The organism is Candidatus Bathyarchaeia archaeon (assembly GCA_041447175.1).
GTDB lineage: Archaea > Thermoproteota > Bathyarchaeia > Bathyarchaeales > Bathycorpusculaceae > JADGNF01.
Genome location: CP166960.1, coordinates 1952335 through 2009838 on the forward strand (window position 1 = coordinate 1952335; position 57504 = coordinate 2009838).

Annotated in this window: 57 protein-coding genes and 1 tRNA gene (1 of these 58 only partly in view); 20 read left to right on the plus strand and 38 right to left on the minus strand. The window is 49.0% G+C overall.

Features of this window, described 5'->3' with window-relative positions:
• From thsB to ACBZ72_10235, 4 genes are all read right to left on the minus strand, one after another.
• A protein-coding gene (gene thsB, locus ACBZ72_10220) for a thermosome subunit beta (GenBank protein ID XES76546.1) crosses the window boundary here: on the minus strand, positions 1-1175 show its 5' portion. Its footprint begins 499 nt before the window's first position; 1175 of the gene's 1674 nt are visible here — the first part of the coding sequence; it begins with the start codon at positions 1173-1175; its stop codon lies beyond the left edge, outside the window.
• Between the two features lie 155 nt (positions 1176-1330).
• A complete protein-coding gene (locus ACBZ72_10225) occupies positions 1331-2407 on the minus strand; it encodes an L-threonylcarbamoyladenylate synthase (protein XES76547.1) in 1077 nt (358 codons plus the stop codon).
• Positions 2408-2461: 54 nt separating this feature from the next.
• Positions 2462-2938, minus strand: coding sequence for a GNAT family N-acetyltransferase (locus tag ACBZ72_10230; GenBank protein XES76548.1), 477 nt, complete (start codon positions 2936-2938; stop codon positions 2462-2464).
• Positions 2939-2955: 17 nt separating this feature from the next.
• A complete protein-coding gene (locus tag ACBZ72_10235; GenBank protein XES76549.1) occupies positions 2956-3333 on the minus strand; it encodes a hypothetical protein in 378 nt (125 codons plus the stop codon).
• Between the two features lie 247 nt (positions 3334-3580).
• Here ACBZ72_10235 and ACBZ72_10240 point away from each other — a divergent pair, with 247 nt between their 5' ends.
• Together ACBZ72_10240 and ACBZ72_10245 are read left to right on the plus strand one after the other, a co-directional pair.
• Positions 3581-4132, plus strand: a complete 552-nt coding sequence (locus ACBZ72_10240) for a hypothetical protein (GenBank protein ID XES76550.1) — start codon at positions 3581-3583, stop codon at positions 4130-4132.
• A 16-nt stretch (positions 4133-4148) separates the two neighbouring features.
• The gene (locus ACBZ72_10245) at positions 4149-6182 is read left to right on the plus strand and encodes a minichromosome maintenance protein MCM (protein ID XES76551.1); all 2034 of its coding nucleotides are present in this window, start codon (positions 4149-4151) and stop codon (positions 6180-6182) included.
• Between the two features lie 120 nt (positions 6183-6302).
• Here ACBZ72_10245 and ACBZ72_10250 read toward each other — a convergent pair whose 3' ends face one another.
• From ACBZ72_10250 to ACBZ72_10275, 6 genes are all read right to left on the minus strand, one after another.
• Positions 6303-7076, minus strand: a complete 774-nt coding sequence (locus ACBZ72_10250) for a proteasome assembly chaperone family protein (protein XES76552.1) — start codon at positions 7074-7076, stop codon at positions 6303-6305.
• Complete coding sequence (locus tag ACBZ72_10255) at positions 7073-7252, minus strand: RNA-protein complex protein Nop10 (GenBank protein ID XES76553.1); 180 nt, start codon at positions 7250-7252, stop codon at positions 7073-7075. Before ACBZ72_10255 ends, ACBZ72_10250 begins: the two co-directional genes overlap by 4 nt.
• Positions 7252-8040 carry a translation initiation factor IF-2 subunit alpha gene (locus tag ACBZ72_10260; protein ID XES76554.1) on the minus strand — a complete coding sequence of 263 codons (789 nt, stop codon included), beginning with the start codon at positions 8038-8040 and terminating at the stop codon, positions 7252-7254. The genes ACBZ72_10255 and ACBZ72_10260 overlap by 1 nt, the downstream gene beginning before the upstream one ends.
• Positions 8041-8060: 20 nt before the next feature.
• Positions 8061-8258, minus strand: a complete 198-nt coding sequence (locus ACBZ72_10265; GenBank protein ID XES76555.1) for a 30S ribosomal protein S27e — start codon at positions 8256-8258, stop codon at positions 8061-8063.
• Between the two features lie 11 nt (positions 8259-8269).
• Positions 8270-8545: a 50S ribosomal protein L44e gene (locus ACBZ72_10270; protein XES76556.1), complete on the minus strand. Its 276-nt coding sequence runs from the start codon at positions 8543-8545 to the stop codon at positions 8270-8272.
• 391 nt (positions 8546-8936) lie between these two features.
• Positions 8937-11447 (minus strand): PQQ-binding-like beta-propeller repeat protein, encoded by a 2511-nt coding sequence (locus ACBZ72_10275; GenBank protein XES78676.1) that lies wholly within the window; start codon positions 11445-11447, stop codon positions 8937-8939.
• 218 nt (positions 11448-11665) lie between these two features.
• On the opposite strand from ACBZ72_10275, the gene ACBZ72_10280 reads away from it, so the two are divergent.
• Both ACBZ72_10280 and ACBZ72_10285 read left to right on the plus strand, forming a co-directional pair.
• The gene (locus ACBZ72_10280; protein XES76557.1) at positions 11666-12499 is read left to right on the plus strand and encodes a TrmB family transcriptional regulator; all 834 of its coding nucleotides are present in this window, start codon (positions 11666-11668) and stop codon (positions 12497-12499) included.
• 182 nt (positions 12500-12681) lie between these two features.
• Positions 12682-13722 carry an exosortase/archaeosortase family protein gene (locus ACBZ72_10285; protein ID XES76558.1) on the plus strand — a complete coding sequence of 347 codons (1041 nt, stop codon included), beginning with the start codon at positions 12682-12684 and terminating at the stop codon, positions 13720-13722.
• On the opposite strand, the gene ACBZ72_10290 is transcribed toward ACBZ72_10285, so the two are convergent.
• From ACBZ72_10290 to ACBZ72_10335, 10 genes are all read right to left on the minus strand, one after another.
• Entirely contained in the window at positions 13685-14263 is a 579-nt protein-coding gene (locus ACBZ72_10290) for a hypothetical protein (GenBank protein XES76559.1), read from the minus strand. The genes ACBZ72_10285 and ACBZ72_10290 overlap by 38 nt on opposite strands.
• Positions 14256-15536, minus strand: a complete 1281-nt coding sequence (locus ACBZ72_10295; GenBank protein XES76560.1) for a DNA primase small subunit domain-containing protein — start codon at positions 15534-15536, stop codon at positions 14256-14258. Before ACBZ72_10295 ends, ACBZ72_10290 begins: the two co-directional genes overlap by 8 nt.
• Positions 15537-15631: 95 nt before the next feature.
• Positions 15632-17269: a hypothetical protein gene (locus tag ACBZ72_10300; GenBank protein ID XES76561.1), complete on the minus strand. Its 1638-nt coding sequence runs from the start codon at positions 17267-17269 to the stop codon at positions 15632-15634.
• A 184-nt stretch (positions 17270-17453) separates the two neighbouring features.
• Positions 17454-18203 carry a polyprenol monophosphomannose synthase gene (locus ACBZ72_10305; protein XES76562.1) on the minus strand — a complete coding sequence of 250 codons (750 nt, stop codon included), beginning with the start codon at positions 18201-18203 and terminating at the stop codon, positions 17454-17456.
• A 91-nt stretch (positions 18204-18294) separates the two neighbouring features.
• Positions 18295-19359: a hypothetical protein gene (locus ACBZ72_10310; protein ID XES76563.1), complete on the minus strand. Its 1065-nt coding sequence runs from the start codon at positions 19357-19359 to the stop codon at positions 18295-18297.
• Between the two features lie 13 nt (positions 19360-19372).
• Positions 19373-20128 carry a proliferating cell nuclear antigen (pcna) gene (gene pcn / locus ACBZ72_10315; protein XES76564.1) on the minus strand — a complete coding sequence of 252 codons (756 nt, stop codon included), beginning with the start codon at positions 20126-20128 and terminating at the stop codon, positions 19373-19375.
• 123 nt (positions 20129-20251) lie between these two features.
• Positions 20252-20608, minus strand: a complete 357-nt coding sequence (locus tag ACBZ72_10320; protein XES76565.1) for a transcription factor S — start codon at positions 20606-20608, stop codon at positions 20252-20254.
• Positions 20609-20675: 67 nt separating this feature from the next.
• Positions 20676-21266 (minus strand): DUF99 family protein, encoded by a 591-nt coding sequence (locus ACBZ72_10325; protein XES76566.1) that lies wholly within the window; start codon positions 21264-21266, stop codon positions 20676-20678.
• Between the two features lie 88 nt (positions 21267-21354).
• Positions 21355-21636 (minus strand): RpoL/Rpb11 RNA polymerase subunit family protein, encoded by a 282-nt coding sequence (locus tag ACBZ72_10330; protein ID XES76567.1) that lies wholly within the window; start codon positions 21634-21636, stop codon positions 21355-21357.
• 16 nt (positions 21637-21652) lie between these two features.
• Positions 21653-22234, minus strand: coding sequence for an exosome complex RNA-binding protein Csl4 (locus ACBZ72_10335; protein XES76568.1), 582 nt, complete (start codon positions 22232-22234; stop codon positions 21653-21655).
• Positions 22235-22631: 397 nt separating this feature from the next.
• Here ACBZ72_10335 and ACBZ72_10340 point away from each other — a divergent pair, with 397 nt between their 5' ends.
• A complete protein-coding gene (locus ACBZ72_10340; protein XES76569.1) occupies positions 22632-22874 on the plus strand; it encodes a hypothetical protein in 243 nt (80 codons plus the stop codon).
• Positions 22875-22884: 10 nt separating this feature from the next.
• On the opposite strand, the gene ACBZ72_10345 is transcribed toward ACBZ72_10340, so the two are convergent.
• The 4 genes from ACBZ72_10345 to ACBZ72_10360 form a co-directional block, all read right to left on the minus strand.
• Positions 22885-23583: an METTL5 family protein gene (locus ACBZ72_10345; protein ID XES76570.1), complete on the minus strand. Its 699-nt coding sequence runs from the start codon at positions 23581-23583 to the stop codon at positions 22885-22887.
• A complete protein-coding gene (dph2, locus tag ACBZ72_10350; GenBank protein ID XES76571.1) occupies positions 23544-24545 on the minus strand; it encodes a diphthamide biosynthesis enzyme Dph2 in 1002 nt (333 codons plus the stop codon). Before dph2 ends, ACBZ72_10345 begins: the two co-directional genes overlap by 40 nt.
• A gap of 72 nt (positions 24546-24617) precedes the next feature.
• Complete coding sequence (ppsA, locus tag ACBZ72_10355) at positions 24618-27068, minus strand: phosphoenolpyruvate synthase (GenBank protein ID XES78677.1); 2451 nt, start codon at positions 27066-27068, stop codon at positions 24618-24620.
• Positions 27040-27582, minus strand: coding sequence for a 50S ribosomal protein L16 (locus ACBZ72_10360; GenBank protein XES76572.1), 543 nt, complete (start codon positions 27580-27582; stop codon positions 27040-27042). The genes ppsA and ACBZ72_10360 overlap by 29 nt, the downstream gene beginning before the upstream one ends.
• A gap of 238 nt (positions 27583-27820) precedes the next feature.
• Between ACBZ72_10360 and ACBZ72_10365 the strand changes: the two genes are divergently transcribed.
• Positions 27821-28306: a cytidine/deoxycytidylate deaminase family protein gene (locus tag ACBZ72_10365; protein XES76573.1), complete on the plus strand. Its 486-nt coding sequence runs from the start codon at positions 27821-27823 to the stop codon at positions 28304-28306.
• Between the two features lie 117 nt (positions 28307-28423).
• Here the strand turns inward: ACBZ72_10365 and ACBZ72_10370 are convergent, their stop codons facing one another.
• The 3 genes from ACBZ72_10370 to ACBZ72_10380 form a co-directional block, all read right to left on the minus strand.
• Entirely contained in the window at positions 28424-29740 is a 1317-nt protein-coding gene (locus ACBZ72_10370) for a TRM11 family methyltransferase (GenBank protein XES76574.1), read from the minus strand.
• A gap of 145 nt (positions 29741-29885) precedes the next feature.
• Complete coding sequence (locus ACBZ72_10375; protein ID XES76575.1) at positions 29886-30554, minus strand: hypothetical protein; 669 nt, start codon at positions 30552-30554, stop codon at positions 29886-29888.
• 644 nt (positions 30555-31198) lie between these two features.
• On the minus strand, positions 31199-32545 hold the full coding sequence (locus ACBZ72_10380; GenBank protein XES76576.1) for a nitrous oxide reductase family maturation protein NosD: 1347 nt from the start codon (positions 32543-32545) through the stop codon (positions 31199-31201).
• A gap of 190 nt (positions 32546-32735) precedes the next feature.
• Here ACBZ72_10380 and ACBZ72_10385 point away from each other — a divergent pair, with 190 nt between their 5' ends.
• From ACBZ72_10385 to ACBZ72_10420, 8 genes are all read left to right on the plus strand, one after another.
• On the plus strand, positions 32736-33524 hold the full coding sequence (locus tag ACBZ72_10385; GenBank protein ID XES76577.1) for a hypothetical protein: 789 nt from the start codon (positions 32736-32738) through the stop codon (positions 33522-33524).
• An 86-nt stretch (positions 33525-33610) separates the two neighbouring features.
• On the plus strand, positions 33611-34114 hold the full coding sequence (locus ACBZ72_10390) for a hypothetical protein (protein ID XES76578.1): 504 nt from the start codon (positions 33611-33613) through the stop codon (positions 34112-34114).
• A 39-nt stretch (positions 34115-34153) separates the two neighbouring features.
• Entirely contained in the window at positions 34154-34693 is a 540-nt protein-coding gene (locus ACBZ72_10395) for a hypothetical protein (GenBank protein XES76579.1), read from the plus strand.
• Between the two features lie 22 nt (positions 34694-34715).
• On the plus strand, positions 34716-34970 hold the full coding sequence (locus ACBZ72_10400) for a hypothetical protein (GenBank protein ID XES76580.1): 255 nt from the start codon (positions 34716-34718) through the stop codon (positions 34968-34970).
• Between the two features lie 210 nt (positions 34971-35180).
• Complete coding sequence (locus tag ACBZ72_10405; GenBank protein XES76581.1) at positions 35181-35477, plus strand: hypothetical protein; 297 nt, start codon at positions 35181-35183, stop codon at positions 35475-35477.
• A gap of 286 nt (positions 35478-35763) precedes the next feature.
• Positions 35764-36060: a hypothetical protein gene (locus tag ACBZ72_10410; GenBank protein XES76582.1), complete on the plus strand. Its 297-nt coding sequence runs from the start codon at positions 35764-35766 to the stop codon at positions 36058-36060.
• 228 nt (positions 36061-36288) lie between these two features.
• The gene (locus ACBZ72_10415) at positions 36289-37878 is read left to right on the plus strand and encodes a TrkH family potassium uptake protein (GenBank protein ID XES76583.1); all 1590 of its coding nucleotides are present in this window, start codon (positions 36289-36291) and stop codon (positions 37876-37878) included.
• Between the two features lie 40 nt (positions 37879-37918).
• Positions 37919-37997 (plus strand) — tRNA-Gly (locus ACBZ72_10420).
• 14 nt (positions 37998-38011) lie between these two features.
• On the opposite strand, the gene ACBZ72_10425 is transcribed toward ACBZ72_10420, so the two are convergent.
• Positions 38012-39898: a FecR domain-containing protein gene (locus ACBZ72_10425; GenBank protein ID XES76584.1), complete on the minus strand. Its 1887-nt coding sequence runs from the start codon at positions 39896-39898 to the stop codon at positions 38012-38014.
• Positions 39899-40361: 463 nt separating this feature from the next.
• On the opposite strand from ACBZ72_10425, the gene ACBZ72_10430 reads away from it, so the two are divergent.
• The 3 genes from ACBZ72_10430 (at position 40362) to ACBZ72_10440 (ending at position 42366) form a co-directional block, all read left to right on the plus strand.
• Positions 40362-40973, plus strand: coding sequence for a nitroreductase family protein (locus tag ACBZ72_10430; GenBank protein XES76585.1), 612 nt, complete (start codon positions 40362-40364; stop codon positions 40971-40973).
• Between the two features lie 272 nt (positions 40974-41245).
• Entirely contained in the window at positions 41246-41653 is a 408-nt protein-coding gene (locus ACBZ72_10435) for a hypothetical protein (GenBank protein ID XES76586.1), read from the plus strand.
• A 383-nt stretch (positions 41654-42036) separates the two neighbouring features.
• Complete coding sequence (locus ACBZ72_10440) at positions 42037-42366, plus strand: hypothetical protein (GenBank protein XES76587.1); 330 nt, start codon at positions 42037-42039, stop codon at positions 42364-42366.
• A 12-nt stretch (positions 42367-42378) separates the two neighbouring features.
• Here the strand turns inward: ACBZ72_10440 and ACBZ72_10445 are convergent, their stop codons facing one another.
• Positions 42379-43635 carry a cell wall biosynthesis glycosyltransferase gene (locus tag ACBZ72_10445; GenBank protein ID XES76588.1) on the minus strand — a complete coding sequence of 419 codons (1257 nt, stop codon included), beginning with the start codon at positions 43633-43635 and terminating at the stop codon, positions 42379-42381.
• A gap of 223 nt (positions 43636-43858) precedes the next feature.
• Here ACBZ72_10445 and ACBZ72_10450 point away from each other — a divergent pair, with 223 nt between their 5' ends.
• On the plus strand, positions 43859-44047 hold the full coding sequence (locus ACBZ72_10450; protein ID XES76589.1) for a hypothetical protein: 189 nt from the start codon (positions 43859-43861) through the stop codon (positions 44045-44047).
• Between the two features lie 55 nt (positions 44048-44102).
• Here ACBZ72_10450 and ACBZ72_10455 read toward each other — a convergent pair whose 3' ends face one another.
• On the minus strand, positions 44103-44771 hold the full coding sequence (locus ACBZ72_10455) for a peptidylprolyl isomerase (protein ID XES76590.1): 669 nt from the start codon (positions 44769-44771) through the stop codon (positions 44103-44105).
• A 190-nt stretch (positions 44772-44961) separates the two neighbouring features.
• Positions 44962-46590 (minus strand): dihydroxy-acid dehydratase, encoded by a 1629-nt coding sequence (ilvD, locus tag ACBZ72_10460; protein ID XES76591.1) that lies wholly within the window; start codon positions 46588-46590, stop codon positions 44962-44964.
• Positions 46591-46792: 202 nt separating this feature from the next.
• Here ilvD and ACBZ72_10465 point away from each other — a divergent pair, with 202 nt between their 5' ends.
• Both ACBZ72_10465 and ACBZ72_10470 read left to right on the plus strand, forming a co-directional pair.
• Positions 46793-48346: a 2-isopropylmalate synthase gene (locus ACBZ72_10465; protein XES76592.1), complete on the plus strand. Its 1554-nt coding sequence runs from the start codon at positions 46793-46795 to the stop codon at positions 48344-48346.
• 174 nt (positions 48347-48520) lie between these two features.
• Positions 48521-49702 carry a cation:proton antiporter gene (locus ACBZ72_10470; protein XES76593.1) on the plus strand — a complete coding sequence of 394 codons (1182 nt, stop codon included), beginning with the start codon at positions 48521-48523 and terminating at the stop codon, positions 49700-49702.
• A gap of 19 nt (positions 49703-49721) precedes the next feature.
• On the opposite strand, the gene pheA is transcribed toward ACBZ72_10470, so the two are convergent.
• From pheA to ilvB, 7 genes are all read right to left on the minus strand, one after another.
• Positions 49722-50543 carry a prephenate dehydratase gene (gene pheA, locus ACBZ72_10475; GenBank protein XES76594.1) on the minus strand — a complete coding sequence of 274 codons (822 nt, stop codon included), beginning with the start codon at positions 50541-50543 and terminating at the stop codon, positions 49722-49724.
• Positions 50540-52063, minus strand: coding sequence for a 2-isopropylmalate synthase (locus tag ACBZ72_10480; GenBank protein ID XES76595.1), 1524 nt, complete (start codon positions 52061-52063; stop codon positions 50540-50542). Before ACBZ72_10480 ends, pheA begins: the two co-directional genes overlap by 4 nt.
• Positions 52064-52070: 7 nt before the next feature.
• On the minus strand, positions 52071-53105 hold the full coding sequence (locus tag ACBZ72_10485; protein XES76596.1) for an isocitrate/isopropylmalate dehydrogenase family protein: 1035 nt from the start codon (positions 53103-53105) through the stop codon (positions 52071-52073).
• Positions 53102-53602 carry a 3-isopropylmalate dehydratase small subunit gene (locus ACBZ72_10490; protein ID XES76597.1) on the minus strand — a complete coding sequence of 167 codons (501 nt, stop codon included), beginning with the start codon at positions 53600-53602 and terminating at the stop codon, positions 53102-53104. Before ACBZ72_10490 ends, ACBZ72_10485 begins: the two co-directional genes overlap by 4 nt.
• A 5-nt stretch (positions 53603-53607) precedes the next feature.
• A complete protein-coding gene (locus tag ACBZ72_10495; GenBank protein ID XES76598.1) occupies positions 53608-54873 on the minus strand; it encodes a 3-isopropylmalate dehydratase large subunit in 1266 nt (421 codons plus the stop codon).
• Positions 54874-55073: 200 nt separating this feature from the next.
• The gene (ilvN, locus tag ACBZ72_10500) at positions 55074-55586 is read right to left on the minus strand and encodes an acetolactate synthase small subunit (GenBank protein ID XES76599.1); all 513 of its coding nucleotides are present in this window, start codon (positions 55584-55586) and stop codon (positions 55074-55076) included.
• Positions 55586-57292: a biosynthetic-type acetolactate synthase large subunit gene (gene ilvB, locus ACBZ72_10505; protein XES76600.1), complete on the minus strand. Its 1707-nt coding sequence runs from the start codon at positions 57290-57292 to the stop codon at positions 55586-55588. The genes ilvN and ilvB overlap by 1 nt, the downstream gene beginning before the upstream one ends.
• Positions 57293-57504: the final 212 nt, after the last annotated feature.

Here is a 57504-nt window from a genome sequence, read left to right on the forward strand (position 1 = left end):
TGGAGGCTGCGTTCCGCTTCGTCAATAACGTGGTCGGTGCCGCCGCGGATGACGACGGTTACGGCTTTGGGATTTGCACAGTCACGTATGTAGACCAGTTTGTCGTCGCCGATTTTGACTTCTTCCACCTTCTTGGCTTGACCAAGGGCTTGGGCGTTGAGGTCTTTGATGTTGGAGAGGATTTTGCCGCCGGTTGCTCGGGCAAGTTTTTCCATGTCGCTGCTGCTTACACTTTTAATGGCTAGCACGCCTGCTTTGCCCAAAAAGTGAAGCGCCATCTCGTCAATGCCTTTCTCGCAGAAAACAACGTTTGCGCCTGCGGTTACAACGGAATTGACCATTTCGCGGAGCATATGTTCTTCTTCGTCTAGGAAAGATTTCATCTGGTCTGGGCTTTCGATGTTTATTTTTGCGTCAAACTCGGTTTTTTCGATTTCGATCTTAGCGTTAAGTAAAGCGATTTTTGCGCCGTCAACGAGCTTGGGCATCTGGGAGTTGGAGACTTCCTTGTCGATGACCATGCCTTTGACAAGTTCGGTTTCTTCAAGGCTTTTGCCGTGTTTCTTCACGATTTTGATAAGGTCAATGTCGGCTTTCAAGCCGCCGTTGGCTTTCTCAGAAACCTGCTTAACCGCGTCAACAGCAATCTTGGCAAAGAGGTCCTTGGCATTGGAGATACCCTTGCTGGAAAGAGAAGTCAAAGCCACATCTTGCAAGGTTTTTTCGTCTTCAAACTTTACAGGCAACCCAAGAGCATCCAAGATTTCTTGGGCTTTATCGCTTGCTTTTTTGAAGCCTTCGATAATGACAGTTGGATGCACGTTTTTGTCTAGCAGAGTTTCTGCTTTGGAGAGCAATTCTCCAGCTAAAACCACTGCGGTTGTTGTTCCGTCGCCGACTTCGTTGTCTTGTGCTTTTGCAACTTCAACCAACATTTTTGCCGCTGGGTGCTGGACATCAAGTTCTTTCATGATGGTGGCGCCGTCATTGGTTATGGCGACGTCTCCCATGCTTGTTACAAGCATCTTATCCATGCCGCTTGGTCCCAACGTGCTTTTCACTGTTTCAGCTACGATTTTTGCAGCCATTATGTTGTTTTTTTGCGCTTCGCGACCGGTTGACCTTCCGGTTCCTTCTTTTAGTACGAGAATGGGAACTGTTCCACCTTGAGACATATCATTTCACCAGTGTTTTTTCTTGCTTACAATTGTTGAGTGCTAAACGGAACAATAAGATGTATAAATATAAATTTTTCTCAAAAGCCCGAATACAAAAAATATGCAAGAGAAGAAAAGCAGCCGCGTCCACATGAAAAATGGGGTTTGTGAAGTTATGCGGTGGGTCCAGTGGGTGGCTTAATGATTTTGTAGCCTGAAGCCTTATACAGGCGGTTCATAACCGCTAAGCCTAACCCATCAGAGGCTACACTTTCAGAGATAATCACATCCAAGTTTTCCTCGTCAAACTCTCTAAGCAGCCTAAACAGGTTTGCAGCAATGGCGTCCAAGTTACGGCGGCTCCCCATGGACTTCACCACATCCGCCTCGTAAGCCCACGCCGTCTCATCCGTCGCCAAAACCCCCACCCGCCGGTTCTCCAGCCAACAGGCGCTGATGAACTCTTTGACTTGATGCATAACCACAGGAATTGGTCCCTCGACCACATACATCGGCGCCTTTGGGGCGTAGTGTTTGTGTTTCATGCCCGGCGACCGCGCCTCTTTCGGTGCCAGTTCCGCTTCAGCGGTGATAAAGGGGTGAAGTTGCACCTCACCTAAAGCGCTTTTCAGGGCTTCTACGGAGGTTCCGCCTGGACGCAAAACCATAGGCGGGTCAACACTAACATCTAACACAGTGGATTCAACGCCAATCGTGGTTGGTCCACCGTCGAGGATGGCGTCTATGCGCCCGTTCAAGTCGTCAAACACGTGCTGGGCGTTGGTGGGGCTGGGTTTGCCAGCGAGGTTTGCGCTGGGCGCTGCCACAGGAACCTCACATGCTTTAATCAAAGCTAAAGCAACGGCATGTTTGGGCATCCGCACCGCCACCGTCGCCAACCCCGCGGTGGTCACCTCAGGCACATCCGCGTAACGCGGAAAAACCAGCGTTAAGGGTCCAGGCCAAAACTGCTTCATCAACAACTCCGCTTTAGGCGTCACTTCTTGAGCGAGCTTATAAACGCCTGAAACGTCAGCCACATGAACAATTGGCGGATTATCCAGCGGGCGCTGTTTAGCGGCAAACATCGCCAGAACTGCGTCGGCGTCAAGCGCGTTAGCGCCTAACCCGTAAACGGTTTCAGTTGGGAAAGCAACCAGCCCACCTGACCGGATTATGGCTGCGGCTTCCGTTATCGCTTCGGCTTCGGGCTGCTGGGGGTTAACCTTGAAGAGTTTGGTCTGCTTCATGACAAACGCCAAATGAAAATGTGGCTGCAAGTTTTTAAAGCATAAGGCGGCGTTTCACTGGTCCAGTCGCAGAATCACGGAGGTTTCAGCTTGCCTGTCAGGTATGGTCCAGTATTGCCGCAGATGACTCTCTTTAGGGATGAGCCGAAAGCCGTTTTTCTCGTAGAACCGCACCGCCCACCAAGCAGCCTCCCAAGTCCCCACCAGCACTTGCCTCGTCTTCGCCAATCTCAACAGGTAAGATAGCAGCTTGGCGCCCAGCCCCCTCCGTTGGTGGCTTGTGAGCACGTAGGCGTGTCGAATCAAGGTGACATCCTTCACGGGCTGGATACCCATAACTGCCAGCAAAGCACCATTTTCGTACCAGCCATAAAACGCCACTCCCCGCGCGGCTTCCTCTGAGAGCTCTTGGGCGGTGATGTAGGGTTCGCGCCACATGTCTTGAGGAATCACGCCCTTGTAAGCCTGCGCGGCATCGTTAATCACGTCTAAAACGGCGTTAAACTCAGAAGGAAAAACCCTTCTAATCACATCAACACCTCGGGGAGTTAGATTTTTTCTTGCGGCTTGGATTTTTCTCCGTCTAAAACTTTTTCAACCAGCCGCTTAAAAAACGACTGCGCCTGCATCTCGGTGTATTTCTCTAAGTAAACAGAGACCAGAGCGATTTTGCCTTTTTTGGTGGCGATGTACTCGGAGAACATACGCGCGGAAATCTCGTTCTTGTTACCCACCAGAATCGAAGAGGTAGCTACATAGCTGAGGCTGTCGCTGGGTTTAGGCACGGCAATGGCTAAGGTGCCCAGTTTGTCTTCGCTTTCGCTGAGCAGTACGAGCACGCTGTTTTTGGCTTCGACATAGACGGCTAAAAACTGGGTTTCCTGCTCAGTTATGGCTTCTTTAATTACGTTGGCTCGGTCATCCATGCTGATGCCTCTGTTCTCATGTGTTTTGAGCGGGTAGTGATGTGTAGGAACTACTTAAAAAACTAACACTTCAAGCTTCACGTATGAAGTAAGGCTTAAGGTTCAACGCTAAAACAAGCAAACCCCAGCGGATAAGCTACAGCAGTGCTCAGCCACCGTTGTCAGCATGTTTAGTTCTTAATACAAACTCTTTAATGCCGCCTCGTAATAGTTTTCATCCCCACACTTTAGCTGAGGAATGAGAGCGTTGCCGCTGAAACTGGAAAACTTGGACTTTCGTTTTGAAAATTCCCGCGTGAAAGTAATTGCTAACCGCAATTACCCAGAGATGAAGCTGGCAGGCATCAAAGTCGGTCCGTTTCAGGAAGGCAACGAATACGACGTGTACAACTGGATAGGTGAAGCCCTCGCCGAAGCGGGCATCGTGCACTTCCGGGAAGAAGACAATCTTGACGCAACCAAACTCTACAAGGTCCAGTGGAAAGAACGCGTGCAAGTCGCAGGGCAAATCAGCGAGTTACCTGAAGATTTTTACCCTAAAATCCGCCGCTACCTCAAAGAGCTCAAACAAGACTTCGCACAGCAACCCGAAAAAATTCAGACCTACCAGCGAACCAAGCACCTCGCCGACGACATTGTAAATTCCCGCCTCAAAAAAATCGTGACCCTCTCAGCGGTGCCCATCCAAGGAGAACAAATCATAAACAAACTAACCGCGGAAGAACGGCTAATTTACCTGCAGTTGGCAAGAATCGTCAGCGAATGGAAAGCCCACATCCTGCAACATGAAGCAACCTAAAAAGGGGACTTAAGGTATGGCAAGAGAAGATTCATCTGACCCACAAGAGCGTTTTCTGGAATTTTTCAAAAAAGAGACGTACCGAGAAAAAATCGGTCAGATGGCAATCCAAGGCAGAGAAAGCTTCACTGTTGACTTTGAAGACCTTTTTGCGTTTGACCAAAAACTCGCCGAAACCCTGCTGGATAAACCCGACGAGTACCTCCAGCACGCCAACAACGCCGCCTACGCCCAGTTAATCATTGAAGACCGCGAATACGCCGAGAGAACCGAAAAAATCACGGTACGCATAGTCAACCTGCTGGGCAGAGAACAGCTCCGCAAACTAGGCAGCAAACAAATGGGCAAACTGGTCATGCTTGAAGCCATCGTTGTCCGCGCCACCCCCGTCCGACCCATGGTCATGGTAGCCGCCTTCAAATGCAAACGATGCGGCACCGTCAACCGCGTCGAACAGTCAGGCCAATTCCTCAAGGCACCAGCAGTCTGCAGCAGCCCCGACTGCAGCAAAGACGGCCCCTTCGAATTCATGCAAGACGACTCCGCATTCATCGACAGCCAAGACCTGCGCCTGCAGGAACGCCCCGAAGACCTCCCCCCAGGGCAACTGCCCCGAATGTTAGCCGTCAAACTAATCGGCAGCGAAGTCGTCGACGTGGCTCGACCAGGCGACCACGTTAGCATCGTAGGTATAGTGCACGCCTTCGCCCCCAGCCGCCCTGGCATCGGCAAGCTCCGCACCTTCATTTTGCAGTTGGACGCCAACAGCATCGAGGTTATGGGAAAAGAACCCGAAACCACAATCATAACCAAAGAGGAAGAAGAAAAAATCCTCGCCTTAGCCAGAGACCCCCAAGTTCACAAGAAACTCACCAGCAGCATCGCCCCCAGCATCTTCGGTTACAGCCACATCAAAGAAGCCATCCTGTACCTGCTCTGCGGCGGCTGCAGCAAAACCTTGCCTGATGTAAACGTCAGAGGCGAAATGAATGCACTTTTGATCGGCGATCCTGGAACCGCCAAAAGCCAGATGCTGCAGTACGTGTCCAGGATTGCTCCGCGGGGCTTGTACACTTCAGGCAGAGGCACCACCGCGGCAGGTTTAACGGCGGCTGTGGTCCGAGAGAAGGGCGGCTCCATGTCGTTGGAAGCAGGCGCGCTGGTACTAGCCGACAAAGGAATTGCCTGTATCGACGAAATGGACAAGATGCGTCCGGAAGACCGCGTTGCCATCCACGAAGCCATGGAACAGCACACGGTTTCCGTCGCAAAAGGCGGCATCGTCGCCACACTTAACGCACGAACCGCAGTTTTAGCGGCGGCTAACCCCGCGTTGGGCAGGTATGAGCCTCACCGAACCGTCGCAGAAAACATCAGCCTACCCGTCACCATCCTTTCCAGATTCGACATCATCTTTGTGCTGCGAGATGTGCCCGACCGGGAAGCGGACGGCAAAATGAGCCAGCACATCTTGGAGATTCACCAACGCGGCATCAGCCCCGTGGAGGCCCCCGTGGACGCGGAATTCCTGCGCAAATACATCAGCTACGCCAAAAGCATCCAGCCCGAACTCTCCAACGACGCCTTGAATCGGCTGCGTGAGTTCTACTTAGCCATGCGTTCCGCAAGCGAATCAGAAGGCTCGCCAGTGGCAATCACAGCCAGACAGTTAGAGTCGCTGGTCCGAGTTGCCGAAGCCCGTGCACGTTCAGCTTTGCGCAAAGAAGTCACTGGCGAAGATGCCGAAGCTGCAATTACTCTGATGAGACGCAGTCTGGAAGAAGTGGGCATTGACATGTCCAGCTACAAAATGGACATCGATATCATAATGACGGGCAGACCAAAAAGCGTCCGCGACAAGCTGCAGGTTGTGCTCTCGGCAGTCGTTGACATGGAGCGGGAAACTGGAACGGTAGAGAAAGACGCGTTGGTTGCGGTGTTGGAGGAGAAGCATAAGCTGTCGCGGTCTGAAATTGAGCGGATGATTGGGCAGCTGCTGCGGGAAGGCACCTTGTATGAGCCAGGGGAAGGACGCCTAAAGAAAACCTAAACGACAAAGCACACGCTAACCTGAAGCATTTTCTTGTTTATCTATGAGAAGGTAGGCGCTTGAAGGCTGCGAAAACGTAGAGGGATAGAGGTAGGTCCAAGACGTAGCTAAGCTACGGATCTAGGAGATGTAGGTAGTTTTCTTGTCTTCTTCCTTGCGCGTTTCCTCTGCCTGCACTGCTAGTTTCTCCTCGATTTTCTGCAGCCGCACCACCATCTTGTCGGCTTTGTCAACCTCTTGGTTTATGCCTGTCAAGTCAATGTTGAGGTTGAACATGTTGTTTATAACTTCGATGACGCTTTTTGCCGCCAACGGGTCAGGCAGGTAGCCGCGAGTTTCACCCAGCAAGCATAAGGCATCAATTTTTTTGAAGCGCGCTAACCCCAGAATCAGCCCTGCGGTGCCTACAATGGGGCTGCCTGTTTCGCTGACTGTTGCGCCGCCTTCTTTGGCTTTTTCTAGGATGCGTTGGTTGGTGCCTGCAACGACCACTTTGGGTTTTTCTTCTGTTTCCATGCGGTAGCCGCCGATGGTGACTATGGTGTGTACACTTTGTTTCTTAGCAAAGGAGACCATTTTGGCGGCGATTTCGTATTGCCCCTCAATGGTTTGGGATTGGCTGTCCCCCGTGAACAGGATGAGGTCATTTTTCTCCGCGGGGTCTTTGACGTAGTAGAAGGCTCCACGCAGAAGCCTCACGCTGCCCTTGCTGTTAACAAGAACGAAATACGGAAAATGGGGACTGTAGAGGTAGGCGAATTTTTTGGCTTTAAACTGTTTAATCAGGTAGCGTAGGGCGATTTTGCCCACCAAACCTAACCCAGGCAAGCCTTCAATTAAGATGGGGTTGTTTGCCTGAATCGGCGAGAACTCTTTGACGTATGTGGATTTCATTTTGCTTGCTGCTCCTGCGCCTGCTTTTTGAGTGCTAAACGGTACTTTAGATATTTATCTTCAGGAGAGAACTTGGCAGGATGCGGAACGTGTACCTTGCCGCCGCAGTGAGGGCAAACATCCGTGTTAAGTGTGTAGCGGCTGCAGCGTTCACATCTACGCAGAAGCCAAACCACTACTTCTCCCTTCTAAAAGAACCCTGCCCGCCAGCCTTAGTCACGTTAGTCACCACAGCTTGGCTAACTCGCTGCAAAAGCTCCTCGGCACGTTTCCAGTTATCCGCAGAAACCTCCAAACTGTATTTTGGTGCAGCAATGACGGCGAACTCGATTTTGGCGTCACGGGCTTTTTCAGATTTTCGTGCAGCCGCAAAGGCATCCTGTACACATCGAACGCCGTTGGGTTTCATACAACGAATTTCCAAAGTGCCGCGGACTTTAACCATCTTGAGGCGGATACGTTCTTCGGCAACCTGAGCAAAAACATTAGCCAGCTCCTCAGAAACGCCCAGCTTAGTCAAAACTTCAGGTCCATCTTTAACGAGCTTTTCAAAGCCTTCGTATAAGCCGTATTTTTCGTCCAAAGGCAAACCTGCTTTCTCGTAAACCTCGTCGGCAGTTAAACCCACTTTTTCAGCTACCCCACGCAACAGGGCGTCAGCTTTGCGTTCTTTTTTCCACGACTTGATTTTTTCGATGCGTTCCCGCTTGGTGACCCGCCTCAGCGACAAGTCAACATGCCCCTTCACAGGGTCAACGCGGAGAACTTTGAGAACCATTTTTTGGTTTTCACGCACAAAATCGCGGATGTTGCGGATCCAGCTGCTGCTGATTTCAGAGACGTGGAGTAAACCTCGTTTATCGTATTCGTCGAGTTTAGCGTACGCTCCGTAGTCGGTGACGTTTTCTATCGTCGCGATAACCAGGTCGCCTGGTTCGGGGTATTCGGGTTTTCTCTCCGCCATCCGGGGTTCTTCCTTTGGGTTTATTCGAGAACTGCTTGCACGTCGCCTTTAATTTCGGCTTTTCCGCCGCGGGGCTCAGCGAGCACAGCGTTGCATACGTTGCAGTTAACGACATTGACGGCGTGGCTGAAAATCAGCTGTTCGTTGCCGCATTTGGGACATTTTACTCGCAGGAATGAACTGCGGGGTTTGGGTATGAGTTTGTTCCATTCGCTCATGTTTTTTTCTCCTAAGCAATTGTGAGTTTTCTAAGGCGCATGCCCTCTTTGTGGCGCATGAAGCCGCAGGTTTTGCATTTTAGGCGCAAAGTCTGTTTTTTGGTGGTTTTGGCAAATTCTTTCTGCAGGGGGAAGCCTTGTCCGCCGTAGCCTTCTTTTTCGCGTTTGTGGTGGCGTTCGCCTACTGCCATGGCTCTGCGTTTGCCTGCCTTGTAGAGGGCGACTTGATGTGCCTTGTGAGCTTTACACTTTGGGCAATACGTGGTTACTTCTTTGGGAACGTTCACGGTTTTCACTACCAGCTTTCCATAAAGAAAACATGCGCACTCTTATACTTTTTCGCTACCCGCGGCGTTTTGGTTGGCGCCAGCGTGGTCTATGACGCCCAGCAATTTCGGTGAAGCGTGTTTAGATAGCCCCTGTTCTTGTTAAGGTAGTGCCACGCTTAATGCGCGGCTTTGTGTTTTCTTGACTATCCACCTGAACAACACATGCTCACACATAAAACATTGAGCAGCACAGTATTGATTGAGGGTTTGCTGGGGCCCCAAGCGAAAGCATTAGGAGAGAAGGATGAAGCCCAACAAGCAAGTTGGAATCAGCTTCTTTAAGCCCGTCCACTCAGCCCCTCGTAACATCGACAGCGTTTTACAAAAGAAAAAAGGGAAATGTTGGTGGCTATTTGCGTTTTCTTAGCACCAATGCAGCTGCAGTAACGACGATGACAACTACGGCTGCGCCTATGGCTATGTAGGTCATTGTGGGTGACGCTGCGGTTGTGGCTGGCTGCGGAGCTTCGCTAGGTGAAGGGGCAACTGTCTGTGCTGGGGTTTGGGCTGGTGTTGGTGCGGCTGTTTGCGTTGGCGGTTGAGTTGGCGTCACAGCGGGCGCGGCGGCTTCGGAGACAACAAAAGAGGCTCCTGCTTCGCTGGGGTAGTAGGATGCTGAACCTTCAAATGATGCGGTCACAGTGTACATTCCTGGTATTGGGGGCGTCCAATCAAATGCGTAGTTACCTAAGTAGTCGCTGACTGCGGTGCCGATTTCTTGGGTGTTGCCGTTGGAATCAAGAGCGGTCAAATGTACCGAAACGCCTGTTAGGTCGTTTGGTTTGGGCTGCTGCATGTAGAGGTACTCCATCCATGCGCTCATGTCTTCGTCTGAGATTGCGGGAACTCCGTTTGGATAACGTGCTGCCAGTGCATCTTGGTTTGTGCCTGCTGCGACGTCAGTAACAGTGCCGCTGAGTATGATGCTTGACCCTAAGGGTACACCAACATTTGGTGCGGTAACTGTAGTTGCGGTGGGTCCCTTCCCATAGCAGTATATTTGACCGTCATAGGAGTTGTATGCCACTAGGTAACCGTCGGCGATTAGCATAGGATTGTATGAATGGAAGCCCAAGAGGCTCCAGATGAGTTCACCGTTGGTTGCGTTAACACAGTACATTTTTGCTCCTTTGAACAGCGGTGGATTGTAGCCGTGACCCGACGACACGTAGACTTTTCCGTCAGCGATTACTGGGGATGGATGGTTAAGAGGCCATGCACCATAGGGAGTTTCTATTCCGCTGCTTCCTGCAAAGAAGTCCCATTCAAGCTCGCCTGTCTGGATGTTGTATGCGTGTAGGTATCCGCCGTAGTCAATTGCGTACAGTATGCCGTCAGCGTTGCTTGACCGCCAAGAGTACATACCAAAAGCTCTTGGGTAGGATTCAGTTGGACCCCAGAGTTGCTCGCCACTGTAGAGGTCAAAGCCTTGCCATTCGGTTGAGCTTTGATAGAATTCGGTGTAGACGCCGTCTCCTGCGCTGCCCATGAGCGCCCAAGAAGTTGCCCCAACGGGTGTGGAGCGGTTTTGCACCCACAACTCTTCGCCAGTTCTTGCGTCATAGCCGATTTCCATTTGGGAACTATACCCAGCCATCATGGATCCAGTGGTTGCAAGCACAATATCGTCGGTGACTGCCGCAATTGATTGCGTCGCGGGACTGCTGTAGGAGTTAGTAGTTACGTTCCATTGTATTCCTTTTCCCCAATCCATCGTTCTTACAGTGAGCGGTCTCCAAGTCCAGGGGTTGGTTGCGTACTCCATAACGGCTTTGGTTGAGTTCCACAATGCAAGCCAATTATTCCGTCCGTCAAGGATGTATACCAGCAGTTCTCCGTTTGGACCGTAGAGGGTTGAGCCGGTGGTTGCGTTCTCGAAGCTAAACAGCCAGTCCCCTGTGTCTGGGTCATACACGTTGTATGTGCGTCCAGTTGACCATAAGTAGGGGATTGCTCCGAATTGGTTTGGTGACATGTAATCGAACTCTTGTCCAAACGAGATACTGATGTCTTTTTGGTGCCATAGGGTTTCGCCGGTTCGTAGGTCAATGCAGACAGTTCCGCCTATGCCTGCGGAGGTGCTAAGAGGCATATTGAAATAGAGTCGCCCGTACATGATTACTGGGTTGGTGAATTTGTTTTCGTAGGACATTCCAGTGTAGTAGTTTGTGTCAGTGTAGTCTCCTCCAACTACGCCTCCAATGGCTACGGGGTAGGTCCACATTATGTGTGCACTGTCTGGTGCGGTGCTGTAGGGGTTGTAGCTGTTTACGCTGGAGTCGGGAACGTCGCGGCTGGTCATCAGCCAGTCTCCTGAAATCGCCTTCCATTCGGGATTCATGTTATTTATGGGGCGCGTCCAATAGTCATTGGGGAAAGGCGTTGCGGGCCAGGGCTCTATTGGGTCTTGCTGCACAGTAACTTCGACTATGTGACTGATGCTGGGCTGGTAGTAGTCGCCAACGTATTCATTAACTGGACCTGGCGCAGGGTTCTCGTTGCTTAGTATTTGCCCAGGAAATGAGAACTGGAAGGAATAGACTCCAACAGTTTCAGGCATAAACTCGGCCCAAGCTGCCCCAACATTGTCGGAGGTAAATGGTCCAAGGGTTTGGGTTGACCCGTCAGGTTTTGTAACGTCGATTGTAAAATCTTGCCATCGGTCGCCGTAAATTGTGTTTGACGTGGGGGGCACTTTGTCAAGCCAGAAGGTCAACAGCAGAGTCTGACCGACCCCCACGGGGTCAGGAGCAACGTTGAGGTAAGCATATGTGGGGATGTTCCATTCGGGTGTGTGAGCGGTTGCAATCGGAAGGGCTACGGCTAAGGAAGAAAAAGACAGCAGCAGAATCAGAGTCATTGTCGCCACAGATTTTGTCCCTTTAAATCTAACCTTATTTAAGGGTTGGTTGTTTGTCATTTCGAACTCTCTCTCCTTAATTTTTGCAGCCTCCCATTTGTCTGGGTGAATTTTTAAAAAATGGCGTCTGTTGCCTACATAAACAGAAACAGAAAAAATTATTAAGCGACTAAAAAGGAAACAATCAGCAAGTAACGGAAGCTTTGAAGAAGATAAAAATGATAATTGAAGAAGATATTCAGACACTTACTCGTTTGGGGCTTACGATTCTGCAAGCCGAAATCTATCTCACGCTCACTAAGCTGGAAAAAGCCACCATAAAAACACTCTCAAACACCACCAAAATAGACCGAGCTAATGTATATCGGATAGTATCCAAACTTCAAGAGTTACGTTTAGTTGAAAAAATGATTACCAACCCAACCGTTTACAAGGCTGTGCCTATACAGGATGGGGCGCCGATGCTGCTTGAACGGCAAACACAAGAATATCGGGAAATCAGGTTAAGAACAAAAGAGCTGCTTAGAAGAAACACAAGAAGCGACAAAGAAAAACTGCCTCAACAGGAATACCAGTTTGCCCTGATTCCTCATAACAGAGCCACGTGGAGGAAACTAGACGAAATGAAGGAGCGCAGCCAAAAGAACTGTGATTTTCTTTTCTATTGGAAGGCGTTCTCCATGTTTGGAATTGAGAGTGTGATGCATTTTTTGAAGAAACCAGCAGATAAGGGCTTAAACGTTCGGCTTATTACATACATGAATGAAGGCGAGAAGCTGCATAAAAAAGTCTTAACCTTACAGGACAAAGGCAATTTTGAAGTCAGATGCACTTTTGACTCTCCGCCCATCACGCTGTCGTTGTTTGATAATAAGGAGGTCTTGATGAACACCACGACGTTCAGCCCTTTTGGGACGCCAAGTTTGTGGTCAAACAACCCCGTGTTGATTGGGATTTTTCAGGATTACTTCGATGAGAAGTGGAGCAACGCAACAGACCAAGTTGAAGTTATGCGTAACACAGAAAAGAGAAAAACCGTAAGCAGGATTTAACTAAAATAATGTTTGGGCTAAGGATAGAGATTTGGAGAAGCAAAAAGAAGAGAATAAAAAAGGTAAGACAAAACGCTATAGGAAATATATCATCTATACTGAAAACAGGAATCCTCTAAGCGGTTTGCGTACGGTTTTTTAAACACAAACCGACCGTAGTATAGCATCAGGTCAAAAAGGTTATGCTCAACCTTCTGCAGACCCTCAAGCAACACGCAAACCTCATATTTAAGTTGCTACCTGTGGCTGCGTTTGCTGTTCCGCTGCTGTGGCTGTACGGGTTGGAGCCTGTGTCGTTTGAGGCAATGTGGAAGGGCAGAACGTTTCAGCTGTTTTTCATCTGGCTTATTGCCTTGGAACTAATTTTGGGTGCGGAAGCCCTAAACAAAACCAAGCTTCAACGGCTCGCTTCAGCCCGAACCGCCGCGTTTACAGCTTCTCTGGCGTTGCCGACCCTTTATGTTGTGGCGTCTTACTATTGGGGCTTAAACGGCGCCATCGCAGACGGGGCAACCCAGATGAACATCGCATGGGCAAGCTCGATGCCGCTGTCGATTGAGTACCTTGCGTTTGCCGCCATGTTCTGCGCCATCATGCTCCTCGCCTTCGGCTTCAAAGGCTTAAAGGCGTTTGTGCTACCCGCCTTCTTTCTCATAATGGTGGGTGCCATCTACACCATAGACAACGTTTTCCCCTACGGGCAGTTTACGCCGTTTCAGATTTTTGTTCCCACCACAACCACCCTTGCCGCCGCCATCCTCAACCTCATGGGCTACACCACCAGCATCACATACTTCGAGAACACGCCCACCTTAACCGCGGCAGACCCCAACAGCCTCGCCTCCGCAAGCTTCTCCATCGCGTGGCCCTGCGCAGGCATCGAAAGCTTCCTCATCTTCACCGTCGTCATCTTGCTGTTTCTCAAACGCATACCCATCAGCGTAAAAAGCAAAATCGGACTCTTCGCGTGTGGCGCCTTAGTCACGTACTTTATCAATTCTCTGCGGATTGTGAACATTTTTTTGGCAGGCATGACCTACGGCGAAAACTCCATCCAAGTGCAAGACATTCACTTCTACTATGGTCCGCTGTATGCGATGACGTGGATTGTGGTTTATCCGCTGCTGATTTTGGCTGTCCATAGCCTGTGGCGTAAACACAAAAAAACTAAACCTAAACCGTCCGTTAATGCAGGTCAATCTGTTTTGCTAAACCCTGCTTGACCAGAATTTTAGCGTTCTCAATGGGCACCGACGCCACGTCTTCCACCAAGAAGGGCCCGTAGCTTTTCATGTCTGACCCGATGATGGAGGGCACCGGTTTTAGGAACCGCAAAGTAACCCGTTTATGCACAATTGGCGGCTCTGAAGCAGCCTCGGTCGGGGCTTGGACGTTGAGGACAAACAGTTTGCCCTCCAAAAGCCCCGCGGCAAACCGGGCAAACGCTTCCGCAGAAGGCACAATACCCGTGCACAACTGCTGCTCCTCAAGCGCCAAGCAATCCATCGGCGGCGTTTTTCCCGCCACAATCATCTTCGCCAGCTTACGGTACCGAGCCGCAATCAACTCGCCGGTCATCTTTGTCACGTTTGTCTTTTCGCGTTCCAGCAGCTTGGTTTTGAGGGTTTTCTGCTCCTGCACATGGTTTTCTTCTTTGATTTGGCGCAGGTAATCAGCAACCCGCGAGTAGAAGTCGGAGGGCAAGCTGCCTAACTCGGCGTTTTCGATTTCCAGCCGCCACGCAGCATAAAGCTCATCATACATGACTGTTTTGCTCCTCCGCTAACTTTGCCCTGCCCTTAAGTATGAGCAGCACCGCCGCCGCCGTCGAAACCTCAGCCTTCTGGTTTTTGTAGGGTCCAAACGTTTTGCCCCTCAACGTAAACTGCGGCGCATCTGAGACCACAACTTGCGCGGTGCCCTTTTTAAAAGCTACTGCCCCCATAAACGGGTCAAAAGAATCCAACTCCGTAACGGGAAACTCCACCTTCAGCAAGCCTGTTTTACCGTGCAAGGTGCCGTTGGCGCGGATAAGGCGGTGCACGTCGGTGGTGACCACGGTGTCGATTTGGGCGATTTCACGGTCTTTGACGTGTTCGGCTATTTGCATCCAGGTTTCGTAGCCGACCCCTTTGAGGATGTCCCAGCGTTCCTCTTCGATGTACCGCTGCAGCAGGGTATCTTTGTTGTTGAAAATGATGCTTGCTGCTTTTTTGTTGGCAACGATTTCTTTCAGGTCCTCTTTTGTGGCTTGTGTGAGGTATTTGCGTATGCCGACTTTGAGGCGTCGCTTCCACCCGTACTCGCCAAGGCTGAAAACCCGTGACTGCTTTTTGCTCTTCTTGCCCTTTTTAGATTTGTCTTTGCGGTTCTTGTCAAACAAGTCTAAGCCTATGCCGCAGACGTAGTCCACGATTTCTTTACGTGCCGTGGTGTCAAGGCTGCGGACGGCTTCGTTTTCGACGTGGATGTGGTAGCCGCGGTGCCCCGAAAAATAGGTGTGAATCTCATGTTTTGAGAAACCAAAATCGTTGGTGAGCATGTCAAGGAGCTTGCGGGTTTCCGTGCGGGTTGTGTCGATGCATTGTTCGCATGCCCAAGTTTTGGTTTCGAATTTGACACCGCCGCAGGCGGGGCACTCTTCGGGGGTTACGCCTTTGCCCACCATGCCGCCTTCCACGAGGCATTTGGGGTTGCTGCAGTGCCATTCGTCGTGGATTTTGCCGCAGCTTGTGGGAATGTGGTCGGCGTCGATGTCAAAAACCAAGTCTGCACCCTGCCAGCCTTTCTTATCCATATCGGCTTGGGGGTTCTCGTAGTACGCGCAGGAATGGTAAACGTCGGAGGGGATGCGCTCTCGTAGCGCAGAACGTAGAGCTGTGGGGCTGGCGAATTCTTTGTGGCGAACCATGGCGCGTTCTTTGAAGAGTAGAAAAGCGTATTCGCGTTGGCTAAAGGAGGAAGGCTGTGGAAACTGGTAGTTGGCGTCTTTGTAGAAGGCGCTAAATTGCGTGTAAACCCAGTCTCTAGAAGCCATTGTCAACCCTCCGTAGCCATGTTCTGGTAGTTAGTCTGCGGGTTTAGCAATTAAGCTCTTTGGAATGAAGCTAGAAAAGTTCAAGGAAAACAGGCTTAGAAGCCAAGCACATGCCGTATGTTGTCTACAAGCGCCAGTGGATTAAAGGCTATGCCCCCAAACGTCAAAATTAGCGCCACCAAAACAAGCCACAACGTCGACGCCCGCAATGAAGGCTTTGACTGAGGAATCAATAGATAAACAAAAAAGAACAGCAAGTACCAAGGCTGGAAATACGGCATCGAAAAGATGGGCAGCAAAGTGAAAGCGGCACACAGAGCCATCAATCGTGTTCGGTTCAAAACATACAGCGTGCAGGTTAAGGTAAGGGCAAGCGTCAGGGACACTGCCAAAGCTTGTAGCCCCCAGGGAATTTGGGCATGCGGATTGAACGCGTTGGCAACATTCATTATTAATTCGGGTCGAGCATTGGATAGAAACGGGGCGCTCAAGTACGCCGTGAACAAATCAACCACAGCTAAGCCCACGGCAGCTAGGAACACTTTGTTTTTGAGCAATATTTTAGGCGGGGAAGCCTGAAACAGCTTAATCAGACTCACCACTACAAAGGGCAGCAGAAAAATGCCGGCTTGATACTTGAAAGTGGTGGAAACGGCTCCGAGCAGAAGAAACAGGTCGTATCGTTCTTGCAAGAAGAAGGAAACGGCAAGTATGGAGAAAAGAAAGGCAACCGAATCGGACTGCCCGTTAGCTGCGAAAACTACCAGCACAATGTAGAAGATGTAGACTGCTAAAGCTTTCAAGGCGAAGTTAAGGTCCTGCTTCCAGAACCGTTTAAGAAACAGGTACAAACACACGTGTGAGACAACCAGCAGCAAGGCAAGCTCCAGCTTGTAAACCAAAGCCTGCGAAATGCCCCCTTCAAGCAAGGCACCAAAAGGCAGATACAAAAAGACGCTACCAATGGGGTAGAGGTTAGGCATTTCGGACCAAGTTACGAACTTGTAAAAAGAGTGGTCCGCGTTGGAAAGAACGCCCAGAGGTGTGTCAAACACGGAAAAACCAGTTTTGGTGAAAAGAATTGAAGTGTACGGATGCCGCGCGCTGTCCGTGTACCAGTTTTCAAATGTTGCCATCGGATAAGCATTCACCACCAAAAGCACCAACCAAAACGCCAGCGACAGCAAAACGGCTACTTGAAGCCAGCGGAGACGTTTGCCCTTCAGAAACGAAGGGAGAGGAGACGTTTTTTTGGGGGTTTGGATGCGGTGTTTCATGAAGGGCAGAAGGATGAACAGCATTAGGGTTGCCCAGCCGACGTAGAACAGGATTTTGGCGGGGAGGCTTAGCCAAGAAAACGGGTAAGTCAGAGAGGGTTCGATTACGAACGCCTGAAGATGCACTTGCGTGGCGGTGAATGCGTTGGCTTGGAAGGCGACTTCGTAGTAGTCTGCGCCTGCGGGAAAAGTGTGAGTGAGGTTGGCGGCGGAAACGGTGGAGTAACGTTGCCCATTGTAGGTTAGCAGAGTGAAGTTTAGAGCCCCTGTTCCGGTTTGGTTCACATAGAGGGTTATTGTTTCGTCGCCGTGGAAGCTTCCCAGCCCTTCACGGTAAGTCTCGTTAGGCGACAAACAAAACGTATCATCAACTATGACACCCCCCTGCTGCAGACCACCTGAATTGGGGAAGAAGCTGACAAGCGAAAGCGAAACCCCCAAAAGGACAAGCAGCAAAGACCCAACCAGAAGAAAATTTCCTGCCCTAAAACGCTTCAGGAAATCAGCCTCCAAGTCTAAGTGTGCATTTGACGGGAAGCGGCGTCATGTTTCCGTACTTAGTCAGAGAAGTTCTTAAAGGTTCACCTTATCTGAAAAAAATAAAAGAAAGCAAACAGCCGTTAAAATAAGAAAAAATGGTTTAAGGGTTTGGACTGCTAAGGACAGTCTTGAATATGTAGGAGAGGTAGTTTTCGATTTCCACAAGGGTAAGCTTTGATTTTCCCCGTTTCCTGTTAACAAACACGATGGGAACTTCTTTTATTGTGAAGCCTTGCGAATGAGCTTGCTTAACAGTTTCAATTTGAATATCATAGGTCTGGCTGTGCAGATAACCGATGGTTTTTTCCACCAAACTTGTGGAGTAGCACCGAAAGCCGCTGGTGCAGTCGTGAAGCTTTAACCCCAAGATTCCTCGCGCAATGGCGTTAGCGCCTCGACTGATGACTTTTCGGGCAAACGGCCAACCTTCAATTTTGCCGCCTCTACAGTATCGGCTGCCGACAACCAAATCACATCCGCCGCCTACATGAGACACCAAGCGGGGCAGGTCCGCTGGGTTATGAGAGTAGTCAGCGTCCATGGTGACCACAAATTGGGGGACATTTTTGAGCCGTAGGAAAGCGCGAAAGCCGTCAGTGATTGCTGAGCCTAAGCCACTTTTTTTGGGGCGCACCATCAAAAGTAGGTTGTCATTTTTTGTTTGAAGGTTCCTCACGATTTCTGCGGTTTGGTCGGGGCTGCTGTCATCGATGACAAGAACCGACGCTTGCAGAGGAAGTGCGCCAATTTCGTTGATTAGGCGTCCTATGTTTTGGGCTTCGCAGTATGTAGGCAGAATGATGCCCAAATTTGTGTTGACTTCTAAATTGCCCTCAACATGGCAAGACATAGAGACGCCTTCAACTGTAAATTCAAATTGGTAGGGGTAATAAAGGTTGTACAGAAGACTGCGGTTCGAATAGACTAACGGAACCTTGGATTTATGCGTTCGGTGTCTCAGGTGGAGACAACTTTTGCTTAAGCAAATAGTAACGCAAGGGATGTCGTACGCGGCGGCAAAGGCCATCGCTGCCCACGCAAACACCGTGAGTCTGAAGCGTAGAGCAACTGGGCGGCGTGTATTGAGTGCCTGAACCGCGGGAGCCTGCGATGTGTTCCACTTGGTAACGGGTAAGCCGAGCGTTATAGTCTGAGGAAGTCTTGAAAACTTCAGCCACTTTCTCAGGAGGCATGCCGATGGTAACCAAGAAGGAGGTCAAGGTGAATCTGCCCACGTGCCCTATGTGGCGTCCATGTGATGCTGCGTCGTAGAGCGCCACGATGCAGGGTGGAAATGCGGATTGCGAAACCACTTTGGGGAACCCTTCCATTTCGGATTCGCCGATTTTCTCTTTTGCCAACTCGACAAGCTTGTCGGCTATATCCATTATGGGCGGGGGAAACTGGGGCACCTCCTTGGTGTCTAACCTCGCTTCGATGCGTCTTTGCACTTCCTCCTGAAGGAGTCGCGCGACATCGTGCTGACTTAAGTAAACTCTGCCTTTGACCATGAAACGGTTAATGAGCTTCCACTTTTCTTCGCGCAGATGGGTTATGTTTCGCAGGTAATCAGCCAGCCCCACCGAAAAATAATCCATAGGAAGCCCCATCAACTCTGCGTCGGTATTTTGGGCGATTTGCCAGCCAAAATCTTGGGCTATAGCCACCAGTTTGTCTTTGGGTTCCAACTGAAAATCAAAATGAGCTTGCTTGGCTTCTGCCAAAGCGTAGCGTCGTTTAATGAAGCTGTTTTTGGTGGCTATGGCAAGCATTATAGCCACGGGAAAAGAGGGAATCTCAACATCGTTTATGCTGCGGTCGCCTACAGAAACAAACAAAAGAGATTTTTCCAGCCGGTCATGCGCACGGCTCAAAATTTGAGCTAAATCAGGGCTAGTCAACTCGTCGATATCTAAGCCAATCCTCTTCATGTATGAGGAGGTGTCTTTCAGGAAAGGGTACTTCGCCAAATCATTGGGGGTAAACTTGACTGTTTCCAGCGTCATACCCGTTTCCTAATTACTCGGTCTCGATGCGGGGTGCCAAGAAGAACGTCAATTTGCCCTCTTTGGTCTGCTGGAAGTCAATCCGCACTGGCATGTCCGTGGAGAACTCCAAGGTGGCTATGTCGCTGGTTGCTGAGGCTGCCTTGATGATTTCTGTCAAGTAGCTTAAGCTGAAAGTGGCCTTTGAAGTCTCTTTTGTCTCCAAATCCAGCAGGGCATCATTGCCTTTCTGTAGAGTAATTGTGGCGCCCATCAGGTCACCCATGGCGTGTAAAGTCAGCTTTTCGGCGTCCGCCTCAATCTTCACGTGGTCGCTGACCAGTTGGGCGTCTTCGATGGCTTGGCTTAAACCTTGGGTGGTGGTTTTTGCTTTCACATTAAACGTGATTTTGGGGGTGGGCACTTCTTCTTCGGATGCTTCAAGCGTGGGCATGGTGAATTTGCGTGAATATTTGCCCGTGATTTTAATCTCTAATTTTCCAGTTTTGTCGTCAAGGCTTAACTCGACGGATTCTTCTTTGCCGGCGCGTTTGAGTAGTTTGAGCATTTCGCTTATGTTTATGCACATTTTGGAGGGTTCAGCGCATTCGTACTGTTCAAAAATGGTTTTGGGCCACTCGAAGTCTATCATGGCGACGCGGGAGGGGTCCATCGCCCTCAGTTTTAAGCCGTCGGGTTCAATTTTGAATGTGGCTTCATCGACCAGAATGGAAATTGCTGTAGCCATGTCTCGTAGGAGTTTGGCGTCGGTTACTTTGAGCTTAAACATCCTCTGCTATCCTCTCTAGTGCTTATGCGTTATGCAGTGATATGTTGATTTAGCTCTTAACCCTTACGCTAAAAAATCGTGTTCATCAAACTCAAAAAGGAAGAATAAAGGAAACAGAGTTTGCTAGCTGTATTCCCTGAAAGTGTAGTTGCATTTAGTGCAACGCAAGAATTGAGTTGATGATTCATCGGAGCCTCTTGTCTGCACCTGCCAAACATAGGCAGTGTTGTTTCCACATTTAGGACATTCAACCCTAACGGTAGGCAAGGTCCGCAGTTTCTGCTCTTCCTTTCCTATAACAGCGACTAGCTGCTGGGGGCTATGTTGTATGACTTTACCTACAACCTTAGGCGGCTCAGCTTTTTGCGCTGTTTCTTTTTTGTATCCATCTTTGGGGCAGACAAGAACGATGGTTGCCTCTTTGCCGTTCTTTGATTTCTTTGGTTCTAGGCGAGAACCACACTTAGGACAAAACTCCATAGTTCAAATCTCCGGTTTCCGCTGTTTCCTTTACGCGGTTCCTTTTTAACTTTTGCTAATTACAACCTTAAGTACTATTTAGGCTTATTCCAGACGCAACCAAATGCGCCACCCTCAAGGGCTCAGGGGTTTTGCTTCGGGTGCAAGTTAACCGCAACACCTCCACGGCCTTTGCCATATCCAAACCTGCCACTTCCACGTAGACTTGGTGTGTCCTTCGGGTGGTTACAGGGAAAATTTCGCCTGCCTTTAAAACCGCCGCCCACCGCTCTTGGCTGTTTGGCAAATTCTGCAGGGCAGCGTGGACTTGGGTTAGGTTAGGTTTTCTTGTGGTCACTGCAATGACAGGCAGGTCAATTTTGGCGTTGAGAGTTTGAATGTCAACCACGTTAAAGCCGCCTAAGGTTATGCCGTTAAGCATCACCACACGAAGCTGCTTGTAGTGAGGCGAAGCAGTCACCATACTGGCGATGTTGGAGGTGGCGTCTAACCCGTCAACCGTTATGCGCGTGCTCATCACACCTTCAAGCCAGAAACCTCCGCGGAAAACCACCCCCACCACAGGAACCATGCTTTTTGAGTGGGGAACAAATCTGCCATCATCTATTCCCAAAACGCGGATTTCAGGTTTAACAACGCGCAAGCGTTTCTGAGCCAAAATGGTTCCCCAACCGTTTATGGATAAGAAACCATTATAAGGTTAACGAAAAACAACGCGCCCACAAAAAGAAGGCGCAATATGGGGTTTAGGGTTTTATGATTTCTTCTAAAGCTGTAGCGAAAGCCTGATTTGACGCGCGGGCTTGCGCGGCAGCTTCCAGCAGAACCTCTTTTGGCGAAACGCCCTCAACAGTACGCAGGTAAATCACGGGGTTAGACGCCAAGGGGTGAGGCACATCGTAGCCTGCTTGGTCAATTTTTTTATTTTCCAAAAGTTTTTTCTGAAGCAAGTTGCAGACGCCGTGCCCAGCGCCTTCAATTTCGATTTTAAGCTCGTTGTCAGTTTGATTAAGGATGCGGATTTTCATGCTTGTCGGGTTTCTCCTACAATTTTTCTTTTCCGTAGTCCTCAGCGGTTTTGCGTCTCTCCACATTGCCACATTTTGTACATTGCAGCTCATGCTTCGCCTTATCCAAGGGGCTACCGCAGAGCGAACAGAAACCGTAAAGAACACCTAGTCTTCTGTCTGCAGTGGTAAGGTGAAACACTTGGTTTTTTTCGCTTATAACTTTGGCGCGGATGATATCTCCTGTTTTGCAGACGTCATTCATGGAGTCTATGTAGCGGTCGGAGACGTCGCTTATGTGGAGAATTCCGCTGAAAACGCCTGACATCTTTTTCTTCTTGCCGACTTGGAGGATGCGGACAAGAACGTTGTCAGATTGGGCGTTGCCCACTTGACCCACAACGGTTATGCCTACTTTGGGAACCACGGCACCCTCGTTTAGGGGGTAAACGGATACGCGGCGGTTTAACATGTCCATGAGGGTGCGTCCGATGATTTTGGAGTAGATGACTCCGTCTCTAACGTATGTTCCTGAGTCGGGGATGAATTCTTCGATGACGCCGAGGCGTTCCCCGGGCAGAACCAAGTTGCCGTTTCTTTCTTCAGATTTTTGGGTCATTTCGTTTTCCCGTTGGTTGAGCATAAGCAAGTTTGGGGTTTAACCAAACAAGTACATTCCATAAATTCCAGCCTGTGCAATAAACCTTTTGATTAACCCGTAGACAATAAGAACATAATGGGCAGGTCAGGTGCTGCTTTGCAGGCGAAACAAAAAAGCTTGTCTATCTGGCTACTTGTTCGGTTTGCTGTGAAGGCACAGTCACATACCCTAATAAAACCTGCCTTCTCCCTTTTTTGAAGGTGGAAAACAAACGTTAGGCGACCAAATCGGCGAGTTCCGCGGCAAAAACACCGGCTACCGAGTCCTGCCCGACGGAAAAATTGAAAGCTCCAGCCAAGGCACAGGCAAACTGCTGGGCATAGACGCCTTCATCCTATCCACAGCGGTGGGGGTCATGCGGAAGGGGCTTTTTGTGGGCGAAGTTTACAGCGTCATCACCACCATGGACGGCGACGCCGTCACCCTGAAAGGCAACGCAGTAGGTTGGCCGACAGGAAGCGGCGGCAGCACCCGAAGCGCCACCACCCAAACCACCAGCGCACAAAAACTAATGAAGCTCAACAAAATTCTCGGGTTGCATGAGTATGAGACAGACCGCGAAGACAACTGGGTCGGCAAAATCTGGGAATGGAAATAGCCAAAAACGGCTATAGCTTCTTTATCACGTATAAGTCGATGATGATTTCTTGTTTTGTCTTCGTGTGGAAATCAAACATATGCGGAATAGTCAGCGGTAAAGCGTAAACTGCTTCCACAAAGCCGCCACACTCCTCCACAAATCGCTGCATGAACTGGGAAGCCTTCACCCTGAGCGGTTGCCCCCCATTAGCCTTCAGTGCAGCAAGTAGTCGTTTGTCGAAAACGGGGTGATTATGCAGCGAATAAACCGTGCCCGCCAGTTCGAGGGCTTTTTGGATAAAGCGGCGGTCGGCGTTGCGTTTCTGTACGCCAAAGGGCGGATTCTGCACCACCGTGTCAAACTTGCCTGTGACGGCGTCGATGTCGCCTGCCACCCAGCTGGTCTGGTCTTTGAAGCCCAGGGACACCGATTTATCGTGTGCCATTTTAACAGCGGATTTGTCGATGTCCACACCCACCACGGACGCTGCACCCAGAAAAGCCGCTGCCAACCCAAGCCTACCTGTGCCGCACCCTAAGTCCAGCACGTGTTTGTCGACAATGTCGCCGTAGGTGTATGCGGCTAAGTGGAGCATTGTTGATGCCGCGGATTCGGAGGTGGTGTATTGTTCAAGGTCTGCCCGCGGCGAAGAATGCGGCGGAATTTGGCTTAGGAACCGTTGGAGGTCTAGTTTTCGAATAAGCCGCCTTTGAGCAGGTTCTCCCAAGAAGACTCCCCTGAAACCACCTTAAACTCCTGCACCGTCAACACGGGCTTATTGAAGCGGGAAGCGTCATCCAGCGAGATTCGGGGACAAGCCGTATTCACGTACGCATCCACCGTTGGGAACTCAACCAACACGTTGGGCTGAATTTCGCGAACCGCAAACAGACACGCCGATTTACCCATACTCTTGAGGGCTTGCTTCACTCTGAGGGCTTCCTCTATGTGCTGCTGTCCAGGTTTGAGGCTAATGAGGACGCCGAAGGTTTTGGCGTTTTGGGCTTCTTGGATGCAGACGTAGCGCTGTTTTTGGATTTTCTGCACTTCCGCTTCCACAGAGTGCGCTGTGCCGCTGTAGGGGTCAGCAATAAAGGTAGGTTTAGACGTACCCAACGCGACGCCCAGAGCGTGGAATTTTCCGCCGCCTATAAACAGGAAAGCATCCACGTCCGCCGCTACAGATTTAACGTTACTAAAGTCACAGCCCACAACCTGCCCAGCATAGGGTAGTCGTCGTGCGTCGCCGACTTCGATGGTTTTGCCTGCGCGCACCAAAATCTCCCTTACCACATCCAATGCTTGCACGTGCTGCACCGTCGTTGCCAACCCAATTCTTGTGTACGGCGCCAGCAGAGGAAGTGCAGCGGCAACCGCGTCGTCAACTGTCTGGGTGGCTCTTGCCTCTATGTAGAGGGTGGGGACTTTTTCGTGTTTGAGCATTTTTGCGTGCCCAAAATGTACAAGCAAATCAGCGTTAAGGCTTTCCGCTTCAGAGGTGGCTAAGTCACAGGCGCCATAGCAGGGGTCCGCAGACACAATTGGCAGGGCACCAGCTTTCTCAACAAGTTTGGCGATGCGGGGAGCGTCAGGTTTGAGCCCTTCAGGCAACTGGATAAGGACGCGTTTGGCGTTTAGGCGGGTGATTTCTTGTTTTAGGCGTTCTTCTTCAAAATCAAAACCCTTCATGCATGAACCTCAATTGATTAACAAAGAGGATATGGAATAAAAGAAAGAAAAGGTTTGCCGAAAAGTCGGCGGCTACTGTTCCCATTCCCAGTCAGGAGTGGGTTTCTTGAGGGGTTTACCCGCGGCTAATGCGGCTTGTTCGGCGAGGCGTTCCAGAACGATTTTTTGTTCGACGGCTGCGACGTTCTGTTTTGTGGCGACTACGGCGTCGTTGTTGACGGATATGCTGTCGATGCCTGCGCGGACAAGGAACTCTGCAAAGTCAGGCAAGTTGCTGGGGCCTTCGCCGCAGATGCTGACGGTGCAGCCGTTTTCGTGTGCCACGCGGATTAGCCTTGCGATGATGCGTTTGACTGCGGGGTCGCGTTCGTCGAAGTAGCCCATTTGTCCGAGGCGCTCGCTGTCGCGGTCAATCATGAGTATACCTTGGGTCATGTCGTTGCTGCCGATGCTAAAGCCGTCAACGAGTTTGCTGAATTCGTCTGCCATGATGGCGATTGAGGGGGTTTCGGCCATGAACCAAATCTTAAAGTCACGTCCGCGTTCAAGTCCTTCTTCTTTCATGATTTCCAGAACCCGGCGAGCCTCCCAGAGGGTGCGAATCATGGGGAGCATGACGTAAACGTTTTTGAGTCCCCACTCGGTGCGGCACTTCTGGATTGCTTTGCATTCCAGCCTGAAGGCGTCGATGTACCATTTGCTGATGTAGCGGCTGCAGCCTCTCCAGCCTAACATGGGGTTTTCTTCGACGATTTCGTATTTTTCGCCGCCTTTGAGGTCGCGGTACTCGTTGGTCTTGAAGTCGCTGAACCGAACCACTACTGGTCGGGGCTGGATGGCGCGTGCTACTGTGGCGACGCCTTCGGCGAATTTGTCAACCAGCTTTTGGCTTTGCCCAGACTCCATAAGGTACAAGGGGTGTTCGCCAATGTAGTCGGCGAAGATGAATTCGGTGCGCATCAAGCCGATGCCTTGGAAGGGCAAATCCTTGTATTGCTCAATCATGTCGGGTATGGCGAGGTTCATGTAAATCTTTGTTGCCGTAACAGGAGCTGCAGCCTGCACAATGGTTGTCCCGCTTGCTTCGATAGGTTTCTCTACGGCTTGGGCTAAGACTCCTTCGTAGATGACGCCGTTTCGGGAATCCACGGTGTACTGCTGCCCGGTCTTCATGACTTGCGTGGCTGTTTCGGTGCCGACAACGCAGGGGATGCTGAGTTCGCGGCTGACGATTGCTGCGTGGCTGGTGACGCCGCCTTTGTCGGTGACGATGGCGCTGGCGATTTTCATGAAGGGCACAAAGTCAGGGTTAGTCATGTCGGTAACGAGGATGTCGCCTTTCTTCATTTCACTGTTGGCTTCATCAGGGTTAAGCACAACTTTTGCGACACCTACACCGTAACCGCGTTTGCCAGCGGAAATGCCTTTGGCGATGACTTTCAGCTGTTCTTCGGGTTTCACCGTTTCGGCTGGTGCGGCTGCTTCTTCGGCAGTTTTTGAGCTCCAAACGGTTTCCGGTCGGGCTTGAACGATGAACATGTTCTGAGGGAAAGGAAGGTCTTGGTCAATTGCCCACTCAATATCCATGGCTTTGCCATAGTGTCGTTCGATACGTTTAGCGAGGTCAGCAAGTTTTAGAACTTCTTCGTCGCTGACACAGGGCACTTTCTGCTTGTCTTCAGGAACATCCTCATGGATGGTGCTGCCTGTCTTGGGGTCACGGATGTACATGACGGTTTTTTTGGCGGTTCGGCGCTCTTTTATCGCAACGGTCTTCTTGTCAACGAGAAAGTTGTCAGGGTTAACTGCACCTGAAACTACGGTTTCGCCTAAGCCAAAGTTGCCTTCAATCATAATTTCGTCGGGTGTGCCGTTTGTGGGGTTAATTGTAAACATGACGCCTGCGGCGCGGGAGTTCACCATTTTCTGCACGCCCACACTGATGAAAACCTTCTCGTGTGCAAAGCCTTTTTCGTTGCGGTAGAAAATTGCGCGTGGAGTAAACAGGCTGCTCCAGCATTTGACCACTTTATCCAGCAGATCCTTAGGACCGCGGATGTTCAGAAAAGTTTCCTGCTGCCCCGCAAAAGATGCATCAGGCAAATCTTCAGCCGTTGCGCTTGACCTCACTGCGACGAAGGTTTCTTTCAGGTTAAGCTTGGTGTTGAGTTCTTTGTATGCTGCGGTTATGGCTTTGGAGATTTCTTTGGGGACAGGGGTTTGCTCGATGAGTTCACGGATTTTCTTTGAAGCATCATCGTACTGTTTGGGGTTGTTTTTGTCGGTGATAACTTCGTTGATAACTTTGTAGATTTTTTCAGCAAGATTGGTTTCTTGGAGGAAATGTTCGTAAGAAAAAGCAGTCACGGCAAAGCCCGGGGGAACGGGCAAGCCCGCGTTAATCATTTCGCCCAAGCTGGCGTTTTTGCCGCCAACAGAGGGAATATCAGTCACTCGGAGAGTTTCAAACCAACTTACAAGCTCTTTTTTCGGGTCACTCACTCGCGTCCACCTTGGTTGCATCATCTTTAGACTCGACTTCAGGCTTAATTTTTTCAACAATAATCCTGCAGGTGAGAGGCAACTTTGCCGTTCCCCGTTTTAGGGATTCTTTAGCGGCTTCAAGCCCAGCCGCTTTAACCTTAACAGTCATTATTGTTTGTCCAGGTTCAATTCGAGCAGCCGTGCCCACGGTGCGCCCAAATGACCTGCGCATTCCCTGCTGAAGTCGGTCAGCATGAGCCCCAAAGATCATCTTGTTTTCTCTGAGGATAACATGTGGATAAGGCAAAACAGTCATAAGGTAATCGTTAATCAGCTTCTCCATTAAGACACGGTTTGTCGCTACGCGGGCAGCTTCCAGTGCCATGTGACGGATTTGTTTCCGCTGAATTGACACCAGCCGCGCTTCGTAATCCCATGTTCCTTTGATGTCGCCCATGGTAAACTTGACGATTTTAGGCGGAGGAAAACCCTTCACGTATTCCTTCCGGGTATAAGCCTGCCCTTTGACAGGTCCGTAGTTGCGAGCCTTCATTAGATAATCCCTTTTTACGGATACTTTCAAGCGGTATTTAAACGATTTGTAACCTCACTCAGGGATAAAACAGGAATTTAACAAATTCCCATACAACAAGCGTGTTTAGTTGAAAAGGTTCTGCGGCTCAAAAAACACAAAACCGTTTTCCAAAAACTTGCAAAACGGCTAAACTGTTTCTTCTTTAGATTTATTAGTTTGTTTCTTAAACTACAATTAAAACAACGGGGCAAGAAAAGTGACAACCACTCCAAGACCAGACTGGGACAGGTACTTTTTAGACCTCTGCGAAGCGGTTTCCAAACGCGCCACCTGCGACCGCGGCAAAGCAGGCTGCGTCATCGTCAAAGACAAACGCATCATGACCACAGGCTACGTGGGCGCCCCCGCTGGACTGCCACACTGCGACGAAGCTGGACATGACATGCGCAAAGTCTTTAACAGCAATGGCGAAGTCACCCAGCACTGCGTCCGCACGCTACACGCGGAACAAAACGCCATAATCCAAGCGGCGCGTTTTGGCATACCGCTGGAGGGCGCCACGCTTTACTGTAAAATGACGCCGTGTCGAACCTGTGCCATGATGATAATCAACGCAGGAATCAAACGGGTTGTCTGCGAGAAACGCTACCACGCCGACGCCGAAACCATCGAGATGTTTAGGCAAGCAGGCATAGAACTGGTCATAGCTAACAACGAATTTGAAAAATACGAAGGCCAATAAACGGCCGCCCTACCTGCAACGACGCAGGTTCTCCACGTTTCAGGTAGACCCCCCCTCTATAGGTTCTGCATCGATTTTTTAATAACATCCAAATGGACGGCAAATAGGCGGAGGGTGCTATTTGGGTTTGTGGAAGACGCTGATTTCCCGCCCGATTTTGTGCCGCTCATCCACATCCACAAACGAAGCCAACTCACGCAGCGGAAAATCTGCCGCCTCCCCAACAAATGCAACATCGGCGAAGGGCGTGACGGGTTCAAAGCCTACTTCCTCGGCTAACTTGCCGATGCCCATGGAGACGAATTTGCCGCCCCGCGTCCGGATATACGGCGTAACCAAAGCCAAGTAGCCGCCCCTCCGCAAAACCCCATACGCCGAAGAAAGAAAATCCTCAAACAGCGGAGTCTGGCTGCGTATGATTTTCTCCGCATACGCTTCCGTGGGAACCTCCCGCAGGGCTGGTCCCAAGTCGGGTTCGGTGGCAATGCAGTCCACTTCGTCGCCGACTTTACGCCGCAGGTCCCTTGCGTCGCCCTGCACCACCGCATAATCCACATCTCTCAACTCGTACTCCTGCGTGACCCATTGGAGGTTCCGTTTGGAGGCATCCACACACCAACGATTAATATCCACCCCTATGACGCGGGCTTTGGCAAGCAACGCCTCCAGCAAAATGTTCCCCACCCCACAGAATGGGTCCAAGAAAACTTTGCTAGGCGTGCACTGGGTGAGGTTGAGGAGAAGTTTGGCAACCCGCGGCGAAATACCAAAGATTTTGCGTTGCACGGGTTTGTCTAAGTCGCGTTTTTGGAATTCAAACGGGTTATGCACGGCGATTGTGGTGCCTATTGCGGTTTGTTGGGTGCCGATGCAGAGCAGGATTTCGGCGTGGTTTTCCAGCAGCCCCTGCTTGATGACTTCGACGGGGGTGAGTTGGGGGTTGGAGCGGTCGTGGGGGAACCCCATGAAGCGGGCTTTCTTGTCCTGCTCTTTGAGCTCGTCTTTGAGGGCGCTACCTACGAAGCGTTGCGCGAGGCGTCCAGCGGGTTTGAAGAAGGGGTCGGCCCAGTAGACGCTTACGCCGAAAACCGCTTTGCCCGAGGAAGCGCGGGGCATCTGGTCTGCTAGAGCGTCGAAGGGGAAGTCGAATTTGAGTTGTTTTTTGACCTGTTTGTTCTCTTCGAGGAAGGCGTCGGTTATGCGTTTGGTGGGAACAAACCCCGCGATCTTGGCGATTTTTAGGGTGCCGCCCAAATCGTCAATGACTGAGGCGCCTATGGGGGTTTGGGTTTTGAGGGTGAAGAAGCTGCGGCTAAACTCCAAAACCTCAAACCCGCAGCCACGCGCGTTGAGGTATGTGGTGAGTTCGGCAAGAGAAAGCTTCCAATTCTTACCCGAAATAAAGCAGTAAACATTCTCTTGTGGGGAGGACATGGTTTTCAAGGTTAAAAGTTGAGTCGAAGCATTTGACTGTAACGGTTTCCAAACAAAAACTTACCACAAAAGGAGCCCGCATAAAACTAGAATCAGGATACCTAAAAAATAGTTTTTTCGTTCCGCAGATAGCCCTTCTGGATAGTTAAGTAGCATCATTAAACGTCTTTGTAACTAGCTTGCTGGGAATGCTTTTTCTTGTACCAAGTATAGCAAGACCTATTGCCACTGCCAAAACCATGATGGTTGTAACCGTGAATTCGGGGACGGATGGCGATGGGCTTGAGGAAGGCAGTTGGGATACGTCAAAGTGTATCGTTATTGAGGTTCCCATGTTTCCCGCGGTGTCGTTGGCGTACACTATGAGGTCATGTGGTCCGTCAGTTAGCCCCGCCAGAGTTGTGTTTCCAGCTATAGTGACGTTTGTTTTTCCATCTAAACAGTAGCCTATCCAAGAAGGTGGCTCATCTATTATGAAGTTTAAAGGCAGTTCATTTCGGATGTAAGTTTTATTTTCAAGAGACAGATTTGAAATAACCGGGGGAGCGCAATCAGTTATAGTGAAGTAAACGCTACTAGTGTCTAATCCGATAAACTCTTGATAACCATTAGTGTACTCGTATTTTGCGTAAACTGTAAGAGCATGTGTGCCTTCAGATAATTTTGGTAAAGCCACCCACCCAGCAATTGTGTCTGGAACAAACGGCGGTTCACCTTGAACTGTCTCAGTAGTGCCATTTGCATAAGTTATGTTTACTAATTTAACTTCGGGAATTTCTGCGACGGGAATTGTGACATTATCTTTTCCGTCCACGCAATAAACCATTGTTATATTTAGGGTGCTTGGATCAAATACGGTCAGGGCAGTGATGTTTAGAGTTAGAAAATTAGAGTTATACGTCGTATTAGAGGGAGATATTATGGTAGTTGGGTAAACAATAGGAAAACTCTTTTCATCTACAGTATTCTGAGCTTTAACAGTTTGACCGCCCATCAATAACGAACCAACCAATAACGAGGCAAGGAACCAAAAAACAAAATTAAAGACCGCGTTTAGAGAGAATATCTTGCTCACACAGGCACACCTCAAATATCAGTGACCATAAGTGTATTTGGCTATTTCCGAGGAACAAACTGTTCCTCCAAAGGAACAGCCAACTACTGTCCAATTTCCTTATCAGGAAAATATCGGGAAAGTTATTCTGTTTTTTGGAAGGCTCATCTCTACCTCTATTTCTCCGATATACGCAGTCCCTTAAGATTTATTATAAAAAAGGGATTTTCCTTAAGGGTACCTAAGTTGAGGATGAAACAAACCGGTACTTGATAGTTCATCTGCAGTCGCTACAGGTGTTGTTTGGTCAACAAATTGAGCATAACTCAATGAATAACAGAAAAAAGGGCATCTTCCCTTTGAAAAAGCCTCTGTACCAGTCAGACAAAACCCCAGAAACCGTTTCAACGTTTTTTTAGCAAGAAAACTGCGACAGCAACCACCCCGCCCGTAACTGCCGCACCCGTTACGATTATGTATTCTATGGGCAAGGACGGCGCTGGTTTAGTGTTTGAGGTTTGTGTGGGTTGCCCTGTGGCGGAAGGTGACGGCGGGACAGTCGAAGTCGAAGTGGGTGAAGAGGTTGGGAGGACCACGGTAAAATGCTTTATGCCTGAGGTGCCCATGTTGCCCTCGGTGTTGTTAGCGTACAGGATTAAGCTGTGGTCGCCTTCTGCCATGTCAGAAAGAGACGTGTTTCCCAAGAGAGTCACGTTGGTTTGGTGGTCCAAACTGTAGCCAACCCACGAAACTGTCTCGGGCACGTTAAAGGTTAAGGGAATGTTTGGGGTTTTGTAGGTGGAATTTGCTAGTTCAAAAACTTCTACCTCAGGGGAACCAAAAGGGCACATAAGCGGAAAATGGTCTGCGTTATTTTCGTGCAGCCCATAAGGAACATCACCTATTCCGTCTTTGTCTGCGTCCGTGCCGTTGTAGCTGTTCCAGTAGTTGCCTTCCACACCGTTATCCCACGAGTTTACAAACGGTGTGTCTTGAAAGTAGACGGGATTAGAGTTGTTTACAAAATTGTTGAGGTAAAGTCTGTTGCTGGAGGTGTTGTAGGGGTATATTGCGTGAGTTATCAGGCTTACGGCGGTAAATTTACCAATTATGTTGTTGCATTGGATACTGTTTTTTGGCGAATTCATAAGCATAATACCGGGATAGTCACTAATGGAATCAAACCCGTAGCTGGTTATGTTGTTTCCAAAAAGTTCATTTTCGCTTGATAATTCAAGCTGTATCCCCATACTATTGGTGTCTATCTGATTTTCGGTAACAATATTGCCGTGGCTTTTTCCCAGAAGGATGCCTGCAGTGCCGATGTTTTCTGCCGTGATTTCCGAAACGGTGCAGTTTGAAGAATTGTCAAGGTATACCCCGGCAAATGTAAAATAAGATAAGCGGGTGTTCTTTACGGTCACGTTGGTTACGTCAGATAGAAAGATTCCGCTGCCAACAAAGTGTCTGCCGTCTATCGTATGGTTCTGTCCATCAATCACAATGTTGCTGCAGTGCACCTCAAGAACATACTGTTGAATGATATCACTGTTTAGATAGTAGGTGTTACCTGTTTGGTTGATTAAATTTGTTACAGGCGCGATGCTTCCATCAGGGTTGATTTGGATTGCTGGCAAACTCTCGGCAGGGGGAAGATAAAAGTTCGCGTTAGCCCCTTCAAAAAAGGGGCATGCAAATAGTAAAATCACTGCTGAGGTCACGATTGCCACTATAACTGTTCGGTTACCCATAGCAATCGAGTAACTTCAAGGTTAACTCGCCTAAAAAGCCTGTTTGTAAAGATTTCTTATGTCAAGAAAAATGCAGCGTCGCCTTTTCAATTGCCACCAAGGACAGCGGGTGTTCTTTTGTGAGAACCATGTTGTTCCAAAGGGAGAGCTAAGTACGCTTACACCTTTAGACTTTACAGGAAGTATCCAAATGCACACTAGATCGGTGCGGAGCGTTCTAGTCGTTTTGGCGTTTGCAGCTTTAGCATTGACTAACGTGCAGGTTATGAACGTTGTTTATGGAAGGTATGTGGTCGATTCGATAGAGGTATCAATCCAGAAGCCCGAGGATGCACACGTTGAAGCCAACACTAACATTACATTAATTGTTAGGGCAAGTTTCCGTTACGGCACAACATCAACTTTGGACGAATTCTCTTTTGAGAACATAACCTGCCGCTACAGCTTGGACAAGGGCGAATGGAAAAACATCACATCAAAAAATGTAACCTCAAACACAGCGACCCCCGACATTAACTTTTGGAATGGCTACATGCATACGTTAAACGCCACATACAAAACGGTTCTGGAAGGACTCCCCGAAGGCGCGCATTTCATAAATGTAACATTGACAGCCAAAAACAAAAGGGGCGACGTAAACGATTCAGACACACTAAGGTTAAGCGTAACTGACATGCCGTCCAACTCCTCAAATCAAACCGTAACCCCTGCACTCTCCAACCCACAACTTGCACAAACAGTCTCCTCTAAACCGCAAACTCAACCACCTCAACCAGAAGCCCCAGAATTCAAATATGCTATACTTAGTTTCGCAATAGCCATGGTAGCAATCACCGTGGGTGCCCTTTCAGCAAAAACAAAAAGCCATGAACGAAGGATAAAACAGCAGGCTTGTACCGCCCAATTTCTGCCAAACAGTGCCAAATCTTGCCTATCTACACCGTTTCCCGCCGCGAAAAAAGACTGGTTCAGCTTCTGAATCAAAAACAACCGAAAACGGGCGTTGCATTAAGGTTATGACAGTTTTGCGCATGGTAGATGCTCTTTGTGCGGGGTGAATCAAAGATGCATCGGGGTTTTCTGGATGGAAAACAAGAAATACACCTTGCATGTAACAGCATTGGAACGGGGAAACTAATCTTGGATGAAGTGTTGGAGCTACTGGAAAGGATCGCCAAACGCAACCAGAAACTCTTTGAAGAAACTAAAGAAACCGCTCAAAAGCAAACAGCCGCTTACGAGCTGATTATGAAGAAAAAAGAGGCAACCGACGAGCAGAAACTCAGAGCGTTCATGGGCCGGATGATTGCCTACGACCGTTTAGACAGGCTCTCGTCCCAGCTTACCTTGTTGTATTCGCTGCAGATTTTTGCTTTCAAAGTCAAAGTGCTCGAAGTTTCCGTGGACAAAATCAAAGAACAACTGGAAAAGTCGGGTGTTTTGGCGAAAGGCAACGAAATCGGTGAAATCCGTAAACACATTGACGCTCTCAAAATCCTTGTCGAGGCTCAGTATGAGTCGCTTAAGGAGATTAAAGAGAAAGGCAAAGACATACCCTACATCTTCTAACCACTCTTTATTGCTCTCTTTTGAGAGGCGAGTCGGTTCTTGCCCCAAGCAATCATCAACGCAGAAATCAACCAAACCTACAACAAACTCAAAGCTCTGCTAATCCAGAGCCAGCATAACCTAACGGCACAAGACCCGCCCACTACAATAACAACAGTTCAAGGCAGCATCTGGGGCACTCAACCAAAAACCGCAAAAAAACAGACCACCTTCAAGCTCCAAGAACAACAGGGCAAAACACAAATCACAAGCACCACAAGGCCAACCCAAGACTACAAAACCGTCACCATAATCGGATGCATTTTTTCGGCTGGACTAATGCTGCTCTGCTTGTGGATTGGGTGGGACCTGCAAAACTACGCGGCGTCGGGCGCGAGCGTTTGGTCATGGCTTGCGTGGAGCAACGGAACGGGGCGGTTTGAACCCAACGCCGCTGCCCTACTCGTGAGGGTAACGTGGGTTCTGGCAGCGTTTCTTACATGCACGCTTATCGTCGAAGGCCTTATCGTGGGTAACATCCATGCCAAAATTGATGCAGCAGCGGAAGAGACTCTTAAGGCGATGCACCAGAACGCTTAGTTGGTAAGTCGATGAACGGTGCATGGAAAGTTACTCAGGAAGGGTTTGCGAAAAAGCGTTACTGCCCTTCCTGGAAAAGGAGTTTACATTTAGGGCACTGCCGCAAACTTACGCGTATTTTCTTTTTGGCTACTTCGATTACGGGTTTGTCAAGTTCTATGGTTTCGCTATTGCATCTTGGGCAAAGGGTTCGCAAAGGTTTTTCCCCCATATATTGAAGAAGATACAGGGTAGGAGTTTTAAGACTATTGGAACGCCACGTGACAAAAAACCTTGAAAAAACCCACAGAAACCTCTCCGCGGTTCATCATATTTTGCAAGTTTGTGTCTAAAACTGGACATGTGGAAACTAAGAAAAACTGAATAAAACGCAAATCACTCCAAGCAGCCTCCCCAAATGACCCAAAAGATAGCTTTCTTCAATATACCAGCATGTTATGAACTCTTTAATGCCCACCCAGAGATATTGTGGTAAGGTGTGGATTAAATGAGCACAGAAAATGAGAAAACACAGGAAATATCATTTGGAACGCCCAGATACATCAGGTGCCCTGACTGCGGCGAACAAATCATGATGGCGCCAGTGCTCTCGCAGATGATTGAAATAATAGAGAACCACCTATCCACCCATAAAGTTCCCCAATGCCAAACCTTAAAGCCCGAACTAAACCTCCAGTCGCCAAAACCTTACTTCGAAGAAAACCTCGCTGGGAAAGTTTTGGAGCGGGCTGCAGAAATAAGTGATGTGTTGGGTAAAAATCAAAACTGGATAAGCAAACAATAACAGCTTAGGGCGTTTTGCCCTTGTTTACTTTTGCGGACGCCTTCTTTTGAGAAAAGAACCAAACTTTGCGAGCCAAGATGGCAACGTTTGGCTTGCGGTTAAAGCACAGATATCCACAGCACCAACCATTTAGCAATCAATCACCCACATCAAAACCCAACAAACAAACTATTGTTTGCAAATTAAGATAAAGTATGAACAAATCACAAGCACGTTTATATCAGGTGCCCCATAGAATAAATACACTAAACCACCACAAGCAAACAAAAACAGGGAAGGTGGAGAAATGCAGAAAATCCGAGAAGAATTTGTATTGGACCTCACTATAGCAGAAGGAAGTGGCGACTTCAAATGCCCAAAATGCAAGGTCACCATCTCACCAGATGACCACACTGAAAACGTTTACACAATCAGGGAAGCCAAAACCAAAAGGGACACTTTAGTGGAACTGCTCATCCAATGCAACAAATGCATGAGCATAATCCACCTAACAGGCTTCAACATAGCCAACCCAACAAGCAAACAGGCTACAAAGAAAAAACAGACCCCAAAAAACGCGTACCCGATGCAAATTCCTTGCTAACACCATTCCTTACACCCGCATAACTTCAGCGCGAACCAGGAGGGCGTAGGGAAACATGTGTAAAAGGCTGAAACAAAGCCAAATGCACATTTGTCTAAATAAAACAGACTTTTGTTTAAACTCTTCAGATTCAATTTTGAATTTTCAGCAACACGTAAAGTTGAAAAACTATATACAAGAAAAGCATAAAAAGACGCAAGGCAATATGAATCTCTAATTGAGGGCAAAATGAGGGCATTATTAGCTAACATGGGGTTTGTCCTGCAGATCTCTGGGATTTTTATTCTTATTCCCATAGTGGTTTCATTTATCTACAACGAAACCCAAGCCACAATTGCACTTTTCTTAACCGCAACCGCATTTTTAGCCCTCGGATTCGCATTAAACACTCTCTGCGAAAAAAAAGAACTCAGCTACAAACAATCCTGCACCCTTGTCGTGCTGGTTTTTGTTATCCTAAGCCTAATTGGCTCCATCCCTTACTTCTACGTAGACACCAACGTTAACATCCTACAAAGAATAACTGACAGCATCTTTGAATCCACATCAGGATTCACAACCACTGGTTTCTCAGTAATACCCGACGTATCCCTGCTCCCCAAATCAATCATCCTATACCGCGGCTTGACCCAGTTCATCGGAGGAGTGGGCATCGTGCTGGTTCTGATCGCATTCTTTTATCCTGAAACCAAACTGCACGAGTTCGCCAGAAGTATGGGATTAACCAAAAACGGCAAAGTCAAAAAAGCCATCACACTAATTATCACGGTCTACTGCGGTCTTACAATTGCATTGATTAGCGCAGGGTTAATTTTTGGCTATCACGACATCATAAACTTGGCGTCCATCGTTTTTGCTGCCTTAGGCACAGGCGGTTTCTCGCCTGTTCCAGACATAACCCCAATCGCTACTCAACCCCCAATGAACGCCATCATCTTGGTCAGCATTGTCCTTGGCGCCACAAACTTTTTGGCTTTGGCAGGATTGTTTAAGGGCAAAATTAAAGCGTTTTTCAACTCTGAAATCTCTGTCTTCCTCGCCCTTGCAGCCGTCTCAATCGTAGGAGTTGTTGTCTTCTTTGACTTCTCAGTTTTTGACGCAACATTTCACGTCTTAAGTGCCATGTCGTGCACAGGATTTGCGGTTCTTTCTGTCCCTGCTTTTCCTGATTCGCTTAAGCTGTTTTTTGTGTTCTTGATGCTAGTAGGTGGCGCCAGTTTTTCCACAGCGGGCGGCATTAAGATTTTCAGGTTTGTTTTACTGCTGAAAGCAACCAAAAAAGCCATTGTAGACACCGTCACAGAAAATGATGAACAGAAGATAAAGCTGTTTGGCAGATCATACACGAACATTGAAGTTATGCACGCCGCAATGCTTGTGCTTTTGGCAATTGCCATAATTTTTGTTTCATCACTAGTCGTTTGCCACTACGGGTACAGACCTATCGACGCAATTTTTGAAACCACATCAGCCCTTGCAACCGCAGGCTTAAGCGCAGGCATTGTTTCATTCTCATTGGCTACAGAACTAAAATGGCTCTTCATCTTCCTCATGCTGCTAGGCAGGGTTGAAATTATGGCGTTTCTAATCATGTTCTTCAGAGAGAAAAACGGAAACGTAAACGGAAAAGACACTGTCCAATGCAAACGGAGCAGACACCGAAAGAAAAATGGCACAACAAAAAGTAAACCTAAAGAAGAGCCAGCACCTGAACCGCCACCAACACCTCAAGCGCCTGAAGACAATGAAGAAGCAGAAGACCAAACTGCAGAGTTGGAGCTGCAAGCATTATCTGACGCTGACGCTCAATTACCTTAGATAAACTTAAATTTTGCTTAGCTTATGAAACATAGGCAATGCGGCCGTCGTCTAGTCTGGTTTAGGACTTTAGCCTTCCAAGCTAATGATCCCGGGTTCAAATCCCGGCGACCGCACCAAAACATCTTTGCAGCTACTTCTTTTTTGCCTTAAACATCCAAAAGGTTATCCCCAGCACTGCTCCGACCACAACAACTACAGCAACGGTCAGCATTAATGGGAACCCACCTTCCTCTGCTACGCCATTTAAGCCAGCGGCGGTTGCAGTGACGCTTTGACCAGTCGTCACATCAATAAAGTCTCCAGTTGTTTTTGAGACAAATCTGACAACGCCTTCCTGAACACTAAGCGTAGTTTCACCCGCCCCATGGGTGACTGTGAACGTGGTTCCTTTGACGATGGCGGATGCCTCAGAGGTTTCAACTTCAACGGTGGCGCCTTCAGGCAGATTTTTCACATCCGCCGTGACTTCGCCCTGTACGAGCTCTAGTGTCTGGCTGCTCTCGGACGACGATTGAATTTCTATCAGGGAGTTTGGTGCAAGTTGAAGCTTTGTTGTTCCACTGAGCGTTAAGTCTCCACTGGACTCGGAGGTTTTAATTTTTGTTCCTGCAGAAAAAGAAGCACCATCAGTTGCAGAAACCCATCCGTTCTGTCCAGGAGCCTGCACTTCTATTTGCCCAGCAACCTCTTCAACTGAAGCGGAGGGGGACCCTTCTGGAGGTGTTTCTGTGGGTTCTGTTTTGACGAGAAAAACATCAACGTGACTTCCGTCCCATGCGTTCTCGGTTGTGCCGGCGATTACGTATGCACCGTCGTTGGTTCTGGTCAGGGAGTAGGCGAAATCTTCGCTTTTAGTGTTTGATGTGGCATTAATTTTTGCGTTATATGTTTTTGTCCATTGGATGTTTCCTGATGAATCCGTCCGAACTATAGCTAAGTCCCTGCTTATTGGGCCAGTGGTTCCTGCTTCCGTGATGGTTCCGCCTATTGCGAAGCCCCCGTCGGCAAGTTGCACCACGGAACAAGGCGTGTCAACGTATTTGTCGCCATAAGTTTGCCGCCACTGGAAATCCCCAGCGGAATCCACCTTCGTTAAATAGAAATCGTTGTCGTCAGAAGACTTCTCTTCGGAACCTACGAAAGCATAGCCCTCATCATTGGTTTGTACCACTTGTATGTCTTCCAAAAAATGCAGCCCTCCAGCCAGATACTGCTCGGCGTATTTTTTGTTCCATTCTTCTGCGCCAGAAGAGTCGGTTTTGACTAGCCAAAAATCAGGGGAATTATACCCCATTGACTGACCAGCTATGACGTAGCCGCCGTCGCGGGTTTGAATCAGTGAATAGGCTTCGTCATCTCGGTTGTATGTGTCCCCTGAAGGGTTCGGTGTTGTGCCACTGTCAAAGGTTTTGGTCCATTGAACGTTGCCTGTGGTGTCCACTTTTAAGAGGCAAAAATCGCTGCTTCCGCCACTGTTTTGGCTTGATGCACTACCAGCGAACAGGTAGCCGCCGTCCTTTGTCTGAATCATCGAGTTTGCAAGATTAAAGTAATCGTTGGCGTTTTGACTGGTGTAAGTTTTATTCCATTGTATTATTCCTGAAATGTCCGTCTTGATTAGCCACCACTCGGAGCCTGCGGTGTTTCCCCCAATTGCGTATCCTCCATCACGGGTTTGGACTAAACTGTAGCGGCCACCTGAAGCAAGGGGAGTTGTTGTTCCGTAAATCTGCTTCCACTGCATGTTGCCGGAAGAGTCCGTTTTGATTAGCCAAAGCTGGTATTGCTCTGTCAGGTGCCAAGAGGGGGATTCTTCAACTTGTTTAGTGTCGGCGAAAACTGCCAGAGCATATCCGCCGTCGCTGGTCTGTATGACCGCGTATGGAAACAGGGCATCGTAGCCGTCGCCTTCGTATGTTTGGGTCCAACCTAGCGACGCATAACTGGTATGGATAAGGAATATTGGAATGATTAGAAAACAAAGAACGAAAATAACTACAAGACGGTTCCTTCTCACAACTCTCTTCTCCGTTGGACAATAGGTGGCTCGGGAAGGATATATAAATGTAAAGAAATTCCGCCTCGGAGCTGCGTTGTCTCGGACATCAGGCGTTGTAAGGATACTCATGGAATATGCGGTCACTTTTCTACGTTTGCTTTTAACGCAAATAAAAAAGAAGCCAGAAACACACTGGACATTGGTGGAGGATTGCTTACGGGTCGGGGTGTGGGATTTTTCTTCTTGCAGGAAAACCTTTGGCGTTTGTCGGGTCTAGAATGTTTGGGTGGGCACAGGTTTGACGGTAACGTCCATAAGTTCAGGCAGAAAAGACAAAAACAAACTGCGTCACGTAGCTTCTGATACTTCAGAAAAAACAGCTCAAGCTATTTTATGTCAAATACTAAATAAAAATATTTTGAACAATACGTTCAGGAACACTTTTAGGTCGTTTTTACATCATAGTCTGACGTGGTAGAATATGGATTCAGTAATCGAAGCAATAAACAGCAGAAAATCCACAAGGTCCTTTGAAGCAAAACCCGTTTCAAAAGACATACTCAACACCATAATCGAAGCAGGAAACCATGCACCATTCACATCCATGACCCGCGCCCAGCCATGGCGTTTTGTCGTTGCCCAAGAACCCGAGTTCAAGCAGAAACTCTTTCAGACCGCGTTTCCAATTTGGAAACAATCCATCGACGCCATGAAGGACGCCAGCCCCGAACTCTACAAGATGGCAATGACCCTTCACGATGCATTGGATGACCCCAAAGACGTAGTTTACTACTCCGCACCGGTCATCCTCTTTGTCATAGGTCCCCAAGATAACGCCGTAAGCTGTGCACTAGCTTGCGAAAACGTAATGATTGCCGCCCAAGCCTTGGGGCTGGGAAGCTGCTACGTAGGCTTTGGTTCAATGGTGAAAGGCAACACAGACGTCGTTGCTGCCCTTGAATTAAAAGAAAACGAACAAATTTACGGGCCAATCTTGCTGGGCTACCCAAAAGAAAACCTTAGCGAAGCCATTCGTAACGCGCTTGAAAGCATCGGACCACAAAAAAAGTCCCCTGTAACCAAATGGATATAGCAACGGACAAAATTCCTTCTTTTTCTGTTATTGTTCAGGGTTGAATTGATGCAGGCGCAGCATTTGAGTAAATGGTTGAGGCTCATCGGACGTTGAAGAGGGCGCAAAGGGAAACGTAATTGTAGCTGTAGAGCATCAATAAGCAACCGCCAGCTTGTGGCAAGGTTTTTATTAAACCAAAAAGCGCCCGGAAGTTTAACTGCAACATTAAGTTTGTGATTTTTGGACAAAACAGAAATATTCCACGCTTAGTAATTTTGAAGTGAAGAAAAATGAAATGTGGAGATTGTGGTCAAGAAATTCTGCAGGCAGACCCCGCAATGTGTCCTTACTGCCGCAGCAAGAACCTGATTTCGGACGAAGACGAAACAAAAGCCAGAAAGGAAATTGACCGTTTAGCCAAAGCGGGAAACTATGAAGAGGCAGCGTTGAAATACGAGAAAATGGAGTTGTGGGACAAAGCTAAAGAATGCAGGATAATGGCGAAAAAGAAGCAGCAGAAGGGCGCAGCGAAAAATGAGGCGGGCAAAGTTGTGGCAGTCACTTTGAGTTGTCCACATTGCAGTGCGGAGCAGCCGTTTGCGGGGAAAGCGCAGGAAGAAATGTGTAGCCGTTGCGGAACAACCTATCGCGTGCCGAAGAATGCTGTTGCGTTAATGCAGCCCACCGAAAACAGCTGACGAGACCAACAGGACAGAAAAACGGTTATACAGCGTTAACGCACGAAAATGCCGTAAATCAAGCAACTTTTTTACTCTTGTTTGTTAAGTTTTAGCTTTTTACGTCAAAATAACCCGAGGCAGCAAAGCGGCCACTTCGAAGTTCGAAGAGCAAGCCAGGAGAATTGTTATAATAAAAAACACCCATAGATTCAGCCATGGCAAAACCTAACACACCAATAAACATTGAAGACGACCAAAAAACAGACCGCGTCATAGTGGAGCGTCTTGCCAAACTAATCGAAGATTTGCCAGACTTAGAAAACTAGCTTCTCAGCTTACAGGTACCTTCGGCAACTATTTAATTAAAGCCACTTCTCATAGTCGTAGGTGTGGTGTTTTAATTGGCTGAACCCAAAAAATCAAAAAACCACGACGAATGCGTAAGAACCATCGTCGAAGAATTGAAAAAAGACAAATGGAACGTCAAGGCTAACCTGCCTGATTTTGAGGAGCCAGCACAAATCGGCAACTACACACCCGACCTGGAAGCAAAAAAAGACGGCTGCAGCAAACGCATCTGCGAAATCGCCACGGAGGACATGTTTGAAGGCGACAAACAAAGGTATTTAGAAGTGAAGAACTACTGCGAAGAATACGACTTCCACATGTACGTTGTGGATAAAGAGGGAAAACGCAGAGAAATTGACCCCGAAACCTTTGGCAAAAAATAACAACCCGCGTTACTAGTAGCGTTCAAGCAGGTAAGGTTTTAACCGTACAAAGGCGCAGGCTTGCTCTATGATTTGTTTCTCGGTCTCAGCAGGGCTAACAAGCAAAGTTTCTTTAATGAAAGCGGCGAGCCTGCCTGTCCAAAGCACCTGCAAAGCGTCAATGATGGACTCGCGGGCGGCGGGTTCTGCCCTGTGAAAAGCTGCAATGAAGGCATAAACTGTTTTTGCCCAAGCATCCATCGAAACACTAACCTTGCTGTTTTCTAAATTCTGGAGTCGGTCAAACTCTTCTAGAAGGTCCTGACTGAGTAGGGCGTTGTAGAGGTTACGGTGGCTGCCGTATTTTTCGTTGAAAGTGTTTATCATGTTTTGCAGGTCGATGGGTATGGGCGGTTGGGAGTTGATGTGTTTTTCTTCGCCCACCATTTCTAGTTCAGTAACTTCTTGGATTGGTCTCCATTTGGATTCGTACTTTTCAATGCATGTGAACATGGTGCCGATGACCTGCCGGAACATGGGTGCCAGCTGCTTGGTGGGGTCTTTTGGGTCGTGGTCTTTGATGCCCAAAAACGCTTGCTTCACCTCGAAACCTTCGGCCAAGGCGGTGTGCGTTTCAAAGATGTCGATGCCGAATTCGTGCACATCACGCATTTGCCAAAGCGGAGAACCTAAAAGTGCCTCAACCAGCGCCGCGGAAAGCCCAAAGTCGCCGCCTATCGGTTGCCGCACGTTCTTTCCGTAAAGGCTTGCGGTGACAGGGTAGCATAAGAAGTTGGTTATGGTTCCATCGTATTTACGGCGGTTGTAGTAGGGAACCACCAGACCTGCCCCTTCAAAGACTGGGGTAAGCAGCAGATCCATCCATTTTGGGGTTATCGTGCGCAGGTCAGAGTCAACCAACGCTACCGCTTTCACTTCGAGAAAACGGGCGGCTTCAAAAACGGCTTTAAGAGCGGAGCCTTTGCCTGAAATGCCCAAGTAGACAGCAGGAATCAGGTCCAGGTTGCCTTGTGAGCCGTGTGTGCGTGGAAGCTGAACCGTCTTGATTGAGGTTAGAGTTCCGTCTACAGAGTTGCCGTCTGAAACAAAAATTACTGAACGTGAATGAGGAAAATAGGTTTCTAAGCCTTTAACCACCTGAGATATAACGTAGCTTGCGGTTAAGACGTTGTTGTAGCTGGGTATGCCCACTAAAATGTCGGCCTGTTTGATTTTTTGCAGGTGTGTGTAGGCTTCTTGGGATAGCGCGCAGTCAAGGTTTTGAGACATGAAGTCCACCATGTGTTTGAAGCGTTTTGAAAGTTTTTGCCAGACTGGCACCCATCCAGAAAACCAGTCGGCGAAGTTCCTTTGCATTAGGAACTAAAGCTACATAAAAATATCGTTAAACGAAAACGGTTTAAACAAAGCGCGGGAGTGTTTTTGCTAAAAAAGCATAGCGAAAAGGTGAAAAGCAAAGACGTCGCTAAATACAAACAAAGGTGTAACAAACATGACTGAAGAAGTAAACCAAGCAAGCATCCAGCTGAAGGGCGATAAACAAAACTTTATCCTTGACCCAAAAGAATTCAAAACAGGCAGCAAAGGCTACTACTCACAAGGCAAAATGGTGGCTGGAGGCAAAAAATACCAAGTCCAAATTCAATGCGTAGAAATCGGCTCCAAACCAAAAGAGAAGTAGAGCGCACCCACCGCTTTCTTTTCTAAAATTTTTACAAAAAAGAAAAAAAGTTTTCTTAAGGCAGAACTTGTGCCCTAATTAACGTGACTTCGTCAATGGGCTGCGAATATTCCCCGTAAACATTTGATGTCACGGGCACCTTAGAGATGTTTGTAACAACATCCATGCCGCTGATTACTTTGCCAAAGACGGTGTAGACTGCGTCGAATTTGGTTCCTGCTTGGTCGATAACATTGTTTCCGTTGTCATCTACATTTATGAAGAACTGGCTGGTCGCCGAGTTAGGCTCGTCGGTTTTTGCCATAGCTATGGTGCCTTCCACGTTTCGGTTGTCGTTACCAATCTCATCAGAGATTTTTGCAACATCTGCAGATTGGTTCATTCCACCCTGAATCATGAAACCATCAATGATTCGGTGAAAGACAGTGTCGTCGTATAATCCTTGATTCACCAAGTTCACGAAGTTTTGGGTAGTTATCGGCTTGTCATCACGCATCTGAATTATGATGTTGCCCATTGAGGTTTCCAGAAGAACTTGGGTTCCGTCTGCACTGTATTCACCTTCGGGAGAAGTCAGCGGAGGCGCAGCAGTGGGCATCGGAGTTGGAGACCCACTTGGAGATGGTGAGGGGCTGCTGGAAGGGTTAGCAAATAAGGCATTTTGACTCAGAGCCAAAACGACTCCCACGACCACTATAGCAGCTATGATAACACCCACTATCATAAGGTTTCTTTTGTTTTTGGCTTTTGTCTGCGGGTTGTTTTTGCCCCATTCGGGCTTTGCCTGATTTTTCCGGTATCTACGTGAACGTGGCATGCTCATTTTTACGGAGGGCTTTTTATATAAACATTTTAGATTTTCTATCTAAAGACAAGAAGAGAGAAAAAAGGCAGAAAGAAGAAGCCCATGCAGGTTATTCGGAGGGTGTGGGTTGGTATCGGGACAGGTAGCCTTTGGTTATTTTTTTAGGCAGAGGCTTCCATTCTGCCAGTCTATGTTGGAGTTCCTGCTCGGAAAGGTCCACACTTAAGATGCGGTTGGGGATGTCAATGGTTATGACGTCGCCGTTTTGGACAACTGCTATGGGTCCGCCTTCCGCCGCTTCTGGCGCCACATGCCCAATGCAGCCTCCTCGAGTCGCACCTGAAAAGCGCCCGTCAGTTATGAGCGCCACGGAGTCGCTTAACCCCATACCAGAAATTGTTGCGGTAGGCAACAGCATTTCGGGCATGCCAGGTCCCCCACGTGGTCCCTCATAGCGGATAACAACCACGTCGCCTGCTTTGACTTCGAGGCGTTTCATTGCGGCTTCGGCTTCTTTCTCGGAGTCGTAGACTTTGGCTGGACCAACATGTTTGAGCATTTTGGGTGACACGGCAACGGCTTTGACCACGGAACCTTTCGGCGCGAGATTGCCTTTCAGGATGGCTATGCCGCCTTCTTTGTGCACGGGGTTATTTAGGGGTCGGATGACTTCGTTGTCGATGACTTGAGCGGTTTGGATGTTTTCGCCCACCGTCTTAGTGGTCACGGTTAAGCTATTTAGGTTAAGGAATGATGCGAGCTCTTTCATGATGGCAGGTACGCCGCCTGCGTTACCCAGCTCTTCCATATCGTGGGGTCCGCTGGGGACCATGCTGGACAGGTGAGGGACTTTGCGGCTGATGTCGTCAAAGGTCATAATTGGCAGCGACACGCCCGCTTCTTTGGCGATGGCAGCCAAATGTAACACGGTGTTTGTTGAGCCGCCCAATGCGGTGTCGACAACAACGGCGTTTTCAAAAGCCGCTTTTGTGAGGATGCTGCTGGGCTTGAGGTCTTTGCGGACAAGCTCCAAAATCTTTTCTCCGGATGCCTTGGCTATGCGTTCTTTTTCGGCGCTTGTGGCTAACGCGGTTGCGCAGTAAGGAAGCGACATGCCTAACGCTTCAGTCATGCATGCCATGGTGTTGGCTGTGAACATGCCGTTGCAGCTTCCACAGCCGGGGCAGGCGGCGCGTTCCAGTTTTGATAGTTCTTCGTTGGTGATTTTGCCTGCGAAGGCTTTGCCGACCGCTTCAAAGACGCTGTCCACGCCGACCTTTCTGCCTTGGTGAAAGCCTGATTCCATGGGTCCGCCTGTGACTGAAATTGTGGGCACATCAAGCCGCGCGGCTGCCATGAGCATACCAGGGGTGATTTTGTCGCAGTTTGAAAGCGTAACTAACCCGTCCAATCGGTGGGCTTGCACCATGACCTCCACTGAGTCAGCGATTAGCTCGCGGCTGGGCAGGCTGTAGCGCATGCCTTCATGTCCCATGGCGATGCCGTCACAGACGGCAATGGTGTTAAATTGGAAGGGAACTCCGCCGGCAGCAAGTATGCCTTCTTTGACGGCTTCACCCAGCCGTTGAAGGTGAATGTGACCGGGAACGATGCTTGTGTAGCTGTTGGCTATACCGATGAAGGGTTTGCCAAAGTCTTCGTCGGTTAATCCGTCGGCTTTGAGCAGGGCACGTGCGGCTGCTCTTTCCACGCCAAGTTTTACTTCGTCGCTTCGCATTTCCAAACCTCTCATAATGAAGCTTTGTTGCAGTGTATTATGCAAGCGGCGGTTAAGTCTTTTGCGACAGCTCTTGACTGCTAAGTGAGAAGCAGAAAATTTTAATCCCACCAAAAAGACAGCATTGCCAAAGCAGCAAGAACAAAAGAATAAACGCTCCAAAAATTTTATATCTTCGCTTGCCGTTTTGAAAAAGACTAACGTGAGAGATGTAAAATGGGGTATTGCTTTATCCAACCCTAACTGTTTCCCGAAAAAAATAAGAATTTTAGACACCACACTCCGCGATGGTGAACAAACACCCGGAGTCAGCTTGACTCCTGAAAACAAACTCCGCATTGCTAAACGCCTAGACGAACTCGGAGTGGACATAATCGAGGCTGGTTTTGCAGCGGTTTCCCAAGGCGAACTGGAAGCAGTCAAGCTCATCGCCCAAGCAGGTTTGAAAGCGGAAATCTGCAGCTGCTCCCGAGGAACCATAAACGACATCGACGCAGTCGCAAAAGCCGAAGCCGACAGCATCCACTTGGTGATTCCCACAAGCGACATCCATATAGACTGGAAACTCAAAAAAACCCGCGACCAAGTTCTGCAGATCACCGAAAAATGTGTCAAACACGCCAAAGACTGCGGCTTAGTGGTGGAGCTTTCGGCAGAGGATTCAACCCGAAGCGACCGCGACTACCTCAAAAAGGTTTTCAGCACTGGAATCTCCGCCGGTGCCGACCGCGTTGTTGCATGCGACACCGTTGGAGTGTTGACGCCTGAAAAAGCCTATGAGTTCTACCATGACCTCGTCGAAAGCTTAACCGTCCCCGTAAGTGTCCATTGCCACAACGACTTTGGCATGGCAGTAGCCAACTCAGTTTCGGCTTTACGGGCAGGCTGCAGCGAAGTTCACTGCACCATCAACGGGTTAGGCGAACGCGCAGGAAACGCCTCCTTAGAGGAGATTGTAGTTGCACTCAAATCCCTCTACGAGATAGACGCAGGAGTCAAAACTGAACTGCTCTACAGCACCTCACAGCTGGTTTCACGGCTCACAGGCATCATGGTACAACCTAACAAGGCAATTGTCGGCGAAAACGCCTTCACCCACGAATCAGGCATCCACACCCAAGGCTTGCTGGAGAACCCGTCCACCTACGAATCCATTGACCCAAGCATGGTCGGCGTAGCAAGACGCATCTCGCCAGGCAAACACAGCGGCACCCACGCCATAAAAGCCTCCGTGGAATCCATGGGCATACACCCCAATGAAGAGCAACTCAAAGAGATTTGGCTCCGAGTAAAAACCGTAGGCGACAAAGGCAAAACCGTTTCCGACGCAGACTTGCTGGCAATCGCCGAGGCAGTCACTGGTTTAGCAAAACTCAAGGTGATTCAGCTACAGGAAGTCACTGTTGTCAGCGGAAACAAAGTCACGCCCACCGCGTCAGTAAGGCTAAAGCTAAACCAGAACGAACTCACTGAAGCAGCCACAGGGGTGGGCCCCGTTGACGCCGTCATAAACGCAGTCAAGAAAGCGGTGTCGGCAACAGAACCCATAACGTTGGAGCAGTACCATGTGAAGTCGATTACTGGTGGAACAGACGCCATGGTTGAAGTCGTGGTTCGCATGCGCAAAGGCAACAAAACAGCCACAGCCACTGGAGTGCGCGAAGACATCGTCATGGCAAGCATGGACGCGGTACTTGCAGGCATGAACGTACTGACAGCGTTAAACGGCAACGGTACAAAAGCCGTGAACCAATAAACAAAATAGACGGCAAATAAGTCGCCGCTCTTTTCTTCTTTTATACAAAATTTTTTCCAAAAGGCGATAAACTTGGCGCTATCAGCAATCCAATAAACACCTACCCCATCAGAACTACAATTTTTTCTGTAAAAAGTCTTAAAAACCCAAGCCACGTAGAAGATTCGATGCGACGTGGTTGACATCTCCACTGCACTTATGATATGTGCTACCGTAATCATAGTAGGGTTCGTAGCGAACTACCTTTTCAACAAAACCCGAATACCGGACATGCTTATCCTAATCTTCATAGGTGCACTCGCAGGACCAATCTTGGGAGCAATAGAACCCGCTGCTGTTCAGAGCTTTGCCCCCTACATCGCCGCTTTAGCGCTGGTTTACATACTGTTTGATGGCGGCATGGGTTTAACCATACAAAAAGTGGTAAAACACAGTCCAAGAGCGGTAATTCTCGCAGTTGTCGGATTCATCCTAAGCGTTCTGGTCACCGCGGTCATAACCATCGTCGCCTTCGGCGTACCCATCCTTTACGGGTTACTGTTTGGAAGCATCTACGGCGGAAGCAGCTCCATCGTGGTAATCTCTGTAGCCTCAAAAATCAAAATTAGCGAAAAAGCCGCCACCACCCTAATCTTGGAATCCGCAATAACAGACATCCTCTGCATCGTCGTAAGCTTAGTCATAATCGGCGTAATAACCACAGGACAAACAAACTACTCCTCAATTGCAGTGGGTATCGGAGGCAAATTCTTAATCGGCGCAGCCATCGGCGTGTTTGTCGGCCTCATCTGGCTACTGATCATGAGACGAGTTAACACACTTCCCTTCTCATACATACTCACCCTAGCAATAGTCATGTTTGCATATGCCTTCTCAGAGAGCCTTGGCGGAAGCGGAGCACTTAGCGCACTGCTATTTGGATTAGTCTTGGGCAATGAACAGCAAATCTTGAGCTTTTTCAAGCTTTCCGACAATGGAGAAGTCGCCATAACAGATGGCTTAAGACGATTCGAATCGGAAATCGCCTTCCTCATACGCACCTTCTTCTTTGTGTTCCTAGGGATAATTGCCACCTTCTCAAGCCTCAGTCTTCTGGCGGTGGGAGTGATTTTGTCTGTTGCACTACTAGGGGCTAGATACGGCGCAGTATGGCTAACCACCATAAAAAGCGAAATGAGAACCGAAAGCAAACTGATGTCAACAATTCTCACCCGAGGCTTAGCCGCAGCCGTATTAGCCACATTACCCGCACAATACGGGCTACCCTACGCTGACCTATTCGTGAACACAGCCGTTGTGGTCATCGTGACAACTGCAATCATAGCCAGCATCGGCATATTCACCAACAAAAAATAGCACAAAAGTCTTGCCAAAACTATGGCAGGCGATTAGCTTTAGGGTACGACCCTAAAATCTTTACAAAAGCCGCAAACTTCTCCAGCCCCTTAAGCGCCTCCACACAACGGGCTTCACTTCGGTGACCTTCAAAATCTAAATAAAAATTGTACTCCCAAGGCTTCTGCTTTGTGGGTCGGGACTCAATTTTAGTCAAGTTTATGCCGCGTCTTGCAAATTCCCCCAAAGCATGGTAAAGGGAACCAGGCGAATGAGCCGCTGAGAAAATTATGGAGGTTTTGTCTTTGCCTGAAAACTGGGCGTCCTCTTGAGATAAAACAAAGAACCGCGTATAGTTTTCATGGTTATCCGCGATGTCGTTGGCAAGAATCTGCATGCCATAAAGTTTAGCTGCCCGTTCGCTGGCGATAGCCGCAGCGTTACGGAAACTGTTTTCTTTTAGCATCTTTACGCTACCCGCCGTGTCATATGTTGGGATAAGTTCAAACTTGGACCGTTCCAGAAACGTTCGACACTGAGCCAGCGCCTGCGGATGCGAATAAACCGCTTTTATGTCCGCCAGTGAGGTCCCGGGATTCACGATGAGGCAGTGTTCAATTTTGACGATGACTTCCCCGCAGACCTTCAAGTCGTACTGCAAAAAAAGGTCATAGTTCTGGTTTACGCTGCCTTCTAAGCTGTTCTCTACAGGAACCACCCCAAAGGAGGTTTCTTGTTTTTGTACGCTTTCAAAGACGTCACGGAATTCGCGGCAGGGTTTCACCTGTGCGTTGGAACCAAAAAACTGGTACACTGCACTTTCGCTGTATGCGCCTTGTTCGCCTTGGAAGGCAACTTTCACTTGGGGTGTCCCTGCTTACGATTTTTTATAAGGCACTTGTTTATGCCGTTAATCATAGCTTCTACGCTTGCCATGACGATGTCTTCGCGGGCTGCACGCGCTGATACGATGTTGCCTTTCTCGTCCTCCACTTTTATGACTACCTCGGCAACAGCGTTAGAGCCGCCAGTTATGGCTTCTAAACGATACTCCTTCAGCCGAATCTTCTCCAAGTTATTGGTCAAACTCTGAATAGATTTCAGCACAGCATCCACGGGACCCACGCCTGTTTCAGCAGCGACGTACTCTTTCCCATCCAAAGTCAAGCGGACGGACGCGGTCGGCAAAACCTTCACGCCAGTCATCACTGCCAAATCGCAGAGGTCCACAATTTTTTCTTCACCGATAACTTCGCCGATAACCGAACTTGTCAATGCGAGGAGGTCGGCGTCGGTGACCATTTTGCCCTTGTCGCCAAGCTCCTTAACTCGCTGTACGATATCTTTAAGCTGCGCTTCTGTCGGGTGGATACCGATTTCTTCCAGTTCCGCTTTGATGCCTCTTGTTCCAGCCAGTTTTCCAGCAACCAGCTTGCGGGTGCGACCAACCATTTCAGGGTCGATGGGCTCAAAGGTTAATGGTTTTTCAGTGACGCCACGCGTGTGGATACCTGACTCGTGCGCAAAGGCGTTTTCGCCGACAATCGCTTTGTTAGCTTGCACGGTAAGCCCTGATAGCGCTGAAACTAAACGGGAGGTGCTATAGAGCAGTTTAGGGTTAACGTTAGTTTTGCAGTTGTAGAGCATATGCAAAGCCATCACAACCTCCTCTAAAGAGGCGTTGCCCGCACGTTCACCTAACCCGTTAACAGTACAATGAACCTGAGCGGCGCCTGCCTCAACAGCAGCCAACGAGTTCGCAACCGCCATCCCAAAATCATCGTGACAGTGCACACTAATTGGCACCGTAACAACGCTTTGGACTTCTTGGATAAGTTGGCTCATGGTTTTAGGAATCATTATACCCACAGTATCAGGCACATTCAAACGGTCCATGCCTGCATCCTGCACTGCGACGCAGACTTGCTTTAGGAAGGGCAGTTCAGAGCGAGTTGCATCCATCGGAGAGAACTCGCAGGTTAAACCGTGCTTCTTCACGTATGCCACTGAGTCCGCGGCGGCAGAGAGAACCTGCTCAGGCGACATGTTAACTGCGTACTGCATCTGCACGGGCGAAGTTGGAATGAACACGTGAACCGCGTCTACATCGCAGTCTATGGCTGCGTCGATGTCGGTTTTGTTAGCGCGGCATAAACCAACAATTTCGGAGCCAACCTTTGATTTTACGATTTCTTTGACGACTTTTTTTTCGCCTTCTGAAGAGCTGGGAAACCCTGCTTCGATGGCATCCACTCCCAAAAGCCCCAATTGCCGCGCTATCTCTATCTTATCGTCTAAAGTTAAAGAAACGCCGGGCGACTGCTCGCCGTCTCTTAAGGTTGTATCAAAAATGCGGATGGGGGTTGGGAGTTTTGTTTCCATGTTTCATTCAACCGGTGGTGTGAACAATGGCTTCTGCTATGGCTTCTGCCATGCCCAACGTGGTTTTGTCTCCGCCTAAGTCTGGAACAGTGTTCCTTGCCTCCAGCGTTTGAACCACAGCATCTTCTATGGCAGCCGCCGCTTTTATGCATGTGTCATCCTCGTACCGTTCACCCAGCCAGTCCAGCATCATCTTCGCAGACAAAATCATGGACAACGGGTTAGCGGTTTGTTTACCAGCCCGATTAGGTGCAGAACCATGAATAGGCTCAAACAACGCGAAATTGTCACCGATGTTTGCGCCGGGAGCCATGCCTAAGCCGCCGACAAGTTGGGCTGCTTCATCACTGAGGATGTCACCAAACATGTTGCAAGTGCAGAGAACGTCAAATTCCTCGGGCTGCTTGATTAGCCGCATTGAAGCTGCATCCACGTAAAGCTCGTTAAATGCAATGTCAGGGTACTGTTTGGAGACTTCCCTGCATACGCTGGCAAATAAGCCGTCGGTGACGCGCATAACGTTGGCTTTGTGGATGGCGGTTACTTTCTTTTTACCGTTCCGCAGCCTAGCCATTTCAAAAGCGCGCTTGGCGATGCGTTCGCAAGCCTGTTTAGTTATGACGCGCAGGCAGAGGGTGGTGTCGCCGATGGCGTATTCTAAGCCTTTGTAGACATCTTCAGTATTCTCTCTTACAAAGAACATGTCGATGTCTGGTCTTGCGGCAACCGCGGCGGGGTAAGTCTTTATGGGACGCAGGTTCGCATACAAATCAAACATTAAACGCAGCTTCACAATTACGTCAGCTGCGGTTTCACCTACGGGTCCTTTGAGGCAAGCGTGGCTGTCTTTGATTTTTTGAACACTGTCTTCAGGCAGGGGAACGCCGCGTTGCTCGTTGCAGGTGTCTCCCGCATCCGCGTAGACGATGTCAAATTCTATGCCAAATCGTTCTTGAACAGCTTCCAGAATTTCCAAAGTTGCTTCGGTTAGTTCTGGTCCTATACCGTCGCCTTGAATTACGGAAATTGTGTATTTGCTCATTGTTTGTTCATCCTCTTTCGTAAATTTTCAATTAATCCGCCGTCAGAGAGAATCTCCATTATGAATGGGGGCAACTTGGTTCCTTGCAGCGTCCGTTTTTGAGTCAGGTTTTCGATTTTACCCGCTTCCAAATCAACCGCCAACTCATCACCATCGTTCACGGCTGCAGAGATACCTGCGCACTCAATTACAGGTAAGCCGATGTTGATGCTGTTACGGTAGAATATGCGTGCAAACGACTCCGCCAACACGCACTGTACACCCGAATTTTTCAGCGCGATAGGGGCTTGTTCACGACTGGAGCCGCAACCAAAGTTCTTTCCGCCCACAACGATTACGCCTGCAGCGGCTTTATTTGGGAACTCTGTGTCTAAGCCTTCTAAGGCGTGTTTTCCCAGCTCTTTGGGGTCAATCAGCGACAGCCATTTGCCGGGTAGGATAACGTCTGTGTCGATGTTGTTTCCGAATTTTATGACTTTTGCCTTAACTGCATTCATCGGGGTTATGCCTCCAGTTTCCTTGGGTCAGTTAACTTGCCCGTTAACGCGGAAGCCGCAACCACCGCTGGTGAAGCTAAGTAGACATCAGCTTGGGGACTGCCCATCCTGCCGATGAAGTTCCGGTTTGAGGTACTCACACATGCCTCACCAGAAGCCAACAATCCAATATGTCCACCTAAGCATGGACCACAGGTTGCGCCGCACACCATAGCACCTGCCTCAGTGAAGGTCTCCACCAAACCCTCCTTTAAGGCTTGAGCGTAAACTTCCTGAGATGCAGGAATGACCAAGGCGCGGACGCCAGTTTTGATTTTTTTGCCTTTCACAATTTTGGCGGCTACACGCAGGTCTTCTATTCTTCCGTTGGTGCAGGAGCCAATGAAGGCTTGGTTAACCTCGATGTCGCCAACTTGGCTTATTGGTTTGACGTTGTCCACTGAACTGGGGCAGGCAACTTGAGGCCCCAGACCTGAAACATCTATGTTGATGGTTTTCTCGTATTTTGCGTCAGCATCACTCTTCCACTGTTCAATGTCGACTTTGCCAGAGGGCACACGGGTTTCTAAGAATTTGCGGGTGGTTTCGTCGGGTTCCACAATGCCGTTTTTGGCGCCCATCTCAACTGCCATGTTGCAGATGGTCATTCTTCCTGCGATACTCATTTCTCGCATTGTTTGCCCCGTGAACTCAACGGTTTTGTATATAGCGCCGTCAACGCCGATTTTTCCAATCATATGTAAAACCAGGTCTTTTGGAGTTACATATTTAGAGAATGCGCCTTCGATGTTGAATTTGATGGCTGGGGGAACTTTCATCCACAGCTTGCCCGTTGCGAAAACAGCGGCAGCTTCAGTTGAACCAATACCAGTGGAAAAAGCGCCAAACGCGCCGTAGGTACATGTGTGCGAATCAGCGCCTACAATCAAGGCTCCAGGGGCTACGTAGCCTTTTTCAGGCATAACTTGGTGGCAGATGCCGCCTTCGCCTACATCGTAGAGGCGGATGGATTGTTCTTTGGCGAATTTGCGCAGCATCTTGTGCAGCTCCGCCATCTTCACGGACTCGGCGGGGATTTGGTGGTCCAGAATTATGACTACTTTTTTGTTGTCCCAGACTTTTGAAACGCCTATTTTTTTGAAGGATTCTATCGCTAAAGGCCCTGTTAAGTCGTGAACCATTATTACGTCAACTTTGGCGTCTACGATTTCGCCTGGCTGCACGACGGTTTTACCTGAGGCTTTAGCCAAGATTTTTTCTGATATGTTCATTTTTGTGCCTCTCTCGGGTTTCGGGTGATTCAATTATTTTTTCTCACTGAGTTCCATTTTTTGTGGTGGGCAAGTTAAGTGTTTCTCTGGACAAGTCACTGTTGGAATGTTAACATTTGCCAGTCCACTTGCCTTAACCGTTCAATTTTGCTTACGCTTAACTGTTGTTAAATGAAAGGGAAAGAAAAGAGGTGCATTGGCTACTCTTCGATGTTGACGGCTTGGGGTCCTCGTGAGAGAGCTGTAATACCTGTTCGCGCTAACTCGATTACGCCAGAGGTTCTCATGAGGTTAAGGAAGGCGTCTATCTTGTCGGGTGTGCCTGTGATTTCCACCATCAGGCTTTCAGGTGAAACATCCACCACACGTCCTCTAAAGACATGTACGCAGCTGATTACGTCGGCGCGTTCCTTTGCACTTGGCACGTGAACTTTGATGAGTGCTAGCTCTCTTGTGACGATGCTTTTGGGGTTAAGCTCGGTGACTTTAACAACATCTACCAGCTTATCGAGTTGTTTGACGACTTGGTCAAGGGTTTTTTCGTCTGCGTTAACCGTTATGGTGATGCGTGCTATTTCTGGCTGTTCTGTAGCGCCTACAGTGATGCTTTCAATGTTGAAGTTGCGTCTGCGAAACAGGTTTGCTACGCTGTGAAGTACACCAGGTTTGTTCTCCACGATTGCTGAAACTACACGGTTGCTTCTTGTTTCCATTAGTAATCCCCCATTTGCTGTGGTAAGCCGCATCCCGGCGGAACAAAGGGCACCACGTCTTCCTCAGAGCCGATGGGCACATCGATTACTGTGGTGACTTTGCTCTTAAGAGCTTTTTTAACGGCTGTTTGGAATTCCGCAATTGAGCCAACACGCATGCCTTGTGCTCCGTAGGCTTCAGCTAACTTGACAAAGTCAGGTGATTTGCCCAAGTTTACCGCCATGTATCTGCCTTTGTAGAGCATTCGTTGCCATTGCGCCACCATACCCAACACGGAGTTGTTGAGGACGATTACGATTACGGGGATGTCTTCAGCTACGGAGCAGGCGAGCTCATTTTCAGTCATCAGGAAGCTGCCGTCACCAGCGATGTCAACAACGGGGCGGTCGGGGCAGGCTACTTTGGCTCCTAACGCGGCGGGGAAACCAAAACCCATGGTTCCTAAGCCACCTGAGCTGATGAAGGTTCGGGGTTTAAGCGCTTTGAAGTATAGTGCGGACCACATCTGGTTTTGACCCACTTCGGTGGTGACTATGGCGTTTTCGGGGAGCATCTTGCGCAGTTCCGTCAGCAGCATTTTGGGAACCAAATCCTGAGGGTTATCCTTGAGTATCGGACTGAGTTTTTCTTTAACTTCATTGACTCGCTTAGCCCAGGTGCTTTCTTCATTCTTTTGCAACTTCTTTTGGGTCGCTGCATAAAGCGTCTGTAGGGAAACTTTGGCATCACCAAGTACAGACACATCTACGTCTATGTTTTTGCCAATTTCGGCTGCGTCAATGTCCATGTGGATTTTTTTGGCGTTCGGAGCAAAGCTGCTCAGGTTAGCGGTAGCGCGGTCAGAGAAACGGGTTCCAATTGCCAATAGCACGTCGGCTTCACCCATGAGCCTGTTTGCGGCGGGGTTTCCGTGCATCCCGATGCTGCCCACCGATAGCGGATGTCCTTCGGGAAATGCGCCTTTGCCCATGAAGGTTGTTGCCACTGGCGCAATTAGCAGGTCAGACATGTGGGTGAGTTCATCGGAAGCATTGGAGAGTATTACTCCACCCCCAGCCAAAATCAAGGGGCGTTCAGCGTTGGCTAGTAGGTCGGCTGCTTGGCTGATTGTGGTTAGGTCAGGTTCTAAGGTTGGGCAGTAGCCTCGTGCGTCAATTCGGGGAGTGTACTCGACTTCGGCAACCTCAGCCTGCACGTTTTTGGGCAAGTCAATCAGTACTGGTCCCGGGCGCCCTGTAGTAGCAATGTAGAATGCATTGTTCACTACAGTGGGAATTTCGGCTACGCTTCGGGGTTGATAGTTATGTTTAGTTATCGGGGTGGTTATGCCGATGATGTCGGCTTCTTGGAAGGCGTCTCTGCCAATCATGTAGGAGGTGTTGACACCAACGGAGGGGACCTGCCCAGTTAAGGCTATGACGGGGCTACTGTCCATGTACGCGTTGGCTATACCAGTGACCAGATTGGTTGCGCCTGGTCCTGAAGTTGCCATGCATACGCCTGGTTTCCCAGAAGCTCTTGCGTATCCTTCGGCTGCGTGAGCTGCGCCTTGTTCATGTCGGGCTAGGATGTGCCGGATGGTTTTGTGTCCGCAGAGAGCGTCGTAAACGGGCAGGATTGCGCCGCCTAGGATTCCAAAGATTGTGTCTACTTTTTGTTTGTCTAGGGCATTGATTAGGGCGTTTGCGCCTGAGGTTTTGGTCATGTGTTTTGGCTCCTTCTGTTACCTAAACTATTTGTGATTTGTGAAAACTCGGAGGTGTTGAATGAAGAATCAGTGCGGAGTTTCTTAGAGGGATGCCTGGACAAAACGGCGAACGAATACTGCACAGAGGTGACAATCCCTCACGTTCTTTCCTCCAAGATATAAGTTCCTTTTTGATACGTTGAAATTAAAATAAAAAGGTTGTGGTTTTC

Excerpts from the sequence above, each read along its gene's own strand:
- ACBZ72_10225 (XES76547.1), bottom strand. The coding sequence starts at position 2,407 with ATGAAGCAGACCAAACTCTTCAAGGTTAACCCCCAGCAGCCCGAAGCC.
- ACBZ72_10235 (XES76549.1), bottom strand. The coding sequence starts at position 3,333 with ATGGATGACCGAGCCAACGTAATTAAAGAAGCCATAACTGAGCAGGAA.
- ACBZ72_10245 (XES76551.1), top strand. The coding sequence starts at position 4,149 with ATGGCAAGAGAAGATTCATCTGACCCACAAGAGCGTTTTCTGGAATTT.
- ACBZ72_10250 (XES76552.1), bottom strand. The coding sequence starts at position 7,076 with ATGAAATCCACATACGTCAAAGAGTTCTCGCCGATTCAGGCAAACAAC.
- ACBZ72_10260 (XES76554.1), bottom strand. The coding sequence starts at position 8,040 with ATGGCGGAGAGAAAACCCGAATACCCCGAACCAGGCGACCTGGTTATC.
- ACBZ72_10265 (XES76555.1), bottom strand. The coding sequence starts at position 8,258 with ATGAGCGAATGGAACAAACTCATACCCAAACCCCGCAGTTCATTCCTG.
- ACBZ72_10275 (XES78676.1), bottom strand. The coding sequence starts at position 11,447 with ATGACTCTGATTCTGCTGCTGTCTTTTTCTTCCTTAGCCGTAGCCCTT.
- ACBZ72_10280 (XES76557.1), top strand. The coding sequence starts at position 11,666 with ATGATAATTGAAGAAGATATTCAGACACTTACTCGTTTGGGGCTTACG.
- ACBZ72_10285 (XES76558.1), top strand. The coding sequence starts at position 12,682 with ATGCTCAACCTTCTGCAGACCCTCAAGCAACACGCAAACCTCATATTT.
- ACBZ72_10290 (XES76559.1), bottom strand. The coding sequence starts at position 14,263 with ATGTATGATGAGCTTTATGCTGCGTGGCGGCTGGAAATCGAAAACGCC.
- ACBZ72_10295 (XES76560.1), bottom strand. The coding sequence starts at position 15,536 with ATGGCTTCTAGAGACTGGGTTTACACGCAATTTAGCGCCTTCTACAAA.
- ACBZ72_10305 (XES76562.1), bottom strand. The coding sequence starts at position 18,203 with ATGTCTTGCCATGTTGAGGGCAATTTAGAAGTCAACACAAATTTGGGC.
- ACBZ72_10310 (XES76563.1), bottom strand. The coding sequence starts at position 19,359 with ATGACGCTGGAAACAGTCAAGTTTACCCCCAATGATTTGGCGAAGTAC.
- pcn (XES76564.1), bottom strand. The coding sequence starts at position 20,128 with ATGTTTAAGCTCAAAGTAACCGACGCCAAACTCCTACGAGACATGGCT.
- ACBZ72_10320 (XES76565.1), bottom strand. The coding sequence starts at position 20,608 with ATGGAGTTTTGTCCTAAGTGTGGTTCTCGCCTAGAACCAAAGAAATCA.
- ACBZ72_10330 (XES76567.1), bottom strand. The coding sequence starts at position 21,636 with ATGAAAATCCGCATCCTTAATCAAACTGACAACGAGCTTAAAATCGAA.
- ACBZ72_10335 (XES76568.1), bottom strand. The coding sequence starts at position 22,234 with ATGACCCAAAAATCTGAAGAAAGAAACGGCAACTTGGTTCTGCCCGGG.
- ACBZ72_10340 (XES76569.1), top strand. The coding sequence starts at position 22,632 with ATGCGGAAGGGGCTTTTTGTGGGCGAAGTTTACAGCGTCATCACCACC.
- dph2 (XES76571.1), bottom strand. The coding sequence starts at position 24,545 with ATGAAGGGTTTTGATTTTGAAGAAGAACGCCTAAAACAAGAAATCACC.
- ppsA (XES78677.1), bottom strand. The coding sequence starts at position 27,068 with ATGCAACCAAGGTGGACGCGAGTGAGTGACCCGAAAAAAGAGCTTGTA.
- ACBZ72_10360 (XES76572.1), bottom strand. The coding sequence starts at position 27,582 with ATGAAGGCTCGCAACTACGGACCTGTCAAAGGGCAGGCTTATACCCGG.
- ACBZ72_10370 (XES76574.1), bottom strand. The coding sequence starts at position 29,740 with ATGTCCTCCCCACAAGAGAATGTTTACTGCTTTATTTCGGGTAAGAAT.
- ACBZ72_10380 (XES76576.1), bottom strand. The coding sequence starts at position 32,545 with ATGGGTAACCGAACAGTTATAGTGGCAATCGTGACCTCAGCAGTGATT.
- ACBZ72_10385 (XES76577.1), top strand. The coding sequence starts at position 32,736 with ATGCACACTAGATCGGTGCGGAGCGTTCTAGTCGTTTTGGCGTTTGCA.
- ACBZ72_10390 (XES76578.1), top strand. The coding sequence starts at position 33,611 with ATGCATCGGGGTTTTCTGGATGGAAAACAAGAAATACACCTTGCATGT.
- ACBZ72_10400 (XES76580.1), top strand. The coding sequence starts at position 34,716 with ATGGAAAGTTACTCAGGAAGGGTTTGCGAAAAAGCGTTACTGCCCTTC.
- ACBZ72_10405 (XES76581.1), top strand. The coding sequence starts at position 35,181 with ATGAGCACAGAAAATGAGAAAACACAGGAAATATCATTTGGAACGCCC.
- ACBZ72_10410 (XES76582.1), top strand. The coding sequence starts at position 35,764 with ATGCAGAAAATCCGAGAAGAATTTGTATTGGACCTCACTATAGCAGAA.
- ACBZ72_10415 (XES76583.1), top strand. The coding sequence starts at position 36,289 with ATGAGGGCATTATTAGCTAACATGGGGTTTGTCCTGCAGATCTCTGGG.
- ACBZ72_10430 (XES76585.1), top strand. The coding sequence starts at position 40,362 with ATGGATTCAGTAATCGAAGCAATAAACAGCAGAAAATCCACAAGGTCC.
- ACBZ72_10435 (XES76586.1), top strand. The coding sequence starts at position 41,246 with ATGAAATGTGGAGATTGTGGTCAAGAAATTCTGCAGGCAGACCCCGCA.
- ACBZ72_10445 (XES76588.1), bottom strand. The coding sequence starts at position 43,635 with ATGTCTCAAAACCTTGACTGCGCGCTATCCCAAGAAGCCTACACACAC.
- ACBZ72_10450 (XES76589.1), top strand. The coding sequence starts at position 43,859 with ATGACTGAAGAAGTAAACCAAGCAAGCATCCAGCTGAAGGGCGATAAA.
- ACBZ72_10455 (XES76590.1), bottom strand. The coding sequence starts at position 44,771 with ATGATAGTGGGTGTTATCATAGCTGCTATAGTGGTCGTGGGAGTCGTT.
- ilvD (XES76591.1), bottom strand. The coding sequence starts at position 46,590 with ATGCGAAGCGACGAAGTAAAACTTGGCGTGGAAAGAGCAGCCGCACGT.
- ACBZ72_10480 (XES76595.1), bottom strand. The coding sequence starts at position 52,063 with ATGGAAACAAAACTCCCAACCCCCATCCGCATTTTTGATACAACCTTA.
- ACBZ72_10485 (XES76596.1), bottom strand. The coding sequence starts at position 53,105 with ATGAGCAAATACACAATTTCCGTAATTCAAGGCGACGGTATAGGACCA.
- ACBZ72_10490 (XES76597.1), bottom strand. The coding sequence starts at position 53,602 with ATGAATGCAGTTAAGGCAAAAGTCATAAAATTCGGAAACAACATCGAC.
- ACBZ72_10495 (XES76598.1), bottom strand. The coding sequence starts at position 54,873 with ATGAACATATCAGAAAAAATCTTGGCTAAAGCCTCAGGTAAAACCGTC.
- ilvN (XES76599.1), bottom strand. The coding sequence starts at position 55,586 with ATGGAAACAAGAAGCAACCGTGTAGTTTCAGCAATCGTGGAGAACAAA.
- ilvB (XES76600.1), bottom strand. The coding sequence starts at position 57,292 with ATGACCAAAACCTCAGGCGCAAACGCCCTAATCAATGCCCTAGACAAA.